The 52,279-nt window shown below is 56.0% G+C and carries 43 protein-coding genes, 1 tRNA gene and 1 pseudogene; 21 read left to right on the forward strand and 24 right to left on the reverse strand.

Annotated features, from left to right (window positions below; all coding sequences use genetic code 11):
* Positions 1-30: 30 nt before the first annotated feature.
* Together LCM21_RS10110 and LCM21_RS10115 are read right to left on the reverse strand one after the other, a co-directional pair.
* A complete protein-coding gene (locus tag LCM21_RS10110; RefSeq protein ID WP_224890484.1) occupies positions 31-984 on the reverse strand; it encodes a site-specific tyrosine recombinase XerD in 954 nt (317 codons plus the stop codon).
* A gap of 2 nt (positions 985-986) precedes the next feature.
* Positions 987-2,510: a hypothetical protein gene (locus LCM21_RS10115; RefSeq protein WP_224890485.1), complete on the reverse strand. Its 1,524-nt coding sequence runs from the start codon at positions 2,508-2,510 to the stop codon at positions 987-989.
* Positions 2,511-2,728: 218 nt separating this feature from the next.
* On the opposite strand from LCM21_RS10115, the gene LCM21_RS10120 reads away from it, so the two are divergent.
* Positions 2,729-3,316 carry a shikimate kinase gene (locus LCM21_RS10120; RefSeq protein WP_224890486.1) on the forward strand — a complete coding sequence of 196 codons (588 nt, stop codon included), beginning with the start codon at positions 2,729-2,731 and terminating at the stop codon, positions 3,314-3,316.
* Complete coding sequence (gene aroB / locus LCM21_RS10125) at positions 3,316-4,428, forward strand: 3-dehydroquinate synthase (RefSeq protein ID WP_224890487.1); 1,113 nt, start codon at positions 3,316-3,318, stop codon at positions 4,426-4,428. Before LCM21_RS10120 ends, aroB begins: the two co-directional genes overlap by 1 nt.
* On the opposite strand, the gene LCM21_RS10130 is transcribed toward aroB, so the two are convergent.
* Both LCM21_RS10130 and ssb read right to left on the reverse strand, forming a co-directional pair.
* On the reverse strand, positions 4,429-5,499 hold the full coding sequence (locus LCM21_RS10130; RefSeq protein ID WP_224890488.1) for a site-2 protease family protein: 1,071 nt from the start codon (positions 5,497-5,499) through the stop codon (positions 4,429-4,431).
* 18 nt (positions 5,500-5,517) lie between these two features.
* Positions 5,518-6,021 carry a single-stranded DNA-binding protein gene (gene ssb / locus LCM21_RS10135; RefSeq protein ID WP_224890489.1) on the reverse strand — a complete coding sequence of 168 codons (504 nt, stop codon included), beginning with the start codon at positions 6,019-6,021 and terminating at the stop codon, positions 5,518-5,520.
* Between the two features lie 206 nt (positions 6,022-6,227).
* On the opposite strand from ssb, the gene LCM21_RS10140 reads away from it, so the two are divergent.
* Entirely contained in the window at positions 6,228-6,806 is a 579-nt protein-coding gene (locus LCM21_RS10140; RefSeq protein ID WP_068334917.1) for a lytic transglycosylase domain-containing protein, read from the forward strand.
* 156 nt (positions 6,807-6,962) lie between these two features.
* Here LCM21_RS10140 and LCM21_RS10145 read toward each other — a convergent pair whose 3' ends face one another.
* The 5 genes from LCM21_RS10145 to miaA all read right to left on the reverse strand — a co-directional run bounded on the left by LCM21_RS10145 (position 6,963) and on the right by miaA (position 14,687).
* Entirely contained in the window at positions 6,963-9,050 is a 2,088-nt protein-coding gene (locus tag LCM21_RS10145) for a dipeptide ABC transporter ATP-binding protein (RefSeq protein WP_224890491.1), read from the reverse strand.
* Positions 9,051-9,142: 92 nt separating this feature from the next.
* A complete protein-coding gene (locus LCM21_RS10150; protein WP_224890492.1) occupies positions 9,143-10,606 on the reverse strand; it encodes an ABC transporter permease in 1,464 nt (487 codons plus the stop codon).
* A gap of 13 nt (positions 10,607-10,619) precedes the next feature.
* Positions 10,620-11,666, reverse strand: coding sequence for an ABC transporter permease (locus tag LCM21_RS10155; RefSeq protein ID WP_068335310.1), 1,047 nt, complete (start codon positions 11,664-11,666; stop codon positions 10,620-10,622).
* Positions 11,667-11,801: 135 nt separating this feature from the next.
* Positions 11,802-13,472, reverse strand: coding sequence for an ABC transporter substrate-binding protein (locus tag LCM21_RS10160; protein ID WP_224890493.1), 1,671 nt, complete (start codon positions 13,470-13,472; stop codon positions 11,802-11,804).
* Between the two features lie 321 nt (positions 13,473-13,793).
* Complete coding sequence (gene miaA / locus LCM21_RS10165; protein WP_224890494.1) at positions 13,794-14,687, reverse strand: tRNA (adenosine(37)-N6)-dimethylallyltransferase MiaA; 894 nt, start codon at positions 14,685-14,687, stop codon at positions 13,794-13,796.
* Positions 14,688-14,784: 97 nt separating this feature from the next.
* Between miaA and pyrH the strand changes: the two genes are divergently transcribed.
* The 9 genes and pseudogenes from pyrH to LCM21_RS10210 all read left to right on the forward strand — a co-directional run bounded on the left by pyrH (position 14,785) and on the right by LCM21_RS10210 (position 25,571).
* Positions 14,785-15,537, forward strand: a complete 753-nt coding sequence (gene pyrH / locus LCM21_RS10170; RefSeq protein WP_068334929.1) for a UMP kinase — start codon at positions 14,785-14,787, stop codon at positions 15,535-15,537.
* Positions 15,538-15,806: 269 nt separating this feature from the next.
* Positions 15,807-17,339: pseudogene (locus LCM21_RS10175) on the forward strand (BCCT family transporter).
* Between the two features lie 217 nt (positions 17,340-17,556).
* Positions 17,557-18,978, forward strand: a complete 1,422-nt coding sequence (locus tag LCM21_RS10180) for a cryptochrome/photolyase family protein (RefSeq protein ID WP_224890495.1) — start codon at positions 17,557-17,559, stop codon at positions 18,976-18,978.
* A gap of 69 nt (positions 18,979-19,047) precedes the next feature.
* Positions 19,048-20,256, forward strand: coding sequence for an SAM-dependent methyltransferase (locus LCM21_RS10185; RefSeq protein ID WP_224890496.1), 1,209 nt, complete (start codon positions 19,048-19,050; stop codon positions 20,254-20,256).
* A gap of 16 nt (positions 20,257-20,272) precedes the next feature.
* Complete coding sequence (locus tag LCM21_RS10190; protein ID WP_068334941.1) at positions 20,273-20,713, forward strand: TrgA family protein; 441 nt, start codon at positions 20,273-20,275, stop codon at positions 20,711-20,713.
* Between the two features lie 34 nt (positions 20,714-20,747).
* Positions 20,748-21,863 carry an NUDIX domain-containing protein gene (locus tag LCM21_RS10195; RefSeq protein ID WP_224890497.1) on the forward strand — a complete coding sequence of 372 codons (1,116 nt, stop codon included), beginning with the start codon at positions 20,748-20,750 and terminating at the stop codon, positions 21,861-21,863.
* Positions 21,864-21,933: 70 nt separating this feature from the next.
* Positions 21,934-22,968, forward strand: coding sequence for a cysteine synthase A (locus tag LCM21_RS10200; protein WP_224890498.1), 1,035 nt, complete (start codon positions 21,934-21,936; stop codon positions 22,966-22,968).
* Positions 22,968-25,391: a DUF3772 domain-containing protein gene (locus LCM21_RS10205; RefSeq protein WP_224890499.1), complete on the forward strand. Its 2,424-nt coding sequence runs from the start codon at positions 22,968-22,970 to the stop codon at positions 25,389-25,391. Before LCM21_RS10200 ends, LCM21_RS10205 begins: the two co-directional genes overlap by 1 nt.
* 90 nt (positions 25,392-25,481) lie before the next feature.
* Positions 25,482-25,571, forward strand: a tRNA-Ser gene (locus LCM21_RS10210).
* A gap of 351 nt (positions 25,572-25,922) precedes the next feature.
* On the opposite strand, the gene LCM21_RS10215 is transcribed toward LCM21_RS10210, so the two are convergent.
* From LCM21_RS10215 to LCM21_RS10240, 6 genes are all read right to left on the reverse strand, one after another.
* Entirely contained in the window at positions 25,923-27,617 is a 1,695-nt protein-coding gene (locus LCM21_RS10215) for a recombinase family protein (protein ID WP_224890500.1), read from the reverse strand.
* 2 nt (positions 27,618-27,619) lie between these two features.
* Positions 27,620-28,024 (reverse strand): DUF2924 domain-containing protein, encoded by a 405-nt coding sequence (locus tag LCM21_RS10220; protein ID WP_224890501.1) that lies wholly within the window; start codon positions 28,022-28,024, stop codon positions 27,620-27,622.
* Positions 28,021-28,266, reverse strand: coding sequence for a DUF3489 domain-containing protein (locus LCM21_RS10225; protein WP_224890502.1), 246 nt, complete (start codon positions 28,264-28,266; stop codon positions 28,021-28,023). The genes LCM21_RS10220 and LCM21_RS10225 overlap by 4 nt, the downstream gene beginning before the upstream one ends.
* A gap of 126 nt (positions 28,267-28,392) precedes the next feature.
* Positions 28,393-28,782: a DUF5681 domain-containing protein gene (locus LCM21_RS10230; protein WP_224890503.1), complete on the reverse strand. Its 390-nt coding sequence runs from the start codon at positions 28,780-28,782 to the stop codon at positions 28,393-28,395.
* A complete protein-coding gene (locus LCM21_RS10235; protein ID WP_224890504.1) occupies positions 28,775-29,158 on the reverse strand; it encodes a DUF5681 domain-containing protein in 384 nt (127 codons plus the stop codon). The genes LCM21_RS10230 and LCM21_RS10235 overlap by 8 nt, the downstream gene beginning before the upstream one ends.
* A complete protein-coding gene (locus LCM21_RS10240) occupies positions 29,155-30,531 on the reverse strand; it encodes a site-specific DNA-methyltransferase (protein WP_224890505.1) in 1,377 nt (458 codons plus the stop codon). The genes LCM21_RS10235 and LCM21_RS10240 overlap by 4 nt, the downstream gene beginning before the upstream one ends.
* 700 nt (positions 30,532-31,231) lie before the next feature.
* On the opposite strand from LCM21_RS10240, the gene LCM21_RS10245 reads away from it, so the two are divergent.
* The gene (locus tag LCM21_RS10245; protein WP_224890506.1) at positions 31,232-31,936 is read left to right on the forward strand and encodes an IS6 family transposase; all 705 of its coding nucleotides are present in this window, start codon (positions 31,232-31,234) and stop codon (positions 31,934-31,936) included.
* A gap of 265 nt (positions 31,937-32,201) precedes the next feature.
* Positions 32,202-33,020, forward strand: a complete 819-nt coding sequence (locus LCM21_RS10250) for a MipA/OmpV family protein (protein ID WP_176432512.1) — start codon at positions 32,202-32,204, stop codon at positions 33,018-33,020.
* Positions 33,021-33,062: 42 nt separating this feature from the next.
* On the opposite strand, the gene LCM21_RS10255 is transcribed toward LCM21_RS10250, so the two are convergent.
* Both LCM21_RS10255 and LCM21_RS10260 read right to left on the reverse strand, forming a co-directional pair.
* The gene (locus LCM21_RS10255) at positions 33,063-33,926 is read right to left on the reverse strand and encodes a bile acid:sodium symporter family protein (protein WP_224890507.1); all 864 of its coding nucleotides are present in this window, start codon (positions 33,924-33,926) and stop codon (positions 33,063-33,065) included.
* A gap of 236 nt (positions 33,927-34,162) precedes the next feature.
* A complete protein-coding gene (locus LCM21_RS10260; protein WP_224890508.1) occupies positions 34,163-35,296 on the reverse strand; it encodes an alpha/beta hydrolase in 1,134 nt (377 codons plus the stop codon).
* Between the two features lie 175 nt (positions 35,297-35,471).
* Between LCM21_RS10260 and LCM21_RS10265 the strand changes: the two genes are divergently transcribed.
* Positions 35,472-37,445 (forward strand): mechanosensitive ion channel family protein, encoded by a 1,974-nt coding sequence (locus tag LCM21_RS10265; RefSeq protein ID WP_224890509.1) that lies wholly within the window; start codon positions 35,472-35,474, stop codon positions 37,443-37,445.
* Between the two features lie 73 nt (positions 37,446-37,518).
* Here the strand turns inward: LCM21_RS10265 and LCM21_RS10270 are convergent, their stop codons facing one another.
* Complete coding sequence (locus tag LCM21_RS10270; RefSeq protein WP_224890510.1) at positions 37,519-38,448, reverse strand: helix-turn-helix domain-containing protein; 930 nt, start codon at positions 38,446-38,448, stop codon at positions 37,519-37,521.
* A gap of 314 nt (positions 38,449-38,762) precedes the next feature.
* Between LCM21_RS10270 and LCM21_RS10275 the strand changes: the two genes are divergently transcribed.
* The 4 genes from LCM21_RS10275 to LCM21_RS10290 all read left to right on the forward strand — a co-directional run bounded on the left by LCM21_RS10275 (position 38,763) and on the right by LCM21_RS10290 (position 43,603).
* Positions 38,763-39,653: a transporter gene (locus tag LCM21_RS10275; protein ID WP_224890511.1), complete on the forward strand. Its 891-nt coding sequence runs from the start codon at positions 38,763-38,765 to the stop codon at positions 39,651-39,653.
* A gap of 103 nt (positions 39,654-39,756) precedes the next feature.
* Positions 39,757-41,304 (forward strand): amidohydrolase family protein, encoded by a 1,548-nt coding sequence (locus tag LCM21_RS10280; protein ID WP_224890512.1) that lies wholly within the window; start codon positions 39,757-39,759, stop codon positions 41,302-41,304.
* A gap of 73 nt (positions 41,305-41,377) precedes the next feature.
* Positions 41,378-42,718 carry a metal-dependent hydrolase family protein gene (locus LCM21_RS10285; RefSeq protein ID WP_093964983.1) on the forward strand — a complete coding sequence of 447 codons (1,341 nt, stop codon included), beginning with the start codon at positions 41,378-41,380 and terminating at the stop codon, positions 42,716-42,718.
* Positions 42,719-42,817: 99 nt separating this feature from the next.
* A complete protein-coding gene (locus LCM21_RS10290; protein ID WP_224890513.1) occupies positions 42,818-43,603 on the forward strand; it encodes a porin family protein in 786 nt (261 codons plus the stop codon).
* Between the two features lie 31 nt (positions 43,604-43,634).
* Here LCM21_RS10290 and LCM21_RS10295 read toward each other — a convergent pair whose 3' ends face one another.
* The 4 genes from LCM21_RS10295 to LCM21_RS10310 all read right to left on the reverse strand — a co-directional run bounded on the left by LCM21_RS10295 (position 43,635) and on the right by LCM21_RS10310 (position 47,024).
* Positions 43,635-44,291 carry a DUF3299 domain-containing protein gene (locus LCM21_RS10295; RefSeq protein WP_093964985.1) on the reverse strand — a complete coding sequence of 219 codons (657 nt, stop codon included), beginning with the start codon at positions 44,289-44,291 and terminating at the stop codon, positions 43,635-43,637.
* Positions 44,292-44,494: 203 nt separating this feature from the next.
* Positions 44,495-45,745 (reverse strand): ABC transporter permease, encoded by a 1,251-nt coding sequence (locus LCM21_RS10300; protein ID WP_093964986.1) that lies wholly within the window; start codon positions 45,743-45,745, stop codon positions 44,495-44,497.
* Positions 45,742-46,350, reverse strand: coding sequence for an ABC transporter ATP-binding protein (locus tag LCM21_RS10305; protein ID WP_404818123.1), 609 nt, complete (start codon positions 46,348-46,350; stop codon positions 45,742-45,744). Before LCM21_RS10305 ends, LCM21_RS10300 begins: the two co-directional genes overlap by 4 nt.
* 92 nt (positions 46,351-46,442) lie before the next feature.
* Positions 46,443-47,024, reverse strand: a complete 582-nt coding sequence (locus tag LCM21_RS10310) for a DUF2796 domain-containing protein (RefSeq protein WP_319003910.1) — start codon at positions 47,022-47,024, stop codon at positions 46,443-46,445.
* A gap of 527 nt (positions 47,025-47,551) precedes the next feature.
* Between LCM21_RS10310 and LCM21_RS10315 the strand changes: the two genes are divergently transcribed.
* Positions 47,552-50,413 carry an AsmA family protein gene (locus tag LCM21_RS10315; protein WP_224890514.1) on the forward strand — a complete coding sequence of 954 codons (2,862 nt, stop codon included), beginning with the start codon at positions 47,552-47,554 and terminating at the stop codon, positions 50,411-50,413.
* Between the two features lie 2 nt (positions 50,414-50,415).
* On the opposite strand, the gene LCM21_RS10320 is transcribed toward LCM21_RS10315, so the two are convergent.
* A complete protein-coding gene (locus LCM21_RS10320; RefSeq protein ID WP_224890515.1) occupies positions 50,416-50,904 on the reverse strand; it encodes a hypothetical protein in 489 nt (162 codons plus the stop codon).
* A 292-nt stretch (positions 50,905-51,196) separates the two neighbouring features.
* Here LCM21_RS10320 and LCM21_RS10325 point away from each other — a divergent pair, with 292 nt between their 5' ends.
* Positions 51,197-51,904 (forward strand): IS6 family transposase, encoded by a 708-nt coding sequence (locus LCM21_RS10325; protein ID WP_224890516.1) that lies wholly within the window; start codon positions 51,197-51,199, stop codon positions 51,902-51,904.
* Positions 51,905-52,091: 187 nt separating this feature from the next.
* On the opposite strand, the gene LCM21_RS10330 is transcribed toward LCM21_RS10325, so the two are convergent.
* Positions 52,092-52,279: hypothetical protein (locus tag LCM21_RS10330; protein WP_224890517.1), on the reverse strand; the 188-nt coding region annotated here is incomplete at its 5' end.

Raw genomic sequence — 52,279 nt, forward strand, 5'->3', positions numbered from 1 at the left:
ATGGGGGCGCGACCCCTGCGGATCAAGGGGTTACCCCTTGTCTTCGGAGTCTTTCGCCAGGGGGTGATGCTCTAACACCAGTTCAGCCAGTCGCTCGTCCAGGACATGGGTATAGATTTCTGTCGTCGCCACATCGGCATGGCCCAGCAGGGTCTGGATCGACCGCAGATCTGCGCCATTGGCAAGCAGGTGTGTGGCAAAGGCATGGCGCAGCGTATGCGGAGTGACCTTGTCTGGCGAGACCCCGCCCTGAACCGCCAATTCCTTGACCAAAAGAAAAAACATATGACGCGTCAGGTGGCCGGATTTCCCGCGTGACGGGAACAGGAACTTAGACCGCTGACCACCGTCTGCGACCAGTTGATCTTCGTTTTCATCCCGCATCACTAGCCACGCCGCCAGCGCGTCGCGGGCAGGGGGGGAGAGGGGTACCATCCGTTCCTTGCCGCCCTTGCCAAGCACCAGCAGCATACGCGGATCGCCCCGTGCCGATGAAACGGGCAGTGAAACCAACTCGGTCACGCGCATACCGGTGGCATACAGTACCTCCATCAGGCAGGTGTTGCGCACTCGGTCGGCCTTGGTGCGTCCAGTCTGGCGGGCGGCTTGCAGCAGGCGGTCAACCTCGGACACGTCCAGCGTTTTGGGCAAACGCTTCTTGCGCCCTGGACCCTTGATTTGAATGGCGGGGTTGGTGTCTCGCCAGCCTTCTTCGAACGCAAATCGGTAAATCTGTTTGATGGCCGACAACCGCCGCGCACGGGTGGACTGCGCCAACCCTTGGGTGTCGCAATCGATCAGATAAGCCTCGATCAGGTCGCGTTCAGCGTTGGAAAACCCGGCCTTTCGCGCCCCTAGCCACGCCGCAAAATCCTTGAGATCGCGACCATAGGCCAACAATGTGTTGTTGGCTGCGCCCAACTCTGCCGCTTGTGCCTGCAGAAAGGTGGAAATCCACGAGTCGGATGTGGACGGGGACGCCATCGTCACGAAGCCTGCAAGATCAGAAGGTTCAAGGCCGCACGGCGGGCAGTATCCTCAAGCCCGACCCGGCGCAGTGTTGCGATGGCCGCGGTCAGATCGACCAGATTTCCCCGCGCGCCATGGGCGAACAGTTCCATCGTTTCCAGAATGGCCTCGCCTAACTGGTCGTTGTTCAGCATCGCCTCGATATCCGACGGGATTGGCGCGGCCCAGGCAAAGCCCTGCGCCACCGCATCAGCCAACGGTGACGGAGTGCGCGCGCGCCCAGGGTCGCCTTGCGCCAGAGCCGCGAGAAACTGACTTTCCTGCGACTGGTTTGGCGGTGAGAGGGCGGCCGCCTCATATAGGTCAGACAATAAGAGTATGCGCCACCGAAGGTTTTCGGCTTGGGGATCAGGCAGTGAAAACTGCGACAATCGGCCAGCAAACAACTCGGCAAAAGGAACTTCAAGCCCGACATCGCGCATTTGGTCCCAGACAGGCGGTAGCGTTTTGGCTATGGCTTCGGGTTTTCCGGATTCCAGCGCGCTTTCGAATTTCTGGATCGCGGCCACGCGATCCCAAACCGCGCCCGAGGCCGCAGGGTCACGCTCGGTATAGAGCCCTAGCAACTGGTTGGGTGTAAGTGCGCCGATCCGCGTCAAACGCTCCGCCGCTTCGATCTGTGCTTTCCACCCGGCAACGTCGCGCAGGTCTGCATTGGCGAATGCGCGGGGTAACGGGGCGGAAGGCAGACGCTCACCAATGGCTTCGAACAGCCGAAAACTCAGCGGATCGGGATTGTCCGGCTGCGGCAGATACTCGGCATCTTCAAACAATTCGGGGCTGAGAAACCTGTCCAGAACATCCAGATCTTCGGGCGGTAGAACCTGCAGCGCGTGGGCTGCCTCCAGCGTCAAAGCTGCAGAATTCCAATCACCGCGCCGCGCCTTGCAAAATATCTGAACCGCGTAGTCCTGCGACAGATGCGGCTGCGCGATCAAAGCCGTGCAGCTTCGGTCTTCATCCCCGGTCAACAGGGTGGCGTCAAACCAACGCTGGAACCGCTCGCGGCTGTTGGTCGGGCCAGCAAGTTGAACCAATGATTGCGCGGGATCGGCGGCGCCAAGCTGCATCAACCGGTCTAGCCGCGCCAGCAACAGCGTTTCCTCGGCATCCGGCCCGGTGGGTGCGCGCGCTTCGGACAACAACAGTGTGAAAAGCAATCGTTGCATGGCAGGGTTGTGATTCAGCGGTGCTTGGGCGATCAGCGATGCCAGACGGTCAGGGTCGCTGTTTTGCCACATATCCACGGGCAGTCCGGTTACAGATGACGACACCAGCCCAAGCGGTTGCGACAATGCCTCAAGCGGCGTGACCTCGACCCCTGGTTGCACACCTGTTTGCGTTACCGGAGGTTCAAGCAAAACGGTTTCCGGCAGGTTTTCTGGCGGATTGCTTAACCAGTCAATAACAGAAAGGGGTTCCTGCTGCGCTTGCGCCGATCCGGCCACAAACAGCGCCAGCAGTGCGGTTTTATTCCACATTCAGGATTACCGGTTCTCGGATTTCGCCTTCCGGGGCCGAAAAGTCCGCGCCGAAAAACGGCCCGAGATAGGCGTATGCCACCAGCCCGACAAAACACAGGCAAATCAGATATACTAAGAATTTGATTAGACGGCCCATTGCTCAACGCTGCCCCAATTTTCTCTTTTGCCATAGTTATAGCTAGCATTTTTCTTAAGATCACGTCATTCACGGTGAAATGAGCGAAATTAAGCATAACACCTCCGGTACGGAAGCTGGGGCGGGGTTTGTCCTGCACAAAACGGTGGTTCTTGTTGGCATGATGGGGGCGGGAAAGACAGCCGTGGGGCGCGCGCTTGCTGCCCGATTGGGCGTTCCGTTCCTTGACAGCGATGCCGAGATCGAATCGGCGGCGAACATGACGATCCCTGAGATATTCGAACGTGATGGAGAACCGTTCTTTCGCGGCAAGGAATCGCAGGTCATCGGGCGATTGCTGGATGAGGAAAAGGGCATTCTTTCGACGGGGGGTGGGGCTTTTCTGTCTGAACGGAATCGCACCATGATTTCCGAGCGCGGTGTTTCTGTCTGGCTGCGGGCCGATCTTGAGGTTCTGTGGAACCGGGTCAAACACAAAGACACGCGCCCCTTGTTGCGCACGGAGGATCCTTACGCGACCCTGCGCAACCTGTACGAACAGCGCGTCCCGATTTATGCGCAGGCCGACTTGATCGCAGAGTCGGATGGTGAGACCTCGATCGACAATATGGTGAACCGGGTGTTGGATGCGCTTGCAACACGCCCCGATGTTTTGGAACAGAAGTAATGCATCAAACCGTACACGTAGACTTGGGCGAACGTTCCTATGACGTTGAAATCGGCCCCAACCTTTTGGCGCAGACTGGCGCCCGGATCGCCCCGCTGCTGCATCGCCCAAAGGTGGCCGTTGTGACGGATCAGAACGTTGGCGCGCTGCACTTGGAGGCGCTGCGCGAAGGTCTGGCCTCGAGCGGGATTGAAATGACCTCTCTGACTTTGCCTGCAGGTGAGGGCACCAAAAGCTGGCCGCATTTCGAACGTACGGTCGAATGGCTGCTGGCCGAAAAAATCGAGCGCCGGGATGTCGTTATCGCCTTTGGAGGCGGAGTCATTGGCGACTTGGTTGGTTTCGCCGCAGCGGTCTTGCGGCGCGGTGTTCGGTTCGTGCAAATCCCGACCTCATTGCTGGCGCAGGTCGACAGTTCGGTCGGTGGCAAGACCGGGATCAACGCGCCGCAAGGCAAGAACCTTATTGGAGCTTTTCATCAGCCGACACTGGTTCTGGCAGATACCTCGGTGCTGGATGCGCTGACGCCGCGCGATTTCCTGTCAGGCTATGGTGAGGTTGTGAAATACGGCCTGCTGGGCGATGCCGATTTTTTTGAATGGCTCGAGGCCAATGGCCCATCCGTATCCGGCGGTGACATGGCCGCTCGGGTTCATGCGGTAACACGTTCGGTCCAGATGAAAGCCGATATCGTGGCGCGTGACGAAACCGAACAGGGCGAACGCGCATTGCTGAACCTTGGCCATACGTTCTGTCATGCGCTTGAGGCTGCGACCGGCTATTCCGACCGGCTGCTTCATGGCGAAGGTGTCGCCATCGGTTGCGCGTTGGCGTTCGAATTGTCCGCGCGCCTGGGCCTGTGTTCGCAGGAAGATCCCAGCCGTGTTCGAGCACATCTGCGGGCAATGGGGATGAAAACCGATCTGGCAGATATTCCAGGTCAGCTGCCAAGTGCCGAGGCCCTTGTTGACCTAATGGCGCAGGACAAAAAGGTTATTGACGGTCAGCTTCGGTTCATTCTGGCACGTGGCATTGGTAAGGCCTTTGTCACTGCGGACGTGCCGCGCGACGCAGTAATTTCTGTTTTGGAAGACGCGCTGGAGGCAGTCTGATCACCGGCTTCGGATGACCATCAACTCACCAATATTCTCACGGGTGATGTAGCCAACCATATTCCCGGCCTGCGTACAGACTGCGATGGCCGGGGCACCCTTGTATAAAGTGTCCAATACGGTTTCGAGCCCGCTGGTCAGTTGAACCCGTGGAATATCTGTCTCCATAATGGACGTCGCCGGTTCTGAGCGGGGCGTGTCCCCGGCCAATGCAGCAAACAGCCGATCCCGGGTCACAAAGCCCTGCAAAACTCCGCTGCCATCCAAAACAGGAAACTCGTGCTGAGTGGTGCTGATGACGGCCTGAGCAGCAGTCGCTAACGAGTCAGTTGGTGACAGGGCGCGGAACTCGGTGATCATTGCATCACGCGCCAGAACCCTGCGCGCCACGGACCGCATGGCGACATCCTGGCTTTCGGAATTGGCAGCGACAAAGACGAAAATCGCGATCAGCACCAAAATGGGATTGCCGGAGCTCAGCCCCAAAAACCCAAGCGCGACAGCCACGACCTGCCCACCCGAGGCGGCGATCCTCGTGGCTTTGACGCGATCCATTTTCAAGCAAAGAAGCGCCCGGAATACCCGCCCTCCATCCATCGGGAACGCGGGTATCATGTTAAACGCCGCCAACAGCAGGTTCACGTAAGCCAGACGGTTCAGCAAACTGGAATCGGTCGTGTCGATCTGCGCCATTGTTTCAAGCGGCATTCCCGCCCCAAGCGCGACCAGTACAAACCAAATGACGATATTTACGGCTGGTCCGGCGAGGGCAACCCAGACTTCTTGTATTGGCTGCTCCGGCATCCTTTCCAGCCGGGCCAACCCGCCAATCGGCAACAAGGTTATATCGGGGGTTTTGATCCCGAAACGCCGCGCCATAAGGGCGTGGCCGAATTCGTGTGCCACGACGCAGGCGAACAGCGCCAGAACGAATGCGACGTTTTCGATAGCTGCTGGCAGGCCTGCGCTGGAATAGGCCGCAAATCCGACCCACGCTAGAAGTAGAAAAAAGGTGACATGGACCCTTAGTTCCGACCCAAGAACGCGGCCGAGTGAAAAGGACCATGTCATGATATGTCTCCGATTTGGTTAGAACGGTATTTCGTCGTCGTCGATACCACCCGACGCGGGTGCAGGCGCGCTGGACTGCGAGCCATAGGGATCGCCGTAGCCACCGCCGGCCTGACCACCGCCATATCCACCTGACTGACCGCCGCCATATCCGCCGCCGCTACCTTCGCCGCGCGCATCCAACATTACCAAGGTAGAGCCAAAACCCTGCAATACGACCTCGGTCGTGTATCGATCCTGACCGGATTGATCCTGCCATTTGCGTGTCTGTAACTGGCCTTCAAGGTAAACCTTGGACCCTTTTCGAAGGTATTGTTCGGCCACACGTACAAGCCCCTCGTTGAAGATCGCAACCGAATGCCACTCAGTCCGTTCCCGACGCTCACCGGTATTGCGGTCCTTCCAGGTTTCGGACGTGGCGATACGCAAGTTGCATACCTTGCCGCCGTTCTGAAATGTACGAACCTCGGGATCGCGGCCAAGATTTCCGACCAGAATCACCTTGTTGACTGAACCCGCCATGTATTTCCCCGTTCTGAATTGACGTAAGTGCGCCCGAATCTGACGCTGTGTTCCCAAGCGACCCTATACGCCCTGACACTTGGGTGAAACACAGTTAGTGAATGCAACATCGGGCAAGAAATTACCCAATTTCGCTCACTAAGCTTTCATTTTTAATTGAAATATCTATACTCCACGAGGTTCCTGAACGAGCGAGATTTGCATTAATGCGTTTTCTGGTTGGGTGTTTTGTTGTTTTTTGCTTTGCTCTGGTGTCGGTTCCGGTGACAGCGCAGACTTTGTCGACCAAAAGCCGCAAGGACATTTTCCTAAAACAATCCAAGGTCTTGGATAGCCGTGCGGCGACTCAGTACAGGGATTCGGAACGGCTTAAGCCAAAGACGGCACAGCCGAGTTTTAGCAAACGTTACACCGGGAAGTATCGCGGCGAATACATGACCCTGGCCCGACAGGCGGCACGCAAACACAGCGTCCCGGAAGAGCTTTTCCTGCGTCTTGTACAACAGGAAAGCGGCTGGAACCCGAATGCAAGGTCACATAAAGGCGCCTTGGGATTGGCGCAGTTGATGCCCGGTACAGCGCAGCTTTTGGGCGTTAATCCGCATGATCCAAAGCAAAACCTGGAAGGCGGAGCGCGCTATTTGTCGTGGCAGTACCGTAAGTTCAAATCCTGGCGCCTTGCACTGGCAGCGTATAATGCCGGACCTCAGGCCGTTGAAGAACATGGTGGCATACCGCCTTACAAGGAAACCCAGAATTACGTGAAGGTGATCTGGGGCGGTTGATGGCGACCTGCCGTGCGTCGTGACGCCGAGTACTCTGACGCCGGACGCAGATTGCAAAACCTCTCAATCCCAGCAAACTGCCCGCTAATCACAGAGTTGCGTTGGAAAAAAAGGCACCGGCTCAGCGCCAGCGCCCAATTTGTAGAATGCTTGCGTCTATTCCGCTGCGATCTTGATGACTGGCTCCATCCGGGCAAGCACATCTTCGGCCAAATGACACTTTATCTGATGCCCATCGGCCAATGTTTTAACCGGTGGCACGTCCTTTTCGCACAAGCCGCCGGGGACCTCGGATTTCCAGCGACAGCGGGTTTGGAATGGGCAGCCCGGTGGCGGATTCATCGCCGATGGAATGTCGCCCTCAAGCACAATATGTTGCTTTTCGATAGACGTATCCGCAATGGGAACCGCACTGAGAAGCGCTTCGGTATAAGGATGATAGGGCGGGGAAAAGACCTGATCGGTCGAGCCCAGTTCTACAACGTGCCCCAGGTACATAACCATCACCCTGTCGCTGAGATAGCGGACAATAGAGAGGTCATGGCTAATGAACAGCAAAGTGGTCTTATGCTCGCGCTGAATCTCCATCAGCAGGTCTGTCACTGCCGCTTGGACTGACACGTCAAGGGCCGAGACCGGCTCATCCGCCACCACGATCCGCGCGTCTCCGGCAAAGGCGCGGGCGATTCCGACGCGCTGCTTTTGTCCACCAGACAGCTGCCGCGGCATGCGATCAGCAAATGCGCGAGGTAGTTTTACCAAGTCCAACAATTCCAACATCCGTTGCTTTCGCTCGGCTTCGGTATTTCCAACGCCGAAGATTTCAAGAGCACGGATGATCTGGCGCCCAACAGTCATCGACGGGTTCAGGGTATCAAAGGGGTTCTGAAACACCATCTGAACCTCACCCACCGTTTTGGCATCGCGTTCTTCGATTGGCACAGCCTCGATATTGCGATTGTCCAGCAGGATTTGCCCGTCCGTAGCCGTTTCCAGCCCCATCAGAACCTTGGCAAAGGTCGACTTTCCACAACCGGATTCACCCACAATGGCAAGTGTTTCAGATTCGTGTGCTTCGAAACTGAGCGTTTCGTTGGCCTTCACAACCTTGGTTTCACCACCGCCGAACAAGGCATTTGCAGCCACCTCATAGTATTTCTTGAGGTTGTCCATCTTCAGAACAGTGCGGCCAATTTCGGCCTTTTCCTTTTGCTCGGACACTGTGATCGGAGCGTTCCAGTCGATCTCTTTGAACTTCAGGCAGCGCGTGTGATGGCGGTCATTGCCTGGCACCGGCTCCATCAGAATGTTTTGGGCGTCGCAGCGGCCTTCTTCGAAATAGTCGCAGCGCGGGCCAAAGTTACATCCTGGCGGGCGTTCATGGGGCAGGGGAAAGTTACCAGGAATGGCCACCAGCGGACGGGCGTTCTTATCTGCCCCCGGCAGAGGGATCGAGCGGAACAGCGCCTGAGTATAGGGGTGCTGCATCTCGTCGAACACGTCCTTGATCGAGCCGCGTTCGACCGCCTCGCCGGAATACATCACGCAAAGCCGATCGCAGGTCTCTAGAACCAGTCCCAGATTGTGCGAAATAAACAGCATTGAGGTGCCGTATTTCTTACCCAAATCTTTAACCAGTTCGACCACAGCGGCCTCAACGGTCACGTCCAAAGCGGTTGTCGGCTCATCAAGGATCAGCAGCGACGGCTTGGACATCAGCGCCATCGCGATCACGATCCGTTGCTGCTGGCCGCCCGAAAGCTGATGCGGGAAGGAGTTCAGCATACGTTCAGGGTCGGGCAAGCGCACATCGGTGACAACCTCAAGCGCGCGGGCATAAGCCTCTTCTGCGCCGACGCCTTCGTGGATCATCGGCACTTCCATCAGTTGCTTGCCAATCTTCATCGCAGGGTTCAGCGAGGCCATCGGTTCCTGATAGATCATCGCGATCTCGTTGCCGCGAATATCGCGCAACTCGTCCGAGGTCATCTCGGACAGATCGCGACCCTTGAACTTGATGGTTCCACCGACGATCCGACCGTTTTTGCCAAGGTCTTGCATGACACCCAGCGCCACTGTGGATTTGCCACAGCCAGATTCTCCGACCAGACCCACGGCTTCGCCTGGTTGTACGCTGACCGAAAAATCCATTACGGCCGGTATTTCCCGCAGGCGAGTAAAGAAGGAAATCGACAGCTTGTCGATTTCAAGGATCGGGCCGTCATATTCCGCCAGTTTGTTCATCTGTGTTTCTCCTCACCAGACAGTGGGAATCCCCTTCATCTGGCTAAAAATATCCCGGGGGTCCGGGGGCAGAGCCCCCGGCCTCTATCACATCAGTCCTTCAAACTTTCCTCGCGCAACCCGTCGGCCAGCAGGTTCAAACCCAGAACCAGCGACAACAGCGCAAACGCAGGGGGAAGGGCCGGGTGGAGATAGATCGAAAGCAGCTTGCGCCCCTCATTGATCGTTGAACCCCAATCCGGGCTTTCCGGTGGCAAGCCCAGCCCGAAGAAACCCAAGGTTCCCAGAAGGATGGTGGTGTAACCAATCCGCAGGCAGAAATCGACGATCAGCGGACCGCGTGCATTTGGCAGGATTTCCCATAGCATGATGTACCATGGCCCTTCACCGCGGGTCTGTGCGGCCGCCACGTAGTCACGTGTTTTGATATCCAGCGCCAACCCCCGCACGATGCGAAACACCGTAGGTGAGTTCACAAATACGACTGAGACAAAAACAACAAGGATACCACCAGGGATGTCAAAGAGATCCAGATAGGTTGGCAGGCCCCAGATTCGATAGCTGCCGGTGTTGATGACGAAACCACTTGTCGAGATCAGCGACAGGTAAAGCCAGATCGCTACACCTAGCACCCCGATCAAGAGCGGTGTGCGGAACTTAGGCCGCGTGTAGTAACGCGAGTTCAGCAACACACCGATGAACAAGATCGGGAACAGGAACAAAACGGCGGCCATATAGTTTGGAACACCTGTTGCAACGATCTCTGGAGTTACCAGCAGATAGAATAGCAAGATCACCGGGAAAGCCAGGATCAGGTTCGCCAGAAACGACAGGAACGTGTCCAAACGGCCCCCGTAGTACCCGGCGGGCAACCCCAATGTAATGCCGACCATAAAGGCAAATAATGTGGCCAGCGGCGCGATCTGCACCACGATCCACGCCCCCTTGACCATCCGGCTGAATACATCCCGCGCTAGGTTATCGCCGCCCAGCAGATACCAGGCGTATTCGCCCTCTTCCGTGGTTGGCAAGGGCGTTCCGGGGACCTTGTTTTTCATCCCCGAAAGCTGCACCAACGGGTCATGTGTAACGATCAGGTCCAGCGCACCAAAAATGCCGGTGAACACCCAGAACATCACAAGACCAAAGCCGATCATGCCAATGGGGCTATCGAACAATTTGCCGTAAAGGCCCAGACGCCGTTTAAAGGCAATTGACATGGCATACAGGATAATCAGCGACAGCCAGACAGGCAGAAACTGCTGTGATACTGCGCCCACGATCCCTGCACTGGTGCCCATCACAATGCCAAGCACGATGTAAGCCAAAGCTAGCGCAACACAGGCGATAAAGCTAAAACGCAATGCGTTTTGCGTTAGTCCGCGCAGGCCAGAACCCGAGCTGACCGTGCCATCCATGTTAATGCTCAACGGCGCTTCTGGCAAAAAGATACTCCCTACGATCCAGATCACGATGGACAACAGAAGCGCCGCGATTGCGATCATCAGCAGTGGGTTCAGGAAGGCGATAGAGCCGGTCCAGGTTAGCGGTTCCATGATCTATCCCTCCTTACGAAATGCGAATGCGCGGGTTGAGGTACACATAGCCGATATCCGAGATCAGCTGCGTGACCAGCACAACAAAGACCGAAACAACCGAAATTGCCAGCAGCAACTGTATGTCGTTGTTGCCTGCCGCCTGAACCAGCGCCCAGCCAAAACCTTTGTAGTTGAACAGGGTTTCAACAATCACGACACCGTTCAGCAGCCATGGGAACTGCAGCATGATGACGGTGAAAGGCGCAATCAGTGCATTGCGCAGCGCATGTTTCATAACGATGTTCGGAAAAGACACGCCTTTGAGCCGTGCGGTGCGAATATATTGCGCAGTCATCACCTCGGTCATGGACGCGCGTGTCATTCGGGCGATATAGCCCATGCCGTAAAGGGCAATGGTCAGCACCGGCAGAAAGAAATTCTCAAAGGTTGGATTGTCCATTGCCTGCGTCGCAGTGCCTTTGAACCATTTCAGGCCCACGGTGGACGAAGTGAAGATCGCGATGAAGATCACGCCCGATACATATTCCGGCGTCGCCGTGGTTATAATCGAGAATGTAGACAAAGACCTGTCCAGCGCCGAACCTTCGCGCATCCCTGCCAACACGCCAACGATAAGGGCAGACGGCACCATCAAGACAAGGACCCAGAACATCAGATATCCGGTATTTCCAAGTCGTTTTCCGACGATTGTTCCAACCTCATCCTTGAAAACGGTGGAGTACCCCCAGTTGCCTTGCAGAACACCGCAGTACCTGGGCGTGTTTTCCTCGGTCGATCCGGGTCGTGTACAGGTCCCTACAAAAGTGCCGTCGTCCAGCGTCTTTGTGAACCCCGGAACCACGCCCAACCACTGACCGTATTTGACTAGTGTTGGTTGCAAGTAGCCCCGATTTCCCAACCAGGCTTCGACCTGTTCGTCGGACATCCGCTGGTTCCCTTGGGTTTTTGCCAGCTTTTCAAGGTTCGGATAGAGGTTGGTCAAAAAGAAGACCACGAAAGTCAGGCACAATGCTGTCAGCAGCATGACGCCGAACCGTCGGAGGATAAATAGTCCCATGTTGGCCCCTGTTGTTCGGGTGCTCCGCAGATCATTGGACCATTGCATGGCCTCGGACATCCGATCCCGTGTCGGCTTGTCTGCGGCTGGAAAGGGGCGCCCAAGTCAGGCGCCCCGTCGATTGATTGGCAGATTTTAGGCTGCCCAACCCCACTTGTAGTGGTGGTGTTCGAACGACACATGCATGTCGGTGCCCACAAGACCGTCTTTCATGTGACGGTAAAGCGAACGCCAATACGGCTGTACCGTTACGCCTTCTTCCTGGATCATCGCTTCGCCCTTGGCGACAATCTCGCGACGCTTGTCGGCATCGGCGATAGCCAGTGCTTCGGTTAGCAATGCGTCGAAATCTGCGTTTGCCCAGCCGAATTCGTTCCAAGCTTCACCCGAACGATAGGCCAGCGCCCAGATCTGCACGCCCAGTGGTCGATGGTTCCAGTTGGTAGAGCTGTAGGGATATTTCGCCCAGTCATTCCAGAAGGTGTTCCCTGGCAGAACCGTGCGCTTCACGTTAATGCCCGCGTCGCGCAGCTGGGCGGCGACGGCATCGGTGGTGTTGCGGCGCCAATCATCGTCGATCGAGATCAGTTCGTGCTCGAAATCGGCCATACCGGCTTCTTCCATAAGCTTACGCGCCCCTTCCGGGTCCACTTTCTGCGGGGGAAGTTCGAAGTAATCCGGGTGGATCGGACCGACGTGGTGGTTTTCTGCAGGCGCGCCGCGGCCACCATAGCCAAGTTCCAGGCAAACCGCATTATCGACTGCCATTTGAAGAGCCTGACGCACACGCTTATCTGCATAAGGCTGCTTACCGTCGATTTCCGCCAACTGGTTCGGGCGGATCACGATCGTATTCATCGTGACAACTTCGGATTTGACATAGCCCAAGCCGTCCATCACGTCGATGAATTCGCCCACAGACTCGTACAGCATGTCCACTTCGTCAGACTCAAGCGCGGCCAGCCATGCAGACGGGTCGGTGCCGTAGTCGATATATTCGATTGAATCCAGCGCGGGACGGCCAAATACTTCTTCGCCCCACCACGTGTGGTCTTCGTTGCGAACCAGAACGGCTTTTACCCCAACCTCGAGTTCGCTCATCAGATACGGCCCGGTGCCCACATTGTTCATCAGATCGGTTTCGCTGAACGAGCTGTGGACGATCGCGGCTGGATAGTCGGCCATGCCAGCGATAAGAGAAATATCCGAGGCTGGCAGGTTCAGCTTGACCGTAGTTGCGTCGACAACTTCGATTGCGCCTTCAATGGCCTGACCGCTATCAGCATCGATCAAGGTGGCGAAACGACCCGCCATCGAGTTTGTCTCGGAACTCTTGTCGCACCAGCGAGCGATGTTGCGGGCTACATCGTCGGCAGTGAAGTCATCGCCGTTGTTCCACTTGACGCCCGGACGCACTTTCAATGTGTATTCGGTCGCGTCGTCGTTGACTTCCCAGCCTTCCAGCAGCATGCCGCGGAACGTACCGTCCGAGTTATACTCGACAAGATACTCCAGCGTGCCGCGTGATACGTTGGCAATCTGCGACCAGTCGTAAGTGCGCGGGTCTTTTAGCGCACGAACTTCCATCTGCACGCGCAGGGTGCCGCCTTCTTGTTTGGCGTCCTCGCCTTCGGCATGCGCAGGCGCAGCCATGCCGATCATTCCATATGCCGCCGCAGCCGTAACACCCAGACCGGTGGCCCGGGTTAGAAACTCACGCCGGCTTAGTTTGCCATCCCGATATTCCTGAGCATGCATTTCTGCTGCCCAGTGAACCGGTGCTCCGGTGAAGGTTTGTTTTTGCATTAAGGTCTCTCCCTGTGACACGTATTTTTATTGAAGAAGTTCGGAACCAATCAGACCGGAGCGCACCGGTTAGCGGGTTCCTGGAATTCTTTTTGGATACTCAACATCCCCATACGACTATTGCGCCCTAGATTTCTGATAAGGTCAACGTTCGAATTCGTCATTCAAGACACAAAAACGACATGATCAAGAGTGTTTAGGCCACCTTTTCGCTTATTTCGTCAGATTCCTACTTTGTACACTGTCGTAAACCGACAGTATTGGTCCGATTGAGAATCGATGCAAGGAGGATGCAGAAAAAAATATTAACATCACAGCGTATCATTTTGAGAAATATAACTGATTCCAATTTCGCATTCGTGACCGGAACCATGTGCGTTGCCGTTTGGCGAATTGGCGGGTGGCGATTGTCGCCCGCTCTCGGGCGGCCTCAAGTGTCACATCACCGTTTAAATGCGCCATCAACTCGGGGACGCCGATGGCTTTGAATACGGGCATTGAAGGATCATAGAGGTCACGCATCGCCGCGACCTCTTGCAAGGCACCATTGTCAATCATCTGGTCAAATCGTCGTGCTATGCGATCAAGAAGCCAGTGTTTATCAACGTCAAAGAGAATTGGCACCGTATCTGCGAGATTAAGAACCGGGGGCGGCGTTTCGGATTGCCAGTCGCTCAGGCTTCGTCCGGTGGCGTGCTGCACCTCCCACGCGCGCTGTACGCGGGCGCGGTTCTGTGTATCGATCCGGTTCAGCGTGTGTGTATCAACCCCGGAGAGTAACTCACTCAGTTTAAGTTGGTCAGCTTCGGCCCGGATTTCGGACGGGGTGGGCGGGATGTCAGCCATGCCTTCGGTCAGTGCCGAGAAATACAGCCCAGTGCCGCCAACGATGATGGGACGTCGATCTCCTTTCAGGACAGTCTGCACTTCGCGAAGCCAGTGGCCGGTCGAGTAGGTCTGGTCATAAGCGACGTGACCATAAAGAAGATGCGGGGCGCGGGCCTCTTCTTCAGCCGATGGCCGGGCTGAGATCACCCGCCAGCTGTTATAAACCTGGCTCGCATCCGCATTTACGATTACCCCTCCAAGCGCCTCGGCAATCTGCAAGGCCAGCGCCGACTTGCCCGAGGCTGTCGGCCCTGCGATCAACACAGGTTTTTCGTCGGGAATAGGTGGAAGTCGGTCCCAAATCTGCGATCTGTCGTCATTGATCATCCGGGCCGCCCTTTATCCTCAGTAATCGCATTGAACCTGCGAAGCTTTTGCTTCATTTTGCGCCGGAAAATAAACCCGTGCCAGCCCGGAGCGCAACATGAGCCTTTCCCAAACCGTCGAAACCGCCGAGACGCCAAAGACAAAGTACAATCGCGTGATGTTGAAAATCTCGGGCGAGGCGCTGATGGGGGACCAGGGATTTGGCTTGCACCCACCGACCGTTCAGCGCATCGCGCAAGAGGTCAAGTCGGTTCACGATCTTGGGGTTGAAATCTGTATGGTTATCGGTGGCGGCAACATCTTCCGAGGTCTCAGCGGCTCGGCACAGGGGATGGAGCGGACGACCGCCGATTACATGGGTATGCTGGCCACCGTCATGAACGCATTGGGCATGCAATCGGCGCTAGAGGAAATAGGGGTGTTCACCCGCGTTATCTCGGCCATTCGCATGGATGAAGTGTGCGAGCCGTACATCCGCCGCCGCGCCGTGCGACATCTCGAAAAGAAACGGGTTTGTATCTTTGCCGCCGGAACTGGCAACCCTTATTTCACGACGGATACAGCAGCGACCCTGCGCGCCAATGAAATGGCGTGTGAGGCAATCTTCATGGGTAAAAACGGTGTTGACGGGGTTTATGACAAGGACCCCAAAATCCACGAGGATGCGGTTCGATATGATGCCGTAACATATGATGATGTTCTGACCAAACGGCTGCGCGTGATGGACGCATCAGCGATCGCCCTGGCGCGCGACAATAATCTACCGCTTATCGTTTTTGGACTTGATGAGCCGGGTGGATTCCGCGGCATCCTGGCGGGTGAAGGAACATATACCAAGGTTCAGGGGTAAAACATCTCAGAAACGCTGGATGTGCAGGCCGGGTCTTGGACCCGGTCTGTTTTGACGTGAAATCACACCAATTTCAGGACACGGCATTCCACCGACCAGACATCTCGCAATCTGCGAAATGTGTCGGTTTCAAGTAATATGTGGTCTTCCCAATTACATCTTCGTGGCGTGGAATGTCGGATGTCCTGCGAACTAAGTAGTGGAAGGAGGGACAATTGTCCGACAATACAGAGACCGACTATGAAGTCGGCCAGGACAACGTTCAGATCATGGGTCTGGACATACACAACCCCGTCTTTGCTGTTTCAGGACTGACCATCATTGCATTTGTTTTCTTCTCGTTGGTTTTCCGCGAGCAGGCGAGCGAATTCTTTGGGTGGCTTCGACCGGCCTTGACCAGCAATTTCGACTGGGTTTTCATGATTGCGGCGAACATTTTCGTCGTGTTTTCGCTGCTGTTGATCGTAACCCCATATGGCTCGATCCGTTTAGGTGGTGATGATGCCAAGCCGGACTACAGCTATATCGGTTGGTTCTCGATGCTGTTTGCCGCAGGTATGGGGATTGGGTTGGTATTCTGGGGCGTCGCCGAGCCAATTTCGCACTACGGTGCGTCCCTGGGCGGTGTTGCCGTCGGCGAAGATGGGGTCCGCACGGATTGGGCACCACTTGGCGCGGGTCTCGATGATCCGGAGGCTTCGAAAAATCTGGCGATGGCCGCAACCATTTTCCACTGGGGTTTACACCCGTGAGCTGTTTACGCGGTTGTCGCGCTGGCGCTGGCATTCTTTAGTTTCAACCGCGGTCTACCTCTGACCATGCGGTCGGTGTTCTATCCGTTGTTCGGTGAGGCGACCTGGGGGCCGTTGGGTCACGTTATCGACGTTCTGGCGGTGTTTGCGACGATCTTCGGTCTTGCAACATCCCTCGGACTGGGCGCAACGCAAGCGTTGGCAGGTCTGAACTACCTGTTCGATGTTCCGATCACGGACGGGATGAAAGTGCTGTTGATCGGTCTGATCACGGCTTTTGCCCTGATCTCGGTCGTTGCGGGATTGGATAAAGGCGTCAAGCGGCTGTCCGAAGCCAATATGATCCTTGCCGCTGCCTTGCTTTTGCTGGTGCTGATCGTCGGCCCGACCGTTGCAATCCTGACCGGGTTCTTCGACAGCCTGATTGAGTACGTTGTTGCGTTGCCTGCGCTTTCGAACTGGGTCGGCCGCGAGGACACCAACTTTATGCAGGGCTGGACCACCTTCTACTGGGCATGGTGGATTTCCTGGTCACCTTTTGTTGGTATGTTCATTGCACGCATCTCACGCGGCCGCACCGTGCGCGAATTCGTAATCTGCGTCCTGGTGATTCCGACGGTCGTTGGCGCTTTGTGGATGAGTGTGTTTGGTGGCGCAGCCCTTGACCAGGTGCTGTCCGGTTCCGGACAAGAGCTGTCAGATGCCGCGCTTGAACTGAAGATGTTCAAGATGTTCGAAGCTTTCCCGATGACCGGCCTGCTGTCCTTTATTGGTGTTGTGCTTGTTGTCGTATTCTTCGTTACCAGCTCGGATTCCGGATCGTTGGTAATTGACACGATCACGGCTGGTGGCAAAACCGACGCCCCAACGGCCCAGCGTGTGTTCTGGTGCGTTCTGGAAGGCGCAATTGCCATCGTTCTGTTGCTTGGAGGTGGCCTGGGCGCGTTGCAGGCTGCGGCCATCGCGACAGGCTTTCCATTTGCGATCGGTCTGATGCTGATGTGCGTTTCTATCTTCATCGGCTTGGCGAACGAAAAGCGTCGCCGCTGATAGCGCCAACCAGCTAAGAAAGCCCCGGTCATTTGCCGGGGCTTTTTTCATGGCGGCGTGGCATACAAAGTTGCCTCTCCACTGACCATGCAAGGCCCAAGTGGTATTCGTTGTGTGCGTGTGATGACCAAAATTATTCAATTAAGTTGCTATCTTGACGCAGTTTTGTGATCCATTTTCCCTTGCTTTGCGTAGTGTTAAAAAAGACCAGGCGGACATGGAAAACAATCAATCACCGATCATAATGTGGATTCGTCGAGACTTGCGCCTGTCTGACCATCCTGCATTGGCTGCGGCGGCTGAAACCGGGCGTCCTATTCTGCCTGTCTTTATCCTGGACAACGTGGCGCAAACGCTCGGCGCGGCACCGAAATGGCGGCTGGGGCTTGGGCTTGAGGTTTTCGCGCGGTCGCTGAAGAAAAACGGTAGCGCACTGGTCTTGCGCAACGGGGATGCCCTGACCGTTTTGCAGGACCTGATTGAGGAAACGGGCGCCAAAAGTGTGTATTGGTCGCGCGCCTATGACCCCGACAGCATTGACCGAGACAAGCGCATCAAGTCCGCACTGACCCAGCAAGGTGTCGAAGCAAAGTCATTTGCTGGGCACTTGCTGTTCGAGCCTTGGACCGTGGAAACAAAATCCGGTGAACCGTATCGCGTGTTTACGCCCATGTGGCGGTCCGTTCAGGGGCGGGACATCGCTTCACCCGATGCTGCACCGAAGATTTCTGCGCCCTCGGAATGGCCAAAATCAGAGGATTTGAAAAAGTGGCAACTGGGCGCGGCTATGAACAGGGGAGCGGGTATAGTGGCTCCCTATGTGCGCCCCGGTGAAGATGCAGCCTTTGAGGCTCTGCACGGGTTCCTGGATCGAATTTCAGACTACGGCGACAACCGGGACCGGCTATATAGGGATGGAACTTCGAACCTGTCGGAATACCTGTCGTTGGGTGAAATCGGGCCTCGCAGTGTTTGGCATATTGTCCAGCGCGCTGCGATGGACGGTGTGCAAGGAACAGATGCGTTTCTGCGTCAATTGATCTGGCGCGAGTTTGCTTATCACCTGATGTATCATACCCCGCAATTGGTCAGTGAAAACTGGAAGCCTGAATGGGATGCGTTTCCGTGGAACACGGACGCAGGCAATCCTGAGGTTGTCGCATGGATGCAAGCGCGGACAGGCATTCCTGCCGTCGACGCCGGGCTTCGGGAAATGTACGTGACCGGCCGCATGCATAATCGCGCGCGCATGATCGTCGCCAGTTATCTGACCAAACATCTGATGACGCACTGGAAAATCGGCATGGACTGGTTTGCCGACTGTCTGATTGACTGGGATCCGGCCTCAAACGCGATGGGATGGCAGTGGGTTGCTGGGTCCGGTCCGGATGCCTCGCCGTTCTTTCGCATTTTCAACCCAGTGACGCAGCAGGAAAAATTTGACCCCAAAGGGGCGTATGTCAATCGATGGATTGCCGAAGGCCAAGCCGAACCCTCGGAAACTGCGATGGCTTATTTTAAGGCCGTTCCGCGTTCCTGGGAGTTGGATCCAACCGCATCCTATCCGAAACCAGTGGTAGAACTTGCTGCTGGACGTGCACGGGCCTTGGAGGCCTATGAAGGCAGAAAAACCGGGTAACAAACTGAAAACTTGCCAGAAACACAAACTCGGCCTAGCCTGAATAAGCGGTCGCACAGGGGAGCGCGGATGATCCTTACAACTACCGATGGGCAAAAAGACCTGCCCAGATACTTTGTACAAGTCTTTAAGATGCTGAACGGGATGGACTCGGGGCGGCTGGATATAGCTCTGCCCGACGGGCGGGTTTTCCGATCCGAAGCGGCAAAGCCCGGACCGGTGGCACGCGTCGACATCCATAACCCTGACGTTTTCGCCCGACTGGTCCGTGAGGGCGAACTGGGGTTTTCGGACGCCTATCTGGAAGGCGACTGGAGCACCCCTGATTTGCGTGCGTTCATGGATCTGGTGCATTTGGGCACCGAGACGGTCTATGATGATTTCACCGGTAAATTCCTGGTGCAAGCGTATGAGCGCCTTCGCTTTTGGCTGCACCGCAACAGTCGTCGCCAAGCGAAGAAGAACATCTCGTATCATTATGACTTGGGGAATGATTTCTACAGCATATGGCTGGATGAAACGATGACTTACTCCAGTGCAATTTTTGAAACGGGACAGGAGAGCCTGGAAAAGGCCCAAACCGCGAAATACGCCAGCCTTGTAGATGAAATGGGTGCCAAAGCCGGTGATCACATCCTTGAAATCGGGTGCGGTTGGGGCGGTTTCGCCGAATATGCCGCAAAAGAGCGTGGCCTTCGGGTCACAGGTCTGACAATCAGTCAGGAACAGCTCAAGTATGCACAACAGCGCATTGAAAACGCTGGTCTTTCTGATCTGGTGCAGTTCAAGCTACAGGACTATAGGGATGAGCGGGGTCAGTATGACGGTATCGCGTCGATCGAGATGTTCGAGGCGGTCGGACAGAAATATTGGCCGGTGTATTTTGAAACGGTTCGCGAACGTCTGAAACCAGGCGCGCAGGCAACCCTGCAGATTATCACCGTTGCAGATCATCGCTGGGATATTTACAAAAACGGTGTTGATTTTATTCAGAAATATATATTTCCCGGTGGCATGCTGCCGGCACCATCAGTCCTGAAACAACAAGTAGCAGACGCGGGATTGAACGTCGTGAAATCCCGTGAATTCGGTAAAAGCTATGATCTGACGCTGCGCCGCTGGTATGAGACGTTCAACGACAAATGGGACGAAATTTCCGAAATGGGCTTTGATGAGCGTTTTCGCCGCATGTGGAACTATTATTTAACAGCATGTGGCGCGGCCTTTGACACTGGCAACTGCGATGTGACACAGATCACTATAGCAAAACCCAGTTAACAAAGGGAAAAACCGAATGCCCAGTGCTCCGCGTCTTGTTGCTGCTGTGTGCCTGTTGGTTGTGGCTTTCATTGTTTCCACGATGATCATCAATAACGGGGATGAGGGCAAAAACTATGGTTGGTTCACATACGTCAACATGCTGATCGGTGTGGTTTGTGGCTGGAAAATCATGGGCAAGCGTGTTGGCCGCGGCTGGACCGCTGCGGTAAACAACGGAATTGCGGGCGTGCTATCAACGGTGTTCTGGGCCCTGTTTGTTCAGGGTAGCTATGAGATGTTTCGCCTTGCCATGCGCCACCGCTTCGACGGACCATTTGAAGCGCTGATTGCTATCTTTCAGATTGGTGTAGAGTACAGCAAACAGCTTGTTGCACCGGAAATCCTGTGGACTTTGGCGATCGGAGCTCTTATCGCGGGTCTTGCAACCGAAGAAGCTGGCCGTCGTTGGCGGTAAACTCACACGCTGAAAAAATCGAGTCTTAACTCTGGTGTCCGATTTATTCTTTTACGGTACGCTCCGGTATTTGCCATTGCTGGAAACTGTGCTTGGTCGTTCTGCCTCGCAATTGAATATCGCCGAGGCCAGCTTGCCGGATCACGCCGTATACGGCGTGCAGCGGCAGGCGTTTCCGATGATTGTTCAGGAAAAAGACAGTAAGGCTAACGGTCTGCTGGTGCGTGGTCTTGGTCAGGAAGACTTGAACCGTTTGGCGTATTACGAGGGCGGATTTGATTTCGATCTCAGCGTTCGGGATGTTTGTCTTGCAGACGGCTCACGGGCAGAAGCCAGAGTATTTTTCCCTGAACCCGGTCTATGGCAGCCGGGTGCCTTGTGGTCGTTACAGGATTGGGTGGGTAAATGGGCCGAGGGTACGGTATTGGCCGCTCAAGAGGAATTGGCCTTCTACGGCAGGGTTGATGCGACTACCATATCGCGCAACTTTGCACCGATCCGTACCCGCGCCTGGGCCAAGCTGGCTGCGCGCCAGCGACAGACTGGTGATCCGCGCGACACGATGAAGGACGTCATCGTAAAAGAACATCGGCGCGCTTATCTCAGCTATTTCGGCATGGAGGAAGTAGAACTGCGCCACCGCCAACATGATGGCACAATGGGCCCGCTTTTGCATCGCAGCGGATTGATGCAGGGGGCTGCGGTGGTTGTTCTGCCTTATGACCCGGTGCGTGATGCCGTTCTGCTGGTGGAACAATTCCGCACGCCTGTGTTTCTGATCGAGGACCCCGAACCGTGGATGTGGGAACCAGTGGCGGGAATGATCGACCCGGGCGAAACTCCGGAGCAGGCTGCGCACCGCGAAGCACTGGAAGAGGCACAAGTGTCGATGAGTTCATTGGAATATGCAGGTGGCGCGTATTCCTCAAGCGGGTCATCGACCGAATACATCCATCTGTACGTAGGATTGTCTGATTTAAACCAAACCATCGACAATGGTGGGCTAACGTCAGAGGGTGAGGATATCCGCACGCAAATTATGCCTTATGATACCTTTATGCAGCGGGTCGATAACCACGAATTTAAGGATTTGCCTCTGCTGGCTTTGGCCAATTGGCTGGCCCGAAACCGCGACCGTTTGCGCAGGTAAGGATCGCTGCTTGTGGTTGCCGAACGGCAACTGTAAATCTTCAATGAAACGTAAAGAAAATGAGGGCGCCATGCGCATTGCACGAGACCTTGCCGACGCAGTCGGGAAAACACCCCTGATCCGGTTAAAGCGCATCAGTGAAGAGACCGGTTGCGAGATTTTTGGCAAGGCCGAGTTCATGAATCCGGGTCAATCCGTAAAAGATCGCGCGGCGCTTTACATCATCCGCGATGCAGTTGCCCGTGGCGAGTTGAAGCCCGGTGGCACAATTGTCGAAGGAACAGCAGGCAACACTGGTATCGGACTTGCGCTTGTTGGGGCGTCAATGGGGTTCAAAACCGTGATTGTGATCCCGGAAACGCAGTCCGAAGAAAAAAAGGACATGCTGCGCTTGGCGGGCGCGCAACTTGTGCAGGTTCCGGCTGCGCCTTACCGAAACCCGAACAACTTCGTTCATTATTCGCGGCGTCTGGCCGAAGAACTTGCGCAGACCGAACCGAATGGTGCGATTTGGGCCAACCAGTTCGACAACGTGGCCAACCGTCAGGCCCACGTGGAAACCACGGGTCCTGAGATTTGGGAACAAACAGGTCGCAAGGTTGACGGCTTTGTCTGTGCCGTGGGCTCTGGCGGTACGCTGGCCGGTGTGGCCGACGCCTTGCAGCCCAAGGGCGTAAAGATTGGTCTGGTTGATCCGATGGGAGCTGGCTTGTACTCGTACTATACCACCGGTGAAATTACGATGGAGGGCAGCTCGATCGCCGAGGGTATCGGACAGGTTCGTATCACCAAGAACCTTGAAGGCTTCAAGCCGGACTATGTATATCAAGCCACTGATAACGAGGCGCTGCCGTTGGTTTTCACCCTTTTGCGCGAAGAAGGCCTGGTTATGGGCGGATCAACCGCGATCAACATGGCGGGCGCGGTGCGATTGGCTAAAGATCTGGGGCCAGGCCACACCATTGTGACGATCCTGTGTGACTATGGTACGCGGTATCAGTCCAAGCTGTTTAATCCCGAGTTTCTGCGCGAAAAGGAACTGCCGGTTCCTGATTGGATGACCGAAGCCCCGCGCAGCATTCCCGGCGTGTTCGAGGACGTATGATGCTACGGCGGGTTCGCCTGTTTTTTGCGCTCTTCCTGGTGTGTTTTGCCATGCTGGGCGGCCCGGTGGCCGCGCAGTTAACTGATCGGCAAAGCGAATATTATCAGGGTTGGTTAAGCACGGCGAACCGCGCCGAAACGGTCATTGAGGCGAACCGCGCTTCGAACGCGGCTTTAGAAAACCTGCGTTCGGAAATTAATGGCTACCGGGAAGACTTCAACAGGGCTCGAGGGGCCAATACAGAGCGAATTCAAACGCTTCAGAGCCAACTTGATGCATTGGGTCCCAAGCCCGAGGGTGACGCAATTGAACCCGAAGACATCGCAAACATCCGAGCGCACCTTGAGGAGCAACTGAATAGTCTGCGTGTTCCGCGCATAATCTCGGAAGAAGCGTTTAGCCGTGCCAACGGGCTGATCAGTGAAATCGATCAAATCATTCGGCATCGCCAAACCAAAGAACTGCTTGAGCGTGGACCTTCCCCGATCAATCCGGCCTCGTGGGGTCCGGCGTGGACGGACGTCGAGAACGCTCTGAGAGGTCTGGTGAATGAAACGATCGAAAACCTGCGAACGGATGTAGTACACGAACAAATTCGCGAACGCGGGCTGGTGATTTTCGTTTTTGTTGCCATTGCGACTGTTTTACTGATGTTTGGCCGTAGATGGTCAGAGAGGGGTGGAGACTACCTACGTCGTTTGGGCGGCTCAGGGTCCGGCGTCTGGACGTTCGTTATTTCTTTGCTGCGCATTGCGCTTCCGTGGCTTGGGGTTTTGGCGGCAGTTGTGGCCGTTAGCCTGACCGAAGTATTAGGGGTTCGGGGCGCATTACTGTTGGAAAAAATCCCTTATTGGGCGGCAATCATCCTGTTTTATGATTGGATTGGACGCCAGATCTACCTCATGGGTGAGGCGCAGGGATTCAAACAACTATCAGCCGCCAAAATCAGGGAACTGCGTGTTTATATTGATCTGCTCGCCCTGATGCTGATCTTGCACGAATTGACAATCCTGTTTCAGGAAATCGAGAATGTCTCGGATACAACGCGTGCTGTTGTTAGCTTCCCGGTTGTGGTGTTCACTGCATTGATTCTGCTTCGTATGCGGCACATCCGGGCGGCTGACACCGGGCACGACGCATCTGATACGAGCGGTGCGACGCGGGCGGCCGGATTTGGCCAACTGGTGGAATTTCTGCGACGTGCTTTGTTTATTCTGGGTATAACAACGCCCGTCCTCGCGGTTTTTGGGTATACGAACGCGGCAGAGGCTATTGTTTTCCCCGCAGTAAAAACGCTTGTTCTGATTGCTGCCTTGGTGATTTTTCATCGGTTTATCACTCAGGTTTACGGTTGGATCACAGGGCAGGGCGAGGCTGTTTGGGATTCATTATTCTCGGTTCTGGTGGGTTTTGCGCTTGCGATTCTAGCATTGCCCGTTCTTGCGCTTTATTGGGGTGCGCGCGAAACGGACCTGCTTGAAGCCTGGACAAGACTTTTGAGGGGCTTCGATGTCGGCGGCGTCACGATCTCGCCCAGTAACTTTTTCACTTTCCTAATCGTCTTTCTAATCGGCTATGGCCTTACCCGAATGTTGCAGAGCGGACTGCGGAATTCGCTGCTGCCGAAGACCAAAATTGATCCGGGCGGACAGAACGCGATTGCAGCGGGTACTGGATATGTAGGGGTCTTCCTTGCAGCGCTGGTGGCGATCATGGTGGCTGGGTTCGATCTGTCGTCTCTGGCGATTGTGGCTGGTGCGCTGTCGGTCGGTATCGGTTTTGGCCTGCAGACAATCGTTTCAAACTTTGTCTCGGGCATTATCCTGTTGGTTGAACGCCCAATTTCAAAGGGCGACTGGATCGATGTGAATGGCATGATGGGGTATGTGCGCGATATCTCGGTCCGGTCCACACGGATTGAGACCTTTGACCGGACCGACCTGATTGTTCCCAACTCGGACCTGATCAGTGGTGTGGTCACGAACTATACACGCGGCAATACGATCGGTCGGGTCATCGTGCCTGTGGGTGTGGCCTATGGGACCGACACAAGACTGGTTGAGAAAATTCTGGGCGACGTAGCCAATTCGCATCCCATGGTGGTGGCCAACCCAGCCCCAACCGTAGTGTTTCAGGGGTTCGGCGCAGACTCTCTGGATTTTGAAATCCGGGCCATTCTACGTGATGTGAATTGGGTACTGTCTGTAAAGTCCGACATGAACCACGAAATCAACCGACGGTTCGTCGAGAAAGGGATCGAGATTCCGTTCGCCCAACGTGATGTCTGGTTGCGAAACCCAGAGACGTTGAAGGAGAAAGCTTCGGCACCTAAAGCGGACAAAACCACGTCCGAGCAGTCGAAGACGAAGCCAATTGACATGAGCGAGACCGATCTGTCGGAAGGTGACGGCGACGAGATTTAGGTGCCTGTGCGGCGGAACTGCGAAAGCCTGAAAAATCGGTGTAATCGCCCCTTGCAAATCAGTTGGCGATGGTCCAAACATCGCGCTCACGGAGAGGTGGCCGAGTGGTCGAAGGCGCACGCCTGGAAAGTGTGTAGGCGGGAAACCGTCTCCAGGGTTCGAATCCCTGTCTCTCCGCCACCCACCCCTATCTCTGTCAGCACAGTCCGTCTTTCCCTGTTTTCTCCCCTTTTTCCAAGCGCTTGGGCCATGCCATCTGCCAGAGAGACGACTGTAATTCAGTGAACTGGCGCGATTTCCGCGCAACGTCTCCGAAGGCACCATAACGCGCTTCGGTTAGCGTCAAGATTCCCTGCTAACAGGGATTTAACAGGGAAATTCTTCAAGTTTTGGACTTTTGAGCGATGTTCCACCCTGAATCTGTGCGCGTTATCAATGCATTGCGGAAGAATTCCCTACGCAAATTAACAGGGAATATTTTCGCGATTATCAGGAAACTTTTCGGAAAGAACAGGGAATGCCGCATCCAGATCAGGGAAGCCACTGACCGCTTTTGAAGCCGAACAATCGGGCCTGGGCATCCCAGTCCAGTGGCACTGGTTTTCGGATTATCCGTTCGAGGGTCAGGTTCGTCGGCTGGCGCCCCTCAAGGATTGCGCTCTGGATCTCGGGCGACAAGAACGCCAGCTGCGATCGCGTGCGAATGTAGGATTCTGCATGCCCCGTCGCCACGGCGATCTCTCCAAGGGGCCTGCCGTTGCGCAATTCTGCTGCCCAGACATGCGCACGGGAAAGAGCGCGAAGTAGCGTACGATCTGGTTGAGGCTCGCGGTCGCCGATGACGATCCTTACTTCGACACCGCGTCGGCGCAGTTCGAATGGAACCTCAATCGTCAGAACCGCGCGGTCTATCTCATTGGGTTGCACTCCAAGTGCCTCGGCCAGTGCGTCCGCATTCAGCTTCAAGACAATGTTGCGCTTCTCGATCTGCCCCTCGTCTAGGATCTTTTGAAGAAGACCGTTCGCGCCCTCTGAGAGTCGACAGGTGAGGTGCTGTGCCTTTGTTAAGATCGCATCACCGCGCTGCAGATCGGGCCGTACGCAAATCCGATGGTCGCGGGCCAGTTTCCCGATATGCCGTGCAATAGCGTTCGCCACAGCCTGCTCCAGAGCGTTTGCCGGCAATCGCCAGCCACGGGGGTAGGTCCCGCCAGAGACCAGCCGGTTCGAGACATAGTATCGGATTTGCCGTCCATGACGCCGAGTGTGCGTCGGGGTCAATCGGTCTCCAGTTTCATCATGCAACTTACCAGTGAGAGGGGCGGCACATTTTGACCCTATCCGTTGGGTGGTAGTCTTTCGGCCCCGCGGCCGTGCACTGGCAGCCGCCAGCTTTTCCTGGACCCGGTCCCAAACCGCCTCGCAGACAATCGGCTCATGCTGCCCATCCCAGATCTGGATCTTGTGGCGGATCTTGCCGACGTAGATCGGGTTGCGCAGCAATGCGTAGATCTGGCCGCGCGAGAACGGATTGCCACCCTGGACCCGCCCGGAGCGGAAGCGGTGCAGCTTGGAGCGCAGGCCCAGATCATTGGCCCGGCGCATGACCGCGTTCAGGCAGCCGAGGTCATCGTAAAGCGCGAAGATCGTCCGAACGGTCTCTGCCTCAACTGCATTGATGACGAGGCCGCGGGTTTTGGGATCTGGATGCGGATCGTACCCGAGCGGCGGCACGCCACCCATCCAGAGACCCTTCTTCTTAGAGGCCGCGATTTTGTCCCGGATCCGCTCGGCCGTGACCTCGCGCTCGAACTGGGCGAAGGACAACAGAACATTCAAGGTCAGCCGCCCCATCGAAGAGGTCGTGTTGAAGGCTTGGGTAACCGAGACGAAGGAACAACCGGCGGCATCGAAGCGCTCGACCAGTTTGGCAAAGTCGGCGAGGGATCGGGTCAGACGGTCGATCTTGTAGACCACCACCATCTGAACGAGCCCCGCGTCGATATCGGCGAGGAGGCGCTGCAGGTCAGGCCGATCGAGCGTTCCGCCGGAGATGCCGCCGTCATCGTAGCGGGTCTTGCCCGCAACCCAGCCCTCGTGTCGCTGGCTGGCGATATAGGCGGCGCAGGCCTCGGCTTGCGCATCAAGCGAGTTGAAGTCCTGGTCGAGCCCCTCGTCAGAGGATTTACGCGTATATATGGCGCAGCGGATCCGGGATTTGGTCATGGTCAGATCACCTTCTTCAACCCGAAGAACCGCGGCCCGGACCACCGGGCCCCGGTGATGGCCCGGGCGATCGGCGACAGCGACGCATAACGCTGACCATTCCAGACGAAGCCACCGTCGATGACATCGACCACATGGGTCACACCATTCCATTCCCGGATCAGGCGCCCGCCGGGCTTCAGTGCGGGGCTGCTGGTGCCCCGGTTGTCGCCGACCGCCCTCGTGAGCTTGCCGACAAAGCCTTTTGGCAATCCGCCGTATTCCCGGGCCTGCATCTCGAAAGCCAGGTACCGGCGCAGGAACGGGCTGCTGAGGCGCTTCGGCACAGGTGTGCCAAAGACCGCGTCCCAGGCGACAATCAGCGCCGCCCGGTCCATGGTCTCAATCTCGGCGAGGGAGCGCTTCATGCCGCGCTCTCCGGGCCGCTGGTGATGCGGTAGACCGCGCCGCCGCCGGTTTTGGCAGGATCCGCGCGGTCGATCGTATATCCGGCCTTTCTGAGCCCGCTCAGCGCCGCTCGGACTGAATGGGCTTGCCAGCCGGTGGCGGCTTGCAGGGCGGCGAGATCGGCGCCAGCTTTGCGGCTCAGCAGTTTGCGCAGGATTGCGGACTTGGTCCCGCGCGGTGGTGTCGATTTGGGTGTGGACATGTTTGCTCCTCGGTTCTCCGGGCCAGCGTTATGCTGGCCCTGGTACCGAGATGCGCCCGGGATGATCCTGCCGGGCGTGGCAACAGTGACGCTCTTGGCGCGTCGGAAGTCCAGTTTGGAATGGCGCTATTTGCGCATTTTGGAATCTTCTGAGATTGGGACGCCCATACGCTCCAGCCGTTCCAAGATTTCCTGCCGCTTGTTTTTCTGCTCTTCCTCTTTTGCCTTAACAGCCGGGCCGACTTCCAGCATGATCCGGATCGCTTCGAGCAGCGACGGTTTGTGCCCCTTGAGACCTTTGCGGCAGAGCGAATGGTAGGCGCCTTCGATGCCGCCCAAACGAACCGTCGTGCCGTCCGGTGCGCGGGCGTCGACGGGCTGGGTCAGGATCCGTGCGGCGTCCATCATGAATTCGGACTTCGTCTTCGGCCGACCCATGGGGTTGCCAGACTGACCCTTCCGCCAGCGTGTGGACTTTGGCGGGCTGGCATAGCCGATTTTGTCGTCTTTACTCATCGCGGTCCTCTTTTGCATTAGTCTTTGCAATCATCCGCTGGATGTTGCGGAGGAACTGTTTCTTTTTTTCTTCTGGCGAATAGGCATTTGGATCGCTGATACCGGATTCATCGATGATGCGCCGCTGCAGAGCCATGGCTTGTTTGTCGCCCTGCAGCGCCAGATCGCGGAGCTTCCACATCAGCGAATCCCGGATCGGCAGTTTCTGATCATTGTCTTTGACCCGCACTTTGCGGTTGAGAACCCGGTGCAACTCCGTGTTTAGGTCTTCCTGCTTGCGCGGGCGACCCCGGGGATTGCCGGACTTGCCCTTTTTGAACCGTGTATGCTGTGGCGGGTTCATGTACCCGACTTTGGGGGGAGCCTCTGCCGTCATTCGGCCGCCTCCACAGTCGCGGTGTCAGCCTCGGCTGCGCGGTCATGTGCAACCTCGGCAAAGGTCTGGTCGGTGTCCGCAAGCCGTGCCGGCTGCCCCGTCAGGGCCTCGAAGCGCCGGCAGATCACATCGCAGTAGAGCGGGTCGAGTTCGATCAGACAGGCTACGCGGCCCGTGCGTTCGGCCGCGATCAGGGTAGTGCCTGACCCGCCGAAGCCATCGAGTACTATGTCGCCGCGCCGGGTTACGTCGCGGATGGCATCCGCCACCAGCGCGACCGGCTTGACGGTCGGATGCAGCGCCAGGTCTTCCTGGTTCCCGCCGAAGCTGTTGACGCCGGGATAGTCCCAGACATTCGTGCGATAGTGGCCGGTCTCGCCGAGACCGAAGGTGTTCAGGTGCTTCGCGGTGCCGACCTTGTAGACGAAGATCAGCTCGTGACGCGAGCGGTAGAAGGTGCCCATGCCGCCATTAGTCTTGGCCCAGACCACCAGGTTCTTGAGCTCGGAATAGACCTCGGCCCCAGCCGCGCTCAGTTCGTCCATGTGGCGCCAGTCCATGCACACGAAGTGGATGGCGCCATCGAGGCTGACATCGGCCATGGCGGCGAGAGCATCGCGGAGGAAGGTGGTGAAGCCGGCTTTATCCATCTCGCCAGTCGCCATGGCGAACTCGCGATGCTTCACCTTTCCGGAACCGCAGACATGGCCGTCGATCTTCACGTTATACGGCGGATCGGTGAAGACCGCACGGGCGCGATCGTCTCCCATGAGCAGCTGATATGTACCTGGATCCAGCGCATCGCCGCAGATCAGCTTGTGGCGCCCAAGCTGCCAGATGTCGCCAGGCTGGGTGACTGCAGGACCCGCGAAGACCTCGGGGACGACGTCCGCGGGATCGCGATCGCCAGCATCGTCGTCATCCAGCAGAAGGTCGATCTCGGCCGTCTCGAACCCGGTGATCTCGAGATCGAAGTCGAGATCCATCTCGGATAGCGCCTGAAGCTCGATTGCGAGGACCTCTCGATCCCAGCCAGCCAGCTCGGCCAGGCGGTTGTCGGCGATGACATAGGCGCGCCGCTCGGCCTCGCTCAGATGTGCCAGTTCGATGACGGGCACTTCGTCATATCCGAGCTTGCGTGCGGCGGCGACGCGGCCGTGCCCGGCCACGATGCCATCGTTGGCATCGATCAGAACCGGGTTCACGAAGCTGAACTGCCGGATCGACGCCGCGATCTGGTCGATCTGCTTGTCGGAATGGGTGCGGGCATTCCCCGCATAGGGTTTGAGATCTGCCACCTTGCGGTAAGTGATCTTGAGCCGGAGCGTTTCCGGCAGGGTCGGGCTCTTCGCCCCGGTCTTCGCATTCGGCACAGTAGGTCCTCCTCATGCACCACGCCCGCCGGACAGCCCGGAGGGCTCCTTCGAAACTTTCATGCGGTGCTGGACACCGCGGTCTCTGCGTTGATGCGTAAGCAGGACCCTCTGGGTCGCTCACAAGGGATCAGGGTGATCTGATCTGCGAATGGCGCAGTCGTCGCCGTTCGACCCGTCGTTCAGATGCCAAAGCTGGCAATGAACCGTGGGTGGAAAAGAGATGGGATCGCCATCGGTTAAACGCAAGGGAAAAATCTAAAACATATAAATGGCTTATACAGAATCTTGCATGTTCATGTATTGTTCTGCATTCTTCGCCCGCCAATTGACCCCGTTAGGGGCTGCTTTCTTGTCAGTGCCTTATCCGTTGGCAGCTGCTGGAGGGGACTTGCTGCCGATCCGATCTCAGCTCTTTATGTCAGTCGTATCAATTGACTCTTGTTATCGTGTTGAGGTCTATGGGGCACCCAATCCTGTGCAGTTTCGTTCAAGCGCTCCATGTAGCCGTCCTGTCGCGCCAGCCGCAGCCGATCTCCACCCAATCACGCGGGCTTGCATGGGCTTTCATTTCTGGAACCTCGCGGGCCTCGGACAACACGGAGACCAGATCGGAGCGGTTCTGTCGCAAAATTAGTTCCCACCTGTCAGGTCAAACGTAGTTTTGGTAGCGCATGCTCAAAAATGACAGGAGCAGACCGTGACAATGTCTTTCAAGGGCGCACACTTTCCGAAAGAAGTGATTTTGTACGCTGTTTTCTTTTATCTCCGATACGGTATGTCATATCGGGATCTGGAAGAAATCATGGCGGAAAGAGGCGTTAAACTGGATCACGCGACGCTGAACCGTTGGGTGAGTCGATATGCCGGTCTTGTAGCTGATGCTTCACGTTACAAAAAGCGCCCTGCCGACCGTTCATGGTGCATGGATGAGACCTATGTGAAGGTGAAGGGTGAGTGGGTTTATCTCTATCGCGCCATCGACAAACACGGAAAGACCCTTGATTTCATGCTATCCAAGCGCCGGAATAAAGCGGCTGCGACCAAGTTCTTCGCTCGTGCGCTTGGGGCGAACGGTTTGCCACGGAAAATTGTCATCGACAAAAGCGGTGCGAACACAGCTGGCATCAAAGCAATAAACAAGATGCTGAAAGGCTTTGGTTGTCCGGTACCGATTGAGATGGTCAGACGGAAATACCTCAACAACATCATTGAACAAGACCATCGCTTCATCAAACGTCGGATCAGGCCCATGCTGGGTTTCAAGTCTTTCGATTCAGCTGCATCTGCCCTGGCTGGCATCGAACTGGTCAACATGATCCGCAAAGGTCAATTCACGCCCGGCCTCCGTCCGTTTCAGCAGTTCGCCCAACTGGCAGGGCAAACCGATCTCCAATTCAACTGATGCTCTGCCATCTAAAGTTTGCGACAGAACCCCATCCAGTGTACCGTTCCGCTAACCTTTTTTATTCGGGTTTAGCTCAGATCCTTTCAATCAGGGTTGACCGAAACCATTTGCTATACCTCTTGATGCGAAGCAAATGTCGCTGACAAAACTCGCATTCGGTATTTTCCAGAAATTCGCACATTTTCATTGCAGATATCGCGTGCTTGACAGGGCGTTAGAAAATCCGCGACCAATGCTTCTTACAAAAAGGAGGCGAAATGCCATGTATCGAGCAACGAAAACGGATTGCTTTGCCTTCGCAGCGTGCCTGTCCACTATCGCAGCTTCCGCTATCGCGGAGCCCCAGTTCCTTTCTTTGACCCCCACGTATCTTCCAAGTTACTTTGGTCTCGGCATTGGAAGTTACCCGGAATATCTTGGGTCAGATGGTGCTGCGGTAGGCGTTGCTCCCTTTGGCAGGTATTCTTTTGGCGAACAGCGCTACGTTTCTCTCGAAGTAAACTATGCTACGATCAACCTTTTGGAAAATCGCAACTGGCGCGCCGGGCCTGCGGGCATGTATCGGTTCGGCCGAGAAGACGTGGATGATCCGATCGTGGATCTTTTGCCGGACATCGAAGGAACGTTCGAATTGGGCGGGTTTATATCTTATGAGAATGTCGGCAGTGACCCGAGAGAGCGTTGGTCTGTCGGCGCGAGTTTCACTCATGGTGTTACCGGTGATAACGACGGTTACACGATTGCTGCCTCTGCTCGGCGTTGGATGCCCGTAGGTAAGTTCGCCGCTCTTGGTTTTTATGCTGGCACGACTTACGGTTCGTCAGACTACATGGACACATTCTTTTCAGTCAGTCCGGCGGGCGCGGCGGACAGTGGACTTTCCGTGTTCGAGGCGGAATCCGGTGTTCGTGACGTCCGCCTATCGGTCGTCTATGTCCAACCGCTTAGTCGCACATGGTTGGTAGGAGGCGGCTTGATGTTTTCGAGACTTCTTAACGACGCGGCAGACAGCCCGATTGTTTCGGAACGGGGCGACAGGGATCAGCTTGTATTCGGACTTGGAGTCTCGCGCGCGTTTTAGCAATGCTCGAGGCGCAACCGCCTAACTGTTGGAACGAAGCGATCAATCTGGTGTCCGCCAAAATGTGTTTCGCCGAAAAATTAAGGTAGCCAGTGACGAAATGAGCAGCATGAAAAGCGAGTAAAGCGCTGCAACCGCCGCGGTCGCTTGCTGTTCTTCGCCAGAAAACGAAAGCGCGATGATTGCAATCGCCAACGGCCCGTTCCGAATTCCAGTTTCAAGCGCTATCGTCCGGGCGTCGCGCGGATGCAGGCGGAGTAATACAGCAAAGGCGAGCCCAACCAGAATACCGCACACCCCAAGTAGAATTGCTGCGGTGTAAGTTGTCGATGAAGTGGATAATAGAAACTGCCAGTTTCTGGGCACCCACGTTATCACGATAAACACGATAAAAAACACCCCAACGGCGGAACCCATGGTTTCCGCCAAGGCTCGGGCACGAGCATTTGAACGGCGTATGATCATGCCCAAAGCGACAGGGACGAGAAGCGAAGCAAGGGAGATTGCGATGTTCTTGAGCGGGATCTCCAATTCCAACGTTGAAGCATAAATCCACAAGATCAGTGGGATCAGCACAACGCCGAGAACGGTCGATGTTACCGTCATCAATATCGAAAGCGCCAGGTTCCCCTGCGAAAAATAGGTGAACATGTTCGAGGTGGTACCACCCGGCATACAGGAGAGTATCAGAAGCCCCACAGCGACGGGCTCTAGCAACCCAAGAGCTATCGACAGCACGAACCCGATAAGCGGCATGAAGCCAAGTTGCGAGACGATGCCAATAGCGAGCCTTTTAGGCGGGTGGATCGCGAGTTTGAAATCTCGTGGTGTAAGTGATGCACCCATACCGATCATGATGGGAATGACCATCGCTGAGAGCAGCGCCTGTTCGAACGCGCCAACCATAGTCTATCGCTCCTCAATGATGTCGAAAAATAATGGCCGTGCGTTCCATCTCTGACCTGGGATGTCGTGGTCCGGAAATCCTTAAGCTACAGAACCGACAAATAAGCTGAATTAGAGATGTCACATTCCAACCGGCGCTTGCGCAACAAAAACTATATGTCGTCCTGTGATACATGCGCGAACGCGACGTTGAAAACCAATCCTATCTTTGATCGGTCGATTAGGTGACGTTGCGACTACCCACCCGGGCTTATCGAGCTCTGAGCCGCATTTGTCATGTCAACGAAGATGTTACCGAGAACTCCCGGTTCCACGGTTCCGGTATGGAGTGAATCGCCCTTCAGCATTTCGTTTCCAAGAATTTGGACGGCCTGCGGCGAGTCAGCGAACTTCGTGTGGTTCGTGCTGTTCGTATCCTCGACCTTTGTTAAGTCGATCACAGTCACACCTAAGGCGTCAAGCGTTGCGACATCGGCGTCACCGACCCGGTTGACCCCCCTTGCAAGAAATCGCGACACTGACAGCGCCTTGTCATCTTCAGAGATCAGGACGTAGAACTTGCGCTCTGACGGATCAAATACGGCCATCTGTTCGGCAAAGACGTCTACATCGATATCTGCCGATGCAAATATGATGTTTCTGAGCTTCCCGCTGCTGTCAAACCTGTTCTGCATTCGCGCCTGCTTCATGGCCTCGACGCTCAGGAAATTTCCCATGGAGTGAGCGACAAGATTGATAGCTTTTGCATTGGTCCCGATCAATGTGTCCGAACCTTCAATCAAGGCGGTTCGCGCAGCCAAAGCGCTGTTCAGATCATATACATAATCCGTCAATTTTCCGGCGGATGCCCAAGAAAAAAGCACGGGCACGCCTTCGAAGCCGGAATCTTCAACAAACTGACCAAGCCTGACGACAGCGTCGGTGAAAGTGGTGTTGTAGCCATGTACGAATATCAGAATGGAGTCTTCTTCATCGGGCGCTGCGCGTATCGCCTTGTTGATATCGGTGACGAACTGTCGCTCGCCTGAAAACCGTACCGGATCAATAACCGTCATCTCTTTTTTCGGATTGGGGGGAAGGCGCTTGGGACGCTCCATTCGACCCGGCTCATGGTTTGGCGGGATTGTTACGGTCACTCTTGCATAGCTCAGATCGCCGCGCTGCCCGGAGAACATCAAAGTCGGGTCCGCCGAAGGCTGCCGCGTGGTCAGAACGTAGATGTCGTGCGTCTTCGTGCCTGCAATCTCTTCGATAGGTACGTTCGGGTTTTGTACACCGATGATCGCCTGTTCGCGGTGGCTGCATGCGGAAACCGCCAAGCCAAGAATAAGCAGCAAAACCAGTCGCATGCCATTAGTACCATTCGCCATGCCATTACTCCCAATGCTGTTCTTCGGGCGCTGAACCGGTGCCCCCCCCGCGTGCAGCCAGCAAAAACCGTTTTCTTTGCGAATTCAAGATGGAAGAGTTTTCCTGCATGCTGTAGTGCGTTGCCAAGGCGACGAAAGCCCTTTCAGAAATTCGAAATCCGGTTACGTTCGAGCGATGAAGATGATCAAAAGCCTGATTTCCGTAGTCGCGAGTCGATTGCTTGCCTCGCTTCTCTGCGTCTCTCTTCTGACGTCGCAGACGTCCGCGCAAGCGATCACCGAGGAGGTCGATCCGGACGCGGCCCTGCCACCGGTTTTGACACATACGCCTTACCATACTCTCCAAACACTGCAAAACCTGCACGACGAATTGGTCGAAGCAAACGCGAATTATAGCCAGGAAAAATCAAGCCAAAACTATCACCGTATCGAGTTACTTGCCGATGCCCTGATTTCTCTTTTGGACGTGTCGGCGGAAAACACGGCGACGCGGCGCGACTCTAGCCTGAGGACCATCCTTGCACTCATCGACATCATCGAGCAGGTCGATCCTGCCGAGTTCGTTGTACTGCCGGACCATACTGTGGACCTGTCGGAAATCGCCGACTACTATCCTGTTCCGAGCACGCCTCTCATTCTGCAAAGAGTTGACGCGGGACCGCGGGAAGGCGAGTTCCTGTTTTCGGCAAATTCCTCGAAGATTGCGCCCAGATATCTCAGAGAAATCGCAACGCAAACACCGGAGCGTCTGGACGAGTTATGGAGCACGCGACTTCTGCAGTTTAGCGGCCCTTGGATCCCCGCCGCTCTGGAAAGGTCTTTGCCCGATATTTCAAAGGGCTTGTACTGGGGAACGCCACTCTGGAAGATCGTTTTTGCTTTTCTGTCGCTGGCTTTCGTCATGAGCGTGCTGATTTGGCTCAAATCGGCCGTGAAACGGCGAGTTGTGGCCGGTGAAATCAGGGCGAGCACAGGTAGGCTCATCCGTTCCGGCTCGACGGTCATCCTGATCTATCTGCTGAACAAGTTTTTCAACTACCAACTCTTCTTGACCGGCTCTTTCGCGCGAACAGAGACTTTCATTGCAACAGCGGTCATCTACGGCGCTCTGGCTTGGACGTTCTGGAACTTCATGGAGTACATGTCTGACAAGATCGCCGCGCGCCGCATGTCTTCTGATCGTTCTTCGGACGATAGCATGATGAGATTGTTGAACCACATCATCGCTTTGGTGGGAGTGATCTGGATACTTGCCTTTGGCGCGCAGACCATGGGTTTCCCACTGCTCAGCATTCTTGCCGGTCTCGGTGTTGGCGGTCTTGCGGTTGCACTCGCTATCCGGCCAACGTTGGAAAATCTCATTAGTGGGTTTGTGCTGTATCTCGAAAAGTCGGTTCGTGTTGGCGATTACTGCTCCTTCGGCGGTCAGGCTGGTACGGTCGAACGCATCGGCGTACGCTCCACGCATGTCCGCGCTCTGGATCGTACGCTCATCGCCATACCAAACTCGAAGTTCGTCGATATGGAGTTGGTCAATTGGGCCCAGTGCGACGAGATGCTGATCAATTCGGTCATTGGTCTCCGGTATGAAACCGACACGGATCAACTCCGCTTTGTTTTGGCCGAAATCCGGAAAATGATGCACGGCCATCCCCGTATCAAGAGCGAGACGGCGCGCGTGCGGTTTGTTGGATATGGCGCATCTTCTCTGGATATTGACGTTCGTGTTTATGCGCAAACTCGGGAATGGAATGACTTTTACGCGATCCGCGAAGACGTTTTCTTCCGGATAAAGGAAATCGTCGAGGCATCGGGCACGGGCTTCGCGTTTCCAAGTCAGACCGTCTATCTGTCGAAAGATGCAGGACTCGACGCAGCCAAGTCCAAAGCGACGGTTGAAGAGGTTGGGCGATGGCGATACAAACGGCAACTTCCGTTTCCGAACTTTTCTTCGCAGGTGCGGGAACGACTGGAAGGTACGTTGCGCTATCCGCCGCGGGGTTCGCCTGAGTACTTCGGGCCAGAAGAAGAGACGGCAAAGGTCACCGAGCCGCTTTCCGCGTCCCCGACCGAGGATCAACCGGCGGATGAAACGAACGCGCAACCCGATGACGACGGGAAGCCTGGCGATAGTGGCAAGACCAGTTGACACGTCGCAGGCTTGACGGGGCCTTCTTCGAAACGTTCAAGTTGCGTTCAGACCATGCTAGATCGGCAATGGCTTACAGGACCTCTGCGCCGCGTGACGCGGTACCTTTTGCGCGTTTGACCGTATCGCGTGGCAGTTCCTCAAAGACGGCTTGATAACTTTTCGCTAACCGTCCGCTTGACGGAAAGCCGAATTGGAATGCGACATCCCCGATTTTACAGTTTGAGTTCTTGGGATCCAGCAAGAACTGCCTTGCCCGCCACAGCCGCCGCAATTTCAGGTAACGCACCGGCGGTGCACCGTAAACATTGACAAAGCTTTTGTGCAGTCGGTTTTTACCGGCACCTGCGATCTCGTATAGCTCTTCAAGCCGCAGATCTTCATGCAAGGGACGGTCCCTGATCGCATCTCGGATCGTTGTCGTGATGTGATAGTCGTCGATTTGGCCGAGCCATGCCGAAGTGGGGCACTCCATCTTCTCCAAAAGTACGTGCGCGACCTTCGCAACGACGGCTCGTTCCTGGTCTTGTGACAGGTTCGTGCCTTCAAAAGTGGCGGCATGACGAATGCCGTCCGTTTGAAGGGAAGAAATCATCTCTTCCATTTCGAACACGCACTCCGAGCAGTCGTCGAAAATGCGACTCCCAGAGAGGAAATCCACATCGATGTCTCCAGAGATTTCCGAAAGGACAGAGTCCATTACGCGTCGCCTGATGCCCACAAGGAGCCTCACCGAGTCCTGACACGCCACGGTGTATTCATGGGTGCCGTCGAGGTAATAGGCGCTATTGAGCTCGTGCCGACAGGCATTCAACCGGAAATCACCCGTCCAAGACATAGGGGTAAGAAGTCCGATCCAGCCGGGATGCGGACGTGCGGTGAACGACGCGTAGGCGCTGTTTGCAATCTTGAGGATGAAAGTGTCGCGGCCCCAGAACTCCATCGTGCGGAAGTTCATTTGCCCCGACGAAATCTGAACGACTTCAGCTTCTTTTACCGGCATTCGGTTCAAGAAGCGGCCATGTATGCGATTTTTTAACCATGCCACACGGCTGAATTTAACATGTATTTTCGATGAATCCAGCGTTTAGGGAAGAATGGCGCCCAATGCAGGAAGAATCGTATCTTTATGGATTTGCCAAATCCAACCCGCCAAGCGCACACTTAATCCAATGATTGAAAGTTTGGAGCACGAAGTCGTCAAGCTGAAGATGCCTCGTCGTATCGCGGCGAATTCAACCCGAACGAGGACGCGATCCACGTCTTCAGTTTCCGCCGCCGCCAGTTTCATCGATTCGAAGGGACCTTAACGTGAGAATGAATTCGACACTTACAAAGCTTTCGCTTGTTTTTGCGGTCTCGCTGCCGACAGGCGTGCTGGCTCAGTCCTCGTCCGCGATTTCCTCCGGCGACACCGTCACCCAAGGCGCGACTGCTGGTGGCGTGCCCGTTCCGAACACCTCCGGCAGCCCTGCGCCGGGGGAGGCCGCTGATCTGGCCAAGCAGTTGTCGAACCCGGTCGCCAGCCTGATAAGCGTCCCGTTTCAGTTGAATTACGACACCGGTATAGGGGAGGCGGATGCGGATCGCTGGGTTCTCAACGTGCAGCCGGTTATCCCGTTCGATCTTTCCGATAACTGGAATCTGATTTCACGGACGATCGTTCCTTTCATTGATCTGGACTCGCCGGTCATCGGCGGCAGCGACACCTCGGGGCTGGGCGATATCGTCCAGTCTTTTTTCTTCTCGCCAAAGGCACCGACCAAAGGTGGCTGGATCTGGGGGGCGGGCCCGGTGCTGCTCCTGCCAACAGGCAAGGACGAATTCTCCTCCGATAACTGGGGGGTTGGTCCAACATTTGTCGCGCTGAAACAGAAGAATGGCTGGACCTATGGCGCCCTCGTCAACCACATCTGGGGCGTCGACAGCCCGTCCGATGGCCGGGACAAGACCAATGCGACCTTCCTGCAGCCCTTCCTGACCTACACGACGCCTGACGCCTGGACCTTTTCGATCAATGCCGAAGCGAGTTACGATTGGAATGAGGAAGAATGGACGGCGCCGCTGAATATCGGCGTCAGCAAGCTTGTGCATTTCGGCCAGCAACCGGTCAGCTTTCAACTGGCGGGGCGCCCGTACCTCGACTCGCCGTCGGGTGGACCCGACTGGGGGTTGCGTTTCAACGTCACCTTCCTGTTCCCGAAGTGATCTGGATCAATGAACTTTACCGACGCGCCGTCACGATGAAGTCAGCCCGGTGCTGACTTCTTTATTCGTGGCGCAGACCATTGAACGACCATTGGAGGTTTAAATGAAGAACTCGCTAACAGCTCTGCCACTCATTTTATCCGTGATGACCGCCTCCACAGCCTATGCCCAAAGTTTCGATCTGGTGATCAACAACGGCCGCGTGATGGACCCCGAAACCGGCTTCGATCAGGTGGCCAACGTGGGTATCAACAACGGCTATATCACCGAGATCAGCACGGATGACCTCGACGGTGCGCGCGAAATCGACGCGACCGGGCATGTCGTTGCCCCCGGATTCATCGACTTTCACAGCCACGCGCAGTCCGAATTCGGGCACAAGCTCTATGTGCGGGATGGCGTGACGACCCCGATGGACCTCGAAGTAGGCGCCTTTCCGGTCGCTGACTTCTACGACTTTTGGGACGGAAAGTCCTTCGTCAACTACGGAACAAACGTATCCCATGTCGGTGCGCGTGTAACGGTGCTCGACGGGCAAAAGCCCGACGGACGTGTTCTCTACAGCCCGGCCCTCGGCGCTGCCATGCAGGATGGCGCGAAGTTCAAGACAAAGACCTTCGATCCGCTGGATGAGGCCGCGATCCTCGATGCGGTCGAGGCGGAGCTAAAGCAGGGCGGGATCGGCGTTGCCTATCCCATCGGCTATTACACGGTGGTGGGCAGCCCCGAAGTCATGGCCGTGACGGGTCTGGCAGCCAAATACGACGTGCCGATCACCTCGCACGTCCGCTATCTTGCCCAAATCCCGCCCAGCGGCTTTATGGGGCTGACGGAAATGCTGACCATTGCGCGTGAAAACGACGTGCCCCTGTTGCTGCACCACATTCCCAGCAACTGCCTCGGCCTGACGGAAAACTGCCTCGACCTGATCGACTCGGCAAGGGCCAAGGGCCAGAAAGTGATCGGCGAATTCTACCCCTATCAATATGCCGGGACTTATGTGGATGCCGATTACAACGCACCGGGTTTTGAAGAGCGTATGGGCATTCAGGTCTCCGACTACAAGCTGGCTGCGACCGGCGAGCCGCTGACCACCGAGGAATTTGATCGTCTGCGCAAAGAAGCGCCGGAAACGGATCTGCTGATGTACACCATGAAACAAGAGTACATCGAGGAAGCCTTCACCCGGCCGGGCGTGATTGTCGGGTCAGACGGCATGCCGTGGATCATCACCGACGATGATGGCAAAAAGCTCGGATTTATCGCCAATTTCGACACGCCCTACGGGTCAGCCAATGGCCACGCGCGCGGTGCGGGCACGCATGGTAGAATCCTGCGCATGGTGCGTGAGGAAGGCAAGGTGTCGCTGATGGATGCAATTTCCAAGATGAGCTACGAGCCGGCGCTGTTCCTCGAGGAGGAGGTCCCGCAGATGAAGCAGCGCGGCCGTGTGCAGGAAGGTATGGCAGCGGACATCACGATCTTCGATCCTGCGACCGTGACTGACAACTCGACCCCGACGATTGGCGAGAATTCCCTGCCGACCACGGGTATCCCTTTCGTCATCGTGAATGGACAGGTCGTGGTGGACGACTCTGTCGTGCAGAACATCCCGGCTGGTGTCGCGATCCGCAATCCTGTGGTCGAATAAGAGAGCTTTGACAATCGCTGGTCGGCAGGTAGCGTCATAAACTGAAATGGAAAAACGAAGTGGAGACACCGATATGGTAAAACGACAGTCAAGAACAGCATTGAGCGCGTCTCTCGCGCTCATTCTTTCAACCGGGGTCGCCGTGTCGCAGGACGGCCCCATCCTGTTCACCAATGTCGATGTTTTCGACGGCGTGAACGAGACGTTGATGGAAGATGTCAACGTCGTTGTCACCGACAACTTGATTACCCAGATCTCGTCGGATGATATCGCCGTCGCCGGCGGTCAGGTGATCGACGGCGGTGGTCGCACATTGATGCCCGGGCTTTCCGATACCCACGCGCATATTACGTGGACCACGTTGCCCCAGAGCGCATTTCTTACTGCCCTCCCAGAGTACAATGCCATTCACTCGGCGGTAGACGCTGAAAACATGTTGATGCGTGGCTTCACTTCGGTAAGGGACATGGGCGGAGCTTCGTTTGGACTGAAGCAAGCGATCGATCAGGGGCTGGTTCCCGGCCCGAGAATCTATCCGTCCGGAGGGCCACTCTCACAGACTGCTGGCCACGGCGATTTTCGTTTCCCCAATCAAACCCACCCCCGTTTCGGCGGCGATCTTCCCCCACTTTACAAGTCGGGCGATGGGTATCTCACTGACGGGGTCCCGCAGGTACTGGCAGCGGCACGCGAGAATTTGCGGCATGGCGCATCCCAGATCAAGTTGATGGCTGGCGGCGGTTATTCCTCGCCGGCTGATCCTCTGTTGGGAAACCAGTTTACCTTTGATGAAATCAAGGCCGCTGTCGATACGGCTGCTGACTGGGGCACCTATGTCACGATCCATGCTTATCACAAAGAGTCCATTAATCGCGCGATTGATGCGGGCGTCAAGGATATTGGGCACGGGCAACTACTGGACAAAGAAACGCTCCAGCGTATGGCAGATGAAGGTGTGTTCCTGAGCACGCAGCCTTTTACGGTCTGCTCCGAACCGCAGCTTAGTGATTTTTCGAATGCCAAGCTCGCGATTGTTTGTGAAGGCACAGCCAAAGTGTATCAGTGGGCCAAAGAAATCCCGGAATTAAAAGTGACCTACGGTACAGATTTGTTCTTCGTGCCATCCGAGGTTGCTGAAGAGCAGGCCAAGCAGATGGAGCGTTTGCTGGACTGGTTTGAGCCCGTCGAAATATTGCGCATGGCGACAAGCAACGCCGGAGAGCTTTTCGCAATGAGCGGCGATATGCGTAACCCCTATCTTGAAGGCACTCTCGGGCTGGTGGCGGAAGGCAACTATGCCGATCTGTTGCTGGTCGAAGGCAATCCGCTTGAGGACCTGGGCGCGGTGACAGATAGCGACAACATCAAAATTATCATGAAAGACGGCGTCATCTACAAGAACACGCTTGAATGATACCGCCGCCGGAACGGTGACCATTGGGATAAGAATCCCGCCTTCCTTCCGGCAGAAATTACACCTGCATTACGAGCTGGCAATAGGAAGGAAATCGACATGAATGCTTTGAAATGTCTGAAGGCAGTGTGTTTGCCGGTCGCGGCAATAATGTGCGCTCCGAACGTGACTGTTGCACAGGATACCGGACTAGGCAGTTGGGACTGGCAGGCCGAAGTTTACTTCTGGGGCGCTGATCTTGGGGGTGAAACCACAACGGGTGCTGACATATCGATGCCCATCGACACGATTATCGAAGACCTGAAGCTTGGCTTCATGGGCGCTATTTTCGCAGAGAAAGACGATTGGCTATTCTTTGCAGATGCATTTTACCTTGATCTCGGGGACTCCGCAGGCACCTCCGCATCGGTTGGCCCGATCGAGGTTGACGTCAATGGTTCTTTTGACCTGAAGGGCTTCCAAAGTACTTTTGGTGCTGGGTACAAGATCATGAAGACAGCAGGGACTACCCTGCACGCAACGGGTGGGGTCCGATTCCTGTGGCTGGATGGCAAAGTCGAGGTGGACGCCACGGAAGCCGTTGGTGGTTCCCCTATCGACGGGCAGGTTATCAGAGAAAATGAAGCGGGCAACAACTGGGACGTCGTCGTTGGCCTTCGTGGCATTACGGAGCTGAATGATAAATGGTACTTGTCCTATTATGGGGACATCGGCGCCGGCAACAGCGACTTGACCTGGCAAGCGTCACTTGCTGCAAACTATCGAATGAACCGGGCTGATCTGGTTATCGGTTACCGCTACATGGATTTTGATCTGGACAATTTCGGACCAATCGATGACCTCAATCTCGGCGGACCGTTTCTGGGCGTAAAGTTTTCTTTCTGATAAACGCCGCAGCGCGTGAGTATCTGCCGTATCAGTAAAGTTCTACCGTTTCGGCAGACATCCCGTAGCCCACTTCCACGCGCGATGCACCGTCGGAAAAGCCTACGTCCTGCACGGAATAGGCTGCATTCATCTCCCCCTCGATCCATACAGGCGCGAACAGCCCGGAAACCTCAATCCCTTTTTCATAAGTAACATGCACCATCTGGTTTGCCGGAGGTGGAGGCGTATGGATACAAGCACCGGCGTAAGGGACTAACAGGAACTCGGTCACTTTTAACCCGTCGAATTCGAGCGGCAGGACATAGCCAGGCATACGAACTTCTGCTCCTATGATTTCGGGGTTCACCGCGGTGCTCTGGGCGCGGCGTTTCTCTATGATGCGCTCGCGCTGCTCGAAGAGCCAATCTACGTCCAGACCTTCACCCAAGAGCCGATCGCGGAGTTCGCTTGCATTTTTGGACGTCATGGAAGGAGTCGGGCTGTTCTTTGAACTCTCGAACCTGAGAATCTGCCTGAGTGCATCCAATTGGTCTCGGGTCAGTTTGGCAAATGGATCTTCGATAACGGCCTGCGGTGGCGCCAATGTGTCCCAGCCTAGAACCAGTCGTTCGGCAGAGGCCGAAGATACTGCAAACAGCAGACCCAATGTGGAAACGAGAACAATCAGCTTGCGGTCTTTCACCATCAACTCCTTTCAAGCGTTCCTAGTTATACGGGCGTTCATGTTTCCCGTGCTCACCATCACACACCCGAGACAGTACCATAGTTTCCGGCGGTTAGTAGCATCATTGCGCACATCGCTATGCGCTCTGTCTCCGGGATCAGGACCAATCAGCAACCGGACATCGCTTCGCGGCCCACTGGCCTCTGCGGCCCTGTGCAAGTGCTTCATGTTTTCACCGTCATGCCGTCAGCCAAAGACAAGCGGTAGGCGCGCAAGGCTGGGACGAGGCTTACGCCTGCACCAGCAGCGACCACCGAAATCAGGACGAGCAGTTCCTTGAAAGCTGGCGGATCGATCGGGATGAACAGGCCGAAGGCGCTGTCAATCATCGGCTGCGCCACGACCAGGCCGAGATAGAGCATGCCCAAACCCAACATGGCTCCCGCAGTTGCAGTCAGTATTGCTTCGAAGACAAGGAGCCCCATAATTGCCGCTGGGCTGGCTCCCACAGCCCGAAAAATCGCCATTTCGCGCCTGCGCTCGTTGAGACTGGAAAAAATCGTCGCCATCATGCCGATGAGCGCGGTAGCGACAACCATGACAGACACAGCAGATAATGCAGTCTCTGCGACACCAACGATCCCCCATAACTCTTGAAGGGCCACGCCCGGTAAGATCGCAAGCAAGGGCTCCTCGGGGTATTCATTGATGGCGCGCTGCAACGCGAATGTTTGTATCGGGCTATTCACCCCGACAAGTGCTGCAGTGATGGCTTTCGGCGTCAGGTCCATCTGGCGGATAGCCTCCTGCGGTGTGGTCTGGCCGGGCATCCTTGCGCCGCTCTGCCAATCAACGTGGATCGCTTCGATGGCCTCCATTGAGACGATCACTGTCCGATCAACGGGGGTGCCAGTTTTTTGCAGGATGCCGGACACGCGAAAGGGCTGATCCCTGTGTTCGGTAAAAGAAGCGAGCCCGTGCGCGATGATAATTGGATCGCCTATCGAGTACCCCAGTGTCCGGGCGACATCGTATCCAATGACCGTGTCGAAGAGATCATCGAGGATGACACCAGATTCGAAGGCCAGATCTTGCCCGTTCCGGTACTTGTAGTGCTCGAAAAAGGCTGCACTCGTTCCCATGACCCGGAACTGGCGATGGCTGTCGCCGAGCGATATGGGAACGATCCAGTCAACATCCGCACGCGCCGCGATGTCTTGATAACTTTCCCAGGTCACGTTGTTTGTCGCGTTGCCAATGCGGAACACGGAATAAAGAAGAAGCTGCACCGATCCCGAGCGCGCCCCAACGATCAGATCGGTGCCAGAGATCGTATCCGCGAAACTCGTCTTTGCTCCAGTCCTCACTTTTTCCACGCCAAGGAACAGCGCAACCGACAAGCCGATTGCGAGTATCGTCATGGCGACGGTCAGAGCGCGTGCCATCAACGAGCCGAAGGCGATCCGCAAGATCACGCGGCTTGCCTGTCGGTCTCTACGGTATCGGACATGCGCACCACTCGGTCGAATCTCTCGGCCAGACGTGGGTCATGGCTGACCATCAAAAGGGTCGAGTTCTGTGCGCGGACTTGCTCAAACATCAGATCCAAAAAGGTCGCTTGCGATGTCTCGTCGAGTGAAGAGGTTGGCTCATCTGCAACCAGGATTGGCGGTTGACCGATCAGGGCGCGTGCGACGGCGACACGCTGTTGCTGACCTACGCTAAGCTTCGCGGCCTTGCTGGATACGATGCCGTCTGGCAGTCCAAGGGCACTGCAAAGATTGGCGGCGTCCCTATTTTCATCCAGGCAACGACTTCTACGTTCGGGAGCGAAGCGAAGGGGCAGCAGGATATTGTCGATAACCGATGCGAAGGGTAACAGGTTGAATTGCTGAAAGATGACACCGATATTTTCCGCTCTGAACCTGTCGCGCTTCCCACTTGACAGTGTCTTGAGATCAATCCCTGACACGGTCACAATTCCCCTGTCTGCAATGATGGTTCCGCCGATCAGAGATAGAAGCGTCGATTTTCCCGAACCGCTCTCACCAAGAAGCAGGACGGTTTCGCCCGCCCGCACGGATAGAGCCGAGACCGAAATACCAAAGGATTTCCGCCCCGGCCAACGGAAGCGGACATTCTTGAGGTCTATGTTGCCGCCTCCCAGCAAGCTCAGAAGAAGCCACGCAGGTCCAGCGTCGGCTCATCGCGCTCAACTTCAAATGCTTGTGCACCCGTCTCCGAAACGATCTGCACCTCCAACTCTCGAGCGTTCGAGAAGGTGTCGAAGTAACCAAACGAGATTTCGGTAATTGCGTCTGCATTGGCACAGGTCAGGGTGTATTCGGCGTGAAACTCTGTGTGACCTGCTTCGTTCGCGCCGTGTTCATCATGTTCGTGGGCATGATCTTCTTCATGCGCATGCTGCTCGCCATGTGCACCTTCGCCTTCCAACTCGGCGCTGGCCTGCACTACGCTGCATTCTGCGGCGGCCGGCAGGATGAAGAGTTTAAGTGGACGGGCAAGTGTCGCTAAGGCCGTGTCTATGGCATTGCGATCCTCAGCGTTCACCGCCGCATACTCGAAACCGACGATATCGGCTCCAGGAGCGTGAAACTCCATGAAAACCGTGGTGTCGTCCACCGCGATATTCAATACGCCGACGCCGTGTTCATGGGCGCCAAGCGACCGTGTTTCACTGGCAAAAACGGTAGTGGCAAGCGAGGTGAAAACTAGCAAAGTTCGCTTGATCACGTATGTGGCTCCTCGTGCGCTTAAAAAGATATCATTTACATATCAAATCCGGCACAACGTCGGCAAGAGCGCCGGGCTGTGCCGTCGAGTCCAAGTTAACAATAGCAGGACCGCTTTGCACTCATGTTATCGTGAAAGCACACGAAATTTTCTCGATCAGATGCTCAGTCCCGGACAAAAATCCGAGCGCTTCGGCAGTCGCTAGATTGGGACTGCTTTTTTCGTGGGACCGAAGCGGTGACCGCTGCGGAAACAGCCAGACTGAAGGCCCGTCAGTACGCACGAACACGTTCAAATGCCACTGCCCCGATTTCGCCGAACGAGGCAGCGCAACGGTCGAGGTCAATTTCAACCTGCAATGCCCGAAGGCGTGCGAAAGCTCATGCGCAGCTTTAAACCAATCCAACGAAGAGTGATAGATGAAGATCTACATAGACCGACACCGCTATACAAATGAACGGAGCCGGAATAAGCTGAAATTCGTATGAGAAAACAAGTCGCTTTTGCAGATTGAACCCCCTTGAGCCATGAGAATAAATCGTCGACTTATCCGTTTAAGCGCAGTCTTTCTTGCAGGGTTCGTCGCAAGTCTCGCATTTGTGCTGGAGAGCAGCAGCTTCCGTTCGTGGCGCAATGCGCTTACTGCTGATTTTCTGACAGATTTGCTTGGTCAGACGGTATTGGTGGAGGGAAACGTTGACCTTGATTTTTTCCCCTCCTTTTCGCTCGAAGCCACCGGGCTGCGGCTACCTTCAGAGGCTATGCCGGGTACTGAGCTTCTGACACTGGAGACGGTACGGTTGCACCTTGCTCCGTGGACGGGGGCGGCGGGATGGACGCAGCTCCCAATGATCGAGGCAAACGGTCTGCGCATGGAACTGCTCCGCCTTGAAGACGACAGGACGAGTTGGCGAACGGCGCAGAAATCGATTGACCAAAAGCGCGGCATGTCATCGTCGGACGCAAGCCCGGCGCTCATCCGCTTCATGAGCACGCGTGACATCCATTTTTCCGACATGAAGGTGGCGGTAGAAAATCGCCAAACCGGGTTCGTCTTCGATTTCGTTCTTGATACCTTCCGAGTTGATCAGAAAGCGGTAGCCGGTGAGCGTGAGGTGGCGCTCGTGTTCGACGGAAAGTTAAACGATGAGCATGTGACATTGCATGGCGTTTTCCCTGAAGATGAAGCATTTTCGGTCACCAGCCGTATCGGCGTGACGGATCTCAGCATGAGGGGACATTCCGATCCATCACTGGGCCCACTTGGGTTCGACAGCAGGCTTGAGATCAAGACCGAGGACCTCAACGCAGTATTGCAGGCGCTTTCGCTACGCGGCGAGGTACATGGCTCCGGGCGGCTCGAGGCGCGGTTTTTACGTCGGCACGGCTTGTACGACTTCGAGGAAATCGAAACACTATTGACGCTTGAAAAAGGTCAAAGCGTAAAACTCGCCGGCTTTCTTCGCAAAGTTGGCGAGCCGCCGGAATTCGATCTGAAACTCGATGTTGATCTTCTTGGCGAGAAAACCCTCACCGCGCCGGCGATCTTTCTCCGCGACATTAGACCCGAAGCTCTCGGAATGCGTCTGGTTGGCGCGGACAAGCTGCTGTCCATCGAGGATTTCAACCTTGCGACTAACGCCTTTTCGGAACATCTCAGCGATATCGGTCCTTTCCGCGTCGGCGACATAAAGCGAACGCCAGACGGCAAGTTGGCGCTACGTGACGTGTCCTTTGCGCTCGGACCGCTGGACAAGCCGTTTTTCTCCGCTGCGGGGCACATGGACGATCTGCTAAATCTGCGCGGATATGATGTAAAAGGCGATCTCGACCTGCCTGCCGCGCAGGTCCTGCGCACCTTGCGCCCCGAGCGCGTTCATGAATTCGGTCGCTTGCTTGGGCATGTGTACATAACCGAAGTAGACGGGCGGACCGTTTTGGAGGACTTTGAAATAGAGGAACGCGACAGCGATCTGTGGGACGGATACCTCTCGCTACGCTCGGAAAGCTTGTTTCCCCTTAAGGATACAAGCCTTTCCGTCGCGCTATCCGCGCCTGACGGGGCCTCTTTTCTGGAAGCGCTGCAACTCACCCCCGTGGATACTGGCGCTGCCGGGGTCGCCCTCGATCTGGTCCGCCATAGCAAGGGGATTGAAGCCAGCGGTGAAGTGAGCACTGGCGAAACCCGTATCTCCTTGATGGGCGATCTGAACATCATCGCCGGCGCGCCGGTATTGCGCGGCTCCATAAATAGCAAGGCGGTGTATCTTCGTGATTTGCAGAACGCGATCCGTACCGTGCGGGAAGTATCCCGCGAGCCCGGTGTTTATCTGGAGATGCGGTCAGTGCAGTTGAAAGAACACCTCGACCCCACCGCTAGCGAGGATTTGTCGGGCTTTCAGCCGCTGGTGTTGCCCGCAGCCGAGCCGGAACTGAGGGAAGAGGATCTGTCGGATTTCCAGCCGCTCGTCCTTCCGTCCCCCGCGCCCGCCGTTGAAGACCTGTCGGACTTTCAGCCGCTGGTGTTGGGTGATGATGCGGGAGATTTGAGCCTCGCTGCTCTGAAGAATCCTGCGGAACTCTTGCGAGTCCTTGACGCCGAGATCGACATCACATTCGACAAGATCATCGGGCAGGAAGGTATCTCGCACATGGCCAGTGCATTCACGGCCAAAAACGGACGCGCATGGCTTGGCCCGCTCAGGGTCGATTACGGCGGCGGTTTTGCTTCGTTCTTTGCAACGGTAGACGCTCTCAACCGTCCGGACTGGATTGAATTGTCCGGCAGTACAGGGGGCTGGGACGTGGGCCGGCTGACCAATGGTCTGGGCGGGAAAGTGCATGCAACAGGTACATTGACCGGCCGGTTTGACCTTGCCGCGCGCTTTCCCGAACCGCAGGACTTTGCCAGCAGCCTTACTGGTAGCGCCGAGATTGAGATGGGGCCCGGGCAGGTTTCCACGACCCTGATCGATCTCGCTGGGTTGGGCGTTCTACCGTGGCTTTTTTCTGCGGATCGCCGTGCAGGGTTTTCGCCGATCTCTTGCATACGTGCGCCGCTGCGTTTTGACAGCGGGCGAGTCACGATAAACGACGCTGTACTGGAGACTGCCCGCGTGCAAGTGGTTGCCAAAGGCGATCTCGATTACCTGAAAGACACGATCGACCTGCGGGCTGAGCCGCGCCCTCTCGGTCGTCCGTTGGCACGCAGCGCCTGGCCCTTCGAGATCAGCGGGCAACTTTCCAAGCCAATTGTGAAGTTGGTCCAGCGCAACAAACGGCGAGCAACCGAACCCATTACCATGCCGGACTCTCGCGTGCCTTGCATTGCGGATGTAGCCCAGATTCGAGCCGCGCCCGATCCTGCTCTACGCACGGGCCCGCATTGACTTCAACCTTGTGCGGCTTGGCAACGCTCCATCTCGGCGATGGCCCGCGCCGATCCGGTCAGGTCCACTTCGAATTCCCCGCCCTCGGGTCCCAACACGCGCAGAGACCTGCGCTTGGCGATTTCTAGGGCAAATGCCGGGTTGTTAAAAAAGGCCCTGCCGCCGGGCATTCCGTCTCGGACCATCATTTCCACTTCCCCGGCGAATTTCTCTTCGGAGGTAAAGAACTTCACGTTACCCGTCTCGTCTAACGGCCTTTCCAACCAATCGGCGCTGAACGCGGAAATGAACCCGCCCTCGAGGTCTGGCAGGTAGCCGAAGGCAAGCCGGATGCCACTTTCGAAATCCTTCTCGATGTAGCAACCGTTTCCGACCGCTGCGTCTATGCGAACATGCCAGTCGCCGCTCGTGCCCCATTCGGAGACCTGAGCTTCTGCCCAATTTCCCGAAAGGGCGACCCATACTAAGCCAATCACCAGATGTTTCATCATTTCCTCGCCAGTCCGCGGAGCCTTGCTGACTGTGCACTCCGTGTAAGCCAAAGAGCAACGGCACGGGACTTGCTGTGGGCATGTAGGCCCAACTGGACCGAGCGTGCATATTTGGGCGTTATGAGGAACAATAATGGAGCATAGCCCAACTTGACAAGAATCTGATCTTTACACAGTTTGCCCATTCGATTGGAGGGTATTGTATTGGAACGAGAATTTCTTGCATATTCTCAATGGTGTTGTCAGAAGGAATTTGGTTGAGGCGGGCAGGGCGGTTTCGTAGCCTCTGGCCATGCCCAAGTGTGATCCATTCAAATACTTTCATAGCAGCCCGGAAATTATCCGCTTGGCGGTCATGATGTACGTTCGTTTCCCTTTGTCGCTGCGGAATGTCGAAGATCTGCTGCGCGAGCGCGGTATTGATGTAAGTCACGAGACGATCCGTTTCTGGTGGAACAGATTTGGTCCGATGTTCGCGTCAGAAATCCGGCGTCGGCGGGCGGAAAGACTGCGATCCGGGCGGCAATGGCAGTGGCATGTCGACGAGGTTTTCGTGAAGATCAACGGCGAACGTCACTACATGTGGCGCGCTGTTGATCACGAAGGCGAAGTTCTGGAAGCCGTGGTCACGAAACGTCGAAACAAGCGAGCCGCTCTGAAATTCCTCAGAAAATTGATGCGGCGCTACGGTCGGCCGGAAGTTCTGGTGACGGACCGCCTCCCTTCGTACGGTGCGGCGTTGCGGGAGGTTGGAGCGGCCGATCTGCAGCATACAGGCCGTTGGTTGAACAATCGGGTTGAGAATTCGCACCTGCCATTCCGACGAAGAGAACGGGCCATGCAGCGCTTCCGGCGCATGCGAAGTTTGCAGAAGTTCGCCGCCGTTCATTCCTCCGTTTACAACCATTTCAACCAGGAGCGCCACCTCTACACCCGCGAAAACTTCAAGCTGATCCGCAACGCCGCTCTCGCCGAGTGGCGTAAGCTCTGTTCCGCCTAAGTTCCCGTGGTTATTGGGAAACTGAGACTGGTTAGAATCTGTCTGACAGCACCGCCACCCATACCCGTCTCATTTCATTTGTGTTTTCTGGTCCGGAATTGTGCCGCAATTCCCGCGCGTTGGCGCGTGCGCTGTCAATCAGAGACGGAGCAGACCGTACACTCAGAGCACAATTCAGGCCCCAGTCTCAGTGGCGCATTTTGGCGGGGTCGCTTTGGGTTAGATTTCCCTGATAACCGGCAATGAACAGGGAATTGGTCTTGTCAGAAGAATGTTGCTTGAGTGGGGCAGGGGTGTTGCGTAGCTTTTGCCCATGACCAATCCCGCCTCTTTCAAGTATTTCAAAACCAGCCCCGAGATCATCCGCTTGGCCGT

The organism is Ruegeria profundi, from assembly GCF_020171505.1.
GTDB classification, from domain to species: Bacteria; Pseudomonadota; Alphaproteobacteria; order Rhodobacterales; family Rhodobacteraceae; genus Ruegeria; species Ruegeria profundi.

What these genes read in the sequence shown, in the direction of transcription:
- LCM21_RS10320 (WP_224890515.1), bottom strand. Translation starts at nt 50,904, where the DNA reads ATGATGAAACATCTGGTGATTGGCTTAGTATGGGTCGCCCTTTCGGGA.
- LCM21_RS10215 (WP_224890500.1), bottom strand. Translation starts at nt 27,617, where the DNA reads ATGACCAAATCCCGGATCCGCTGCGCCATATATACGCGTAAATCCTCT.
- LCM21_RS10285 (WP_093964983.1), top strand. Translation starts at nt 41,378, where the DNA reads ATGGTAAAACGACAGTCAAGAACAGCATTGAGCGCGTCTCTCGCGCTC.
- LCM21_RS10180 (WP_224890495.1), top strand. Translation starts at nt 17,557, where the DNA reads ATGGAAAACAATCAATCACCGATCATAATGTGGATTCGTCGAGACTTG.
- LCM21_RS10315 (WP_224890514.1), top strand. Translation starts at nt 47,552, where the DNA reads ATGAGAATAAATCGTCGACTTATCCGTTTAAGCGCAGTCTTTCTTGCA.
- LCM21_RS10205 (WP_224890499.1), top strand. Translation starts at nt 22,968, where the DNA reads ATGCTACGGCGGGTTCGCCTGTTTTTTGCGCTCTTCCTGGTGTGTTTT.
- LCM21_RS10325 (WP_224890516.1), top strand. Translation starts at nt 51,197, where the DNA reads ATGCCCAAGTGTGATCCATTCAAATACTTTCATAGCAGCCCGGAAATT.
- LCM21_RS10110 (WP_224890484.1), bottom strand. Translation starts at nt 984, where the DNA reads ATGGCGTCCCCGTCCACATCCGACTCGTGGATTTCCACCTTTCTGCAG.
- LCM21_RS10275 (WP_224890511.1), top strand. Translation starts at nt 38,763, where the DNA reads ATGAATTCGACACTTACAAAGCTTTCGCTTGTTTTTGCGGTCTCGCTG.
- LCM21_RS10250 (WP_176432512.1), top strand. Translation starts at nt 32,202, where the DNA reads ATGTATCGAGCAACGAAAACGGATTGCTTTGCCTTCGCAGCGTGCCTG.
- LCM21_RS10290 (WP_224890513.1), top strand. Translation starts at nt 42,818, where the DNA reads ATGAATGCTTTGAAATGTCTGAAGGCAGTGTGTTTGCCGGTCGCGGCA.
- LCM21_RS10255 (WP_224890507.1), bottom strand. Translation starts at nt 33,926, where the DNA reads ATGGTTGGCGCGTTCGAACAGGCGCTGCTCTCAGCGATGGTCATTCCC.
- LCM21_RS10140 (WP_068334917.1), top strand. Translation starts at nt 6,228, where the DNA reads ATGCGTTTTCTGGTTGGGTGTTTTGTTGTTTTTTGCTTTGCTCTGGTG.
- LCM21_RS10160 (WP_224890493.1), bottom strand. Translation starts at nt 13,472, where the DNA reads ATGCAAAAACAAACCTTCACCGGAGCACCGGTTCACTGGGCAGCAGAA.
- LCM21_RS10155 (WP_068335310.1), bottom strand. Translation starts at nt 11,666, where the DNA reads ATGGGACTATTTATCCTCCGACGGTTCGGCGTCATGCTGCTGACAGCA.
- LCM21_RS10200 (WP_224890498.1), top strand. Translation starts at nt 21,934, where the DNA reads ATGCGCATTGCACGAGACCTTGCCGACGCAGTCGGGAAAACACCCCTG.
- ssb (WP_224890489.1), bottom strand. Translation starts at nt 6,021, where the DNA reads ATGGCGGGTTCAGTCAACAAGGTGATTCTGGTCGGAAATCTTGGCCGC.
- pyrH (WP_068334929.1), top strand. Translation starts at nt 14,785, where the DNA reads ATGAGCCTTTCCCAAACCGTCGAAACCGCCGAGACGCCAAAGACAAAG.
- LCM21_RS10185 (WP_224890496.1), top strand. Translation starts at nt 19,048, where the DNA reads ATGATCCTTACAACTACCGATGGGCAAAAAGACCTGCCCAGATACTTT.
- miaA (WP_224890494.1), bottom strand. Translation starts at nt 14,687, where the DNA reads ATGATCAATGACGACAGATCGCAGATTTGGGACCGACTTCCACCTATT.
- LCM21_RS10145 (WP_224890491.1), bottom strand. Translation starts at nt 9,050, where the DNA reads ATGAACAAACTGGCGGAATATGACGGCCCGATCCTTGAAATCGACAAG.
- LCM21_RS10225 (WP_224890502.1), bottom strand. Translation starts at nt 28,266, where the DNA reads ATGTCCACACCCAAATCGACACCACCGCGCGGGACCAAGTCCGCAATC.
- LCM21_RS10270 (WP_224890510.1), bottom strand. Translation starts at nt 38,448, where the DNA reads ATGCCGGTAAAAGAAGCTGAAGTCGTTCAGATTTCGTCGGGGCAAATG.
- LCM21_RS10260 (WP_224890508.1), bottom strand. Translation starts at nt 35,296, where the DNA reads ATGGCGAATGGTACTAATGGCATGCGACTGGTTTTGCTGCTTATTCTT.
- LCM21_RS10150 (WP_224890492.1), bottom strand. Translation starts at nt 10,606, where the DNA reads ATGGAACCGCTAACCTGGACCGGCTCTATCGCCTTCCTGAACCCACTG.
- LCM21_RS10130 (WP_224890488.1), bottom strand. Translation starts at nt 5,499, where the DNA reads ATGACATGGTCCTTTTCACTCGGCCGCGTTCTTGGGTCGGAACTAAGG.
- LCM21_RS10115 (WP_224890485.1), bottom strand. Translation starts at nt 2,510, where the DNA reads ATGTGGAATAAAACCGCACTGCTGGCGCTGTTTGTGGCCGGATCGGCG.
- LCM21_RS10190 (WP_068334941.1), top strand. Translation starts at nt 20,273, where the DNA reads ATGCCCAGTGCTCCGCGTCTTGTTGCTGCTGTGTGCCTGTTGGTTGTG.
- LCM21_RS10280 (WP_224890512.1), top strand. Translation starts at nt 39,757, where the DNA reads ATGAAGAACTCGCTAACAGCTCTGCCACTCATTTTATCCGTGATGACC.
- LCM21_RS10265 (WP_224890509.1), top strand. Translation starts at nt 35,472, where the DNA reads ATGAAGATGATCAAAAGCCTGATTTCCGTAGTCGCGAGTCGATTGCTT.
- LCM21_RS10120 (WP_224890486.1), top strand. Translation starts at nt 2,729, where the DNA reads ATGAGCGAAATTAAGCATAACACCTCCGGTACGGAAGCTGGGGCGGGG.
- LCM21_RS10230 (WP_224890503.1), bottom strand. Translation starts at nt 28,782, where the DNA reads ATGAGTAAAGACGACAAAATCGGCTATGCCAGCCCGCCAAAGTCCACA.
- LCM21_RS10295 (WP_093964985.1), bottom strand. Translation starts at nt 44,291, where the DNA reads ATGGTGAAAGACCGCAAGCTGATTGTTCTCGTTTCCACATTGGGTCTG.
- LCM21_RS10235 (WP_224890504.1), bottom strand. Translation starts at nt 29,158, where the DNA reads ATGACGGCAGAGGCTCCCCCCAAAGTCGGGTACATGAACCCGCCACAG.
- LCM21_RS10220 (WP_224890501.1), bottom strand. Translation starts at nt 28,024, where the DNA reads ATGAAGCGCTCCCTCGCCGAGATTGAGACCATGGACCGGGCGGCGCTG.
- aroB (WP_224890487.1), top strand. Translation starts at nt 3,316, where the DNA reads ATGCATCAAACCGTACACGTAGACTTGGGCGAACGTTCCTATGACGTT.